Source organism: Paraburkholderia dinghuensis (genome assembly GCF_003837865.1).
GTDB lineage: Bacteria > Pseudomonadota > Gammaproteobacteria > Burkholderiales > Burkholderiaceae > Paraburkholderia > Paraburkholderia dinghuensis.
The window spans coordinates 57672-113179 of record NZ_RQIS01000014.1 but is presented as its reverse complement, the minus strand read 5'-3'; the positions used below and the strand labels follow the sequence as shown (position 1 = coordinate 113179).

General features: G+C 64.9%; 53 protein-coding genes and 2 pseudogenes (2 of these 55 cut by a window edge). 27 read left to right on the top strand and 28 right to left on the bottom strand.

Annotated features, from left to right (window positions below; translation table 11 throughout):
• The 6 genes from hemH to pabB form a co-directional block, all read left to right on the top strand.
• Window positions 1–731, top strand: partial view of a ferrochelatase gene (gene hemH / locus D1Y85_RS19180; RefSeq protein ID WP_124152657.1) — the 3' portion only. Its footprint begins 337 nt before the window's first position; the window shows 731 of its 1068 coding nt (coding positions 338–1068); its start codon lies off the left edge, out of view; it ends in the stop codon at window positions 729–731.
• A gap of 30 nt (window positions 732–761) precedes the next feature.
• Window positions 762–1169 carry an RNA-binding S4 domain-containing protein gene (locus D1Y85_RS19175; protein WP_124152656.1) on the top strand — a complete coding sequence of 136 codons (408 nt, stop codon included), beginning with the start codon at window positions 762–764 and terminating at the stop codon, window positions 1167–1169.
• 485 nt (window positions 1170–1654) lie between these two features.
• On the top strand, window positions 1655–2239 hold the full coding sequence (gene grpE / locus D1Y85_RS19170; protein ID WP_124152655.1) for a nucleotide exchange factor GrpE: 585 nt from the start codon (window positions 1655–1657) through the stop codon (window positions 2237–2239).
• A 217-nt stretch (window positions 2240–2456) separates the two neighbouring features.
• Window positions 2457–4400, top strand: coding sequence for a molecular chaperone DnaK (dnaK, locus tag D1Y85_RS19165; RefSeq protein ID WP_124152654.1), 1944 nt, complete (start codon window positions 2457–2459; stop codon window positions 4398–4400).
• Between the two features lie 318 nt (window positions 4401–4718).
• On the top strand, window positions 4719–5852 hold the full coding sequence (dnaJ, locus tag D1Y85_RS19160; RefSeq protein ID WP_124152653.1) for a molecular chaperone DnaJ: 1134 nt from the start codon (window positions 4719–4721) through the stop codon (window positions 5850–5852).
• Window positions 5853–5909: 57 nt separating this feature from the next.
• Window positions 5910–7781 (top strand): aminodeoxychorismate synthase component I, encoded by a 1872-nt coding sequence (gene pabB / locus D1Y85_RS19155; RefSeq protein ID WP_124152652.1) that lies wholly within the window; start codon window positions 5910–5912, stop codon window positions 7779–7781.
• 50 nt (window positions 7782–7831) lie between these two features.
• On the opposite strand, the gene D1Y85_RS19150 is transcribed toward pabB, so the two are convergent.
• The 8 genes and pseudogenes from D1Y85_RS19150 to D1Y85_RS19115 form a co-directional block, all read right to left on the bottom strand.
• A complete protein-coding gene (locus D1Y85_RS19150) occupies window positions 7832–8062 on the bottom strand; it encodes a hypothetical protein (protein ID WP_124152651.1) in 231 nt (76 codons plus the stop codon).
• Between the two features lie 79 nt (window positions 8063–8141).
• Window positions 8142–8960 carry a 3-methyl-2-oxobutanoate hydroxymethyltransferase gene (panB, locus tag D1Y85_RS19145; RefSeq protein WP_124152650.1) on the bottom strand — a complete coding sequence of 273 codons (819 nt, stop codon included), beginning with the start codon at window positions 8958–8960 and terminating at the stop codon, window positions 8142–8144.
• Between the two features lie 48 nt (window positions 8961–9008).
• Window positions 9009–9698, bottom strand: a complete 690-nt coding sequence (locus D1Y85_RS19140) for a deoxynucleoside kinase (RefSeq protein WP_124152649.1) — start codon at window positions 9696–9698, stop codon at window positions 9009–9011.
• Complete coding sequence (gene folK / locus D1Y85_RS19135; protein WP_124152648.1) at window positions 9695–10249, bottom strand: 2-amino-4-hydroxy-6-hydroxymethyldihydropteridine diphosphokinase; 555 nt, start codon at window positions 10247–10249, stop codon at window positions 9695–9697. Before folK ends, D1Y85_RS19140 begins: the two co-directional genes overlap by 4 nt.
• 75 nt (window positions 10250–10324) lie before the next feature.
• On the bottom strand, window positions 10325–11980 hold the full coding sequence (pcnB, locus tag D1Y85_RS19130) for a polynucleotide adenylyltransferase PcnB (protein ID WP_124152647.1): 1656 nt from the start codon (window positions 11978–11980) through the stop codon (window positions 10325–10327).
• Window positions 11977–12663 (bottom strand): histidinol-phosphatase, encoded by a 687-nt coding sequence (locus D1Y85_RS19125; RefSeq protein WP_124152646.1) that lies wholly within the window; start codon window positions 12661–12663, stop codon window positions 11977–11979. Before D1Y85_RS19125 ends, pcnB begins: the two co-directional genes overlap by 4 nt.
• A 593-nt stretch (window positions 12664–13256) precedes the next feature.
• Window positions 13257–13937, bottom strand: a pseudogene (hda, locus tag D1Y85_RS19120) (DnaA regulatory inactivator Hda); the annotation flags it as partial.
• A gap of 17 nt (window positions 13938–13954) precedes the next feature.
• The gene (locus D1Y85_RS19115; RefSeq protein ID WP_124152645.1) at window positions 13955–15031 is read right to left on the bottom strand and encodes an AI-2E family transporter; all 1077 of its coding nucleotides are present in this window, start codon (window positions 15029–15031) and stop codon (window positions 13955–13957) included.
• A gap of 181 nt (window positions 15032–15212) precedes the next feature.
• Here D1Y85_RS19115 and purM point away from each other — a divergent pair, with 181 nt between their 5' ends.
• A complete protein-coding gene (gene purM / locus D1Y85_RS19110; RefSeq protein WP_124152644.1) occupies window positions 15213–16274 on the top strand; it encodes a phosphoribosylformylglycinamidine cyclo-ligase in 1062 nt (353 codons plus the stop codon).
• 105 nt (window positions 16275–16379) lie between these two features.
• Here purM and kynA read toward each other — a convergent pair whose 3' ends face one another.
• From kynA to kynB, 3 genes are read right to left on the bottom strand one after another with little or no spacing between them, the layout of a single operon-like run.
• Window positions 16380–17321 carry a tryptophan 2,3-dioxygenase gene (gene kynA, locus D1Y85_RS19105; protein WP_124152643.1) on the bottom strand — a complete coding sequence of 314 codons (942 nt, stop codon included), beginning with the start codon at window positions 17319–17321 and terminating at the stop codon, window positions 16380–16382.
• A 24-nt stretch (window positions 17322–17345) separates the two neighbouring features.
• Window positions 17346–18596 (bottom strand): kynureninase, encoded by a 1251-nt coding sequence (kynU, locus tag D1Y85_RS19100; protein ID WP_124152642.1) that lies wholly within the window; start codon window positions 18594–18596, stop codon window positions 17346–17348.
• A 58-nt stretch (window positions 18597–18654) separates the two neighbouring features.
• The gene (gene kynB, locus D1Y85_RS19095; RefSeq protein ID WP_124152704.1) at window positions 18655–19293 is read right to left on the bottom strand and encodes an arylformamidase; all 639 of its coding nucleotides are present in this window, start codon (window positions 19291–19293) and stop codon (window positions 18655–18657) included.
• Between the two features lie 132 nt (window positions 19294–19425).
• Between kynB and D1Y85_RS19090 the strand changes: the two genes are divergently transcribed.
• Entirely contained in the window at window positions 19426–19932 is a 507-nt protein-coding gene (locus D1Y85_RS19090) for an Lrp/AsnC family transcriptional regulator (protein ID WP_124152641.1), read from the top strand.
• Window positions 19933–19945: 13 nt separating this feature from the next.
• On the opposite strand, the gene D1Y85_RS19085 is transcribed toward D1Y85_RS19090, so the two are convergent.
• A complete protein-coding gene (locus D1Y85_RS19085; protein WP_124152640.1) occupies window positions 19946–20458 on the bottom strand; it encodes a flavin reductase family protein in 513 nt (170 codons plus the stop codon).
• Window positions 20459–20640: 182 nt separating this feature from the next.
• Between D1Y85_RS19085 and msrA the strand changes: the two genes are divergently transcribed.
• Window positions 20641–21189 (top strand): peptide-methionine (S)-S-oxide reductase MsrA, encoded by a 549-nt coding sequence (msrA, locus tag D1Y85_RS19080; RefSeq protein ID WP_124152639.1) that lies wholly within the window; start codon window positions 20641–20643, stop codon window positions 21187–21189.
• A 90-nt stretch (window positions 21190–21279) separates the two neighbouring features.
• Here the strand turns inward: msrA and D1Y85_RS19075 are convergent, their stop codons facing one another.
• From D1Y85_RS19075 to pdxH, 3 genes are all read right to left on the bottom strand, one after another.
• A complete protein-coding gene (locus D1Y85_RS19075) occupies window positions 21280–22668 on the bottom strand; it encodes a DUF72 domain-containing protein (RefSeq protein WP_425466951.1) in 1389 nt (462 codons plus the stop codon).
• Between the two features lie 8 nt (window positions 22669–22676).
• Window positions 22677–23891, bottom strand: a complete 1215-nt coding sequence (locus tag D1Y85_RS19070) for an SAM-dependent methyltransferase (protein WP_124152638.1) — start codon at window positions 23889–23891, stop codon at window positions 22677–22679.
• A 304-nt stretch (window positions 23892–24195) separates the two neighbouring features.
• Window positions 24196–24831, bottom strand: a complete 636-nt coding sequence (gene pdxH / locus D1Y85_RS19065; protein WP_124152637.1) for a pyridoxamine 5'-phosphate oxidase — start codon at window positions 24829–24831, stop codon at window positions 24196–24198.
• A 217-nt stretch (window positions 24832–25048) separates the two neighbouring features.
• Between pdxH and tcdA the strand changes: the two genes are divergently transcribed.
• Window positions 25049–25924: a tRNA cyclic N6-threonylcarbamoyladenosine(37) synthase TcdA gene (gene tcdA, locus D1Y85_RS19060; RefSeq protein ID WP_124152636.1), complete on the top strand. Its 876-nt coding sequence runs from the start codon at window positions 25049–25051 to the stop codon at window positions 25922–25924.
• A gap of 94 nt (window positions 25925–26018) precedes the next feature.
• Here tcdA and trxA read toward each other — a convergent pair whose 3' ends face one another.
• Both trxA and D1Y85_RS19050 read right to left on the bottom strand, forming a co-directional pair.
• Window positions 26019–26867: a thioredoxin gene (gene trxA / locus D1Y85_RS19055; protein ID WP_124152635.1), complete on the bottom strand. Its 849-nt coding sequence runs from the start codon at window positions 26865–26867 to the stop codon at window positions 26019–26021.
• Window positions 26868–26953: 86 nt separating this feature from the next.
• Entirely contained in the window at window positions 26954–27835 is an 882-nt protein-coding gene (locus tag D1Y85_RS19050; RefSeq protein WP_124152634.1) for a pirin family protein, read from the bottom strand.
• 235 nt (window positions 27836–28070) lie between these two features.
• Here D1Y85_RS19050 and D1Y85_RS19045 point away from each other — a divergent pair, with 235 nt between their 5' ends.
• Window positions 28071–28967 carry an EamA family transporter gene (locus tag D1Y85_RS19045; RefSeq protein ID WP_124152633.1) on the top strand — a complete coding sequence of 299 codons (897 nt, stop codon included), beginning with the start codon at window positions 28071–28073 and terminating at the stop codon, window positions 28965–28967.
• Window positions 28968–29098: 131 nt separating this feature from the next.
• Here D1Y85_RS19045 and D1Y85_RS19040 read toward each other — a convergent pair whose 3' ends face one another.
• Window positions 29099–30667, bottom strand: coding sequence for an N-acetylmuramoyl-L-alanine amidase (locus D1Y85_RS19040; protein WP_124152632.1), 1569 nt, complete (start codon window positions 30665–30667; stop codon window positions 29099–29101).
• Complete coding sequence (gene tsaE, locus D1Y85_RS19035; protein ID WP_425466950.1) at window positions 30649–31236, bottom strand: tRNA (adenosine(37)-N6)-threonylcarbamoyltransferase complex ATPase subunit type 1 TsaE; 588 nt, start codon at window positions 31234–31236, stop codon at window positions 30649–30651. The genes D1Y85_RS19040 and tsaE overlap by 19 nt, the downstream gene beginning before the upstream one ends.
• 17 nt (window positions 31237–31253) lie before the next feature.
• Here tsaE and queG point away from each other — a divergent pair, with 17 nt between their 5' ends.
• The 7 genes and pseudogenes from queG to D1Y85_RS19000 all read left to right on the top strand — a co-directional run bounded on the left by queG (window position 31254) and on the right by D1Y85_RS19000 (window position 36767).
• Window positions 31254–32720, top strand: a complete 1467-nt coding sequence (gene queG / locus D1Y85_RS19030; RefSeq protein ID WP_124152631.1) for a tRNA epoxyqueuosine(34) reductase QueG — start codon at window positions 31254–31256, stop codon at window positions 32718–32720.
• Window positions 32721–32883: 163 nt separating this feature from the next.
• Window positions 32884–33357, top strand: coding sequence for a methylated-DNA--[protein]-cysteine S-methyltransferase (locus D1Y85_RS19025; RefSeq protein WP_124152630.1), 474 nt, complete (start codon window positions 32884–32886; stop codon window positions 33355–33357).
• 137 nt (window positions 33358–33494) lie between these two features.
• Window positions 33495–34376 (top strand): annotated as a pseudogene (xerD, locus tag D1Y85_RS19020) (site-specific tyrosine recombinase XerD); the annotation flags it as partial.
• Window positions 34377–34447: 71 nt separating this feature from the next.
• Window positions 34448–34939: a Cys-tRNA(Pro) deacylase gene (ybaK, locus tag D1Y85_RS19015; protein WP_124152628.1), complete on the top strand. Its 492-nt coding sequence runs from the start codon at window positions 34448–34450 to the stop codon at window positions 34937–34939.
• Between the two features lie 157 nt (window positions 34940–35096).
• Entirely contained in the window at window positions 35097–35720 is a 624-nt protein-coding gene (gene plsY, locus D1Y85_RS19010) for a glycerol-3-phosphate 1-O-acyltransferase PlsY (protein WP_124152627.1), read from the top strand.
• A gap of 368 nt (window positions 35721–36088) precedes the next feature.
• Window positions 36089–36337: a DUF4160 domain-containing protein gene (locus D1Y85_RS19005; protein ID WP_124152626.1), complete on the top strand. Its 249-nt coding sequence runs from the start codon at window positions 36089–36091 to the stop codon at window positions 36335–36337.
• Window positions 36324–36767 carry a DUF2442 domain-containing protein gene (locus tag D1Y85_RS19000; RefSeq protein WP_124152625.1) on the top strand — a complete coding sequence of 148 codons (444 nt, stop codon included), beginning with the start codon at window positions 36324–36326 and terminating at the stop codon, window positions 36765–36767. The genes D1Y85_RS19005 and D1Y85_RS19000 overlap by 14 nt, the downstream gene beginning before the upstream one ends.
• A gap of 60 nt (window positions 36768–36827) precedes the next feature.
• Here D1Y85_RS19000 and D1Y85_RS18995 read toward each other — a convergent pair whose 3' ends face one another.
• Window positions 36828–37313: a YajQ family cyclic di-GMP-binding protein gene (locus D1Y85_RS18995; protein WP_124152624.1), complete on the bottom strand. Its 486-nt coding sequence runs from the start codon at window positions 37311–37313 to the stop codon at window positions 36828–36830.
• A 346-nt stretch (window positions 37314–37659) separates the two neighbouring features.
• On the opposite strand from D1Y85_RS18995, the gene murB reads away from it, so the two are divergent.
• Window positions 37660–38697 carry a UDP-N-acetylmuramate dehydrogenase gene (murB, locus tag D1Y85_RS18990; protein ID WP_425466954.1) on the top strand — a complete coding sequence of 346 codons (1038 nt, stop codon included), beginning with the start codon at window positions 37660–37662 and terminating at the stop codon, window positions 38695–38697.
• A 61-nt stretch (window positions 38698–38758) separates the two neighbouring features.
• Here murB and D1Y85_RS18985 read toward each other — a convergent pair whose 3' ends face one another.
• A complete protein-coding gene (locus D1Y85_RS18985) occupies window positions 38759–39601 on the bottom strand; it encodes an EAL domain-containing protein (RefSeq protein WP_124152622.1) in 843 nt (280 codons plus the stop codon).
• Between the two features lie 273 nt (window positions 39602–39874).
• Here D1Y85_RS18985 and hmgA point away from each other — a divergent pair, with 273 nt between their 5' ends.
• Window positions 39875–41245: a homogentisate 1,2-dioxygenase gene (hmgA, locus tag D1Y85_RS18980; RefSeq protein ID WP_124152621.1), complete on the top strand. Its 1371-nt coding sequence runs from the start codon at window positions 39875–39877 to the stop codon at window positions 41243–41245.
• Window positions 41245–42546 (top strand): fumarylacetoacetase, encoded by a 1302-nt coding sequence (gene fahA / locus D1Y85_RS18975; protein WP_185219044.1) that lies wholly within the window; start codon window positions 41245–41247, stop codon window positions 42544–42546. Before hmgA ends, fahA begins: the two co-directional genes overlap by 1 nt.
• Before the next feature lie 94 nt (window positions 42547–42640).
• On the opposite strand, the gene D1Y85_RS27130 is transcribed toward fahA, so the two are convergent.
• Both D1Y85_RS27130 and D1Y85_RS18970 read right to left on the bottom strand, forming a co-directional pair.
• Window positions 42641–42781 (bottom strand): hypothetical protein, encoded by a 141-nt coding sequence (locus tag D1Y85_RS27130; protein WP_185219047.1) that lies wholly within the window; start codon window positions 42779–42781, stop codon window positions 42641–42643.
• Window positions 42782–42851: 70 nt separating this feature from the next.
• Entirely contained in the window at window positions 42852–44036 is a 1185-nt protein-coding gene (locus D1Y85_RS18970; RefSeq protein WP_124152619.1) for an MFS transporter, read from the bottom strand.
• Between the two features lie 316 nt (window positions 44037–44352).
• Between D1Y85_RS18970 and D1Y85_RS18965 the strand changes: the two genes are divergently transcribed.
• On the top strand, window positions 44353–44613 hold the full coding sequence (locus D1Y85_RS18965; protein WP_124152618.1) for a hypothetical protein: 261 nt from the start codon (window positions 44353–44355) through the stop codon (window positions 44611–44613).
• A gap of 60 nt (window positions 44614–44673) precedes the next feature.
• Here D1Y85_RS18965 and D1Y85_RS18960 read toward each other — a convergent pair whose 3' ends face one another.
• Window positions 44674–44868: a hypothetical protein gene (locus tag D1Y85_RS18960; protein WP_124152617.1), complete on the bottom strand. Its 195-nt coding sequence runs from the start codon at window positions 44866–44868 to the stop codon at window positions 44674–44676.
• A gap of 336 nt (window positions 44869–45204) precedes the next feature.
• Here D1Y85_RS18960 and D1Y85_RS18955 point away from each other — a divergent pair, with 336 nt between their 5' ends.
• Entirely contained in the window at window positions 45205–45468 is a 264-nt protein-coding gene (locus tag D1Y85_RS18955; protein ID WP_124152616.1) for a hypothetical protein, read from the top strand.
• 59 nt (window positions 45469–45527) lie between these two features.
• Here D1Y85_RS18955 and D1Y85_RS18950 read toward each other — a convergent pair whose 3' ends face one another.
• The gene (locus D1Y85_RS18950; RefSeq protein WP_124152615.1) at window positions 45528–47312 is read right to left on the bottom strand and encodes a winged helix-turn-helix domain-containing protein; all 1785 of its coding nucleotides are present in this window, start codon (window positions 47310–47312) and stop codon (window positions 45528–45530) included.
• Window positions 47313–47469: 157 nt separating this feature from the next.
• Window positions 47470–48288, bottom strand: coding sequence for a crotonase/enoyl-CoA hydratase family protein (locus D1Y85_RS18945; RefSeq protein ID WP_124152614.1), 819 nt, complete (start codon window positions 48286–48288; stop codon window positions 47470–47472).
• Window positions 48289–48390: 102 nt separating this feature from the next.
• Here D1Y85_RS18945 and D1Y85_RS18940 point away from each other — a divergent pair, with 102 nt between their 5' ends.
• Window positions 48391–48927, top strand: coding sequence for a plasmid fertility inhibition factor family protein (locus tag D1Y85_RS18940; protein ID WP_124152613.1), 537 nt, complete (start codon window positions 48391–48393; stop codon window positions 48925–48927).
• A gap of 67 nt (window positions 48928–48994) precedes the next feature.
• Here D1Y85_RS18940 and D1Y85_RS18935 read toward each other — a convergent pair whose 3' ends face one another.
• On the bottom strand, window positions 48995–49951 hold the full coding sequence (locus D1Y85_RS18935; RefSeq protein WP_124152612.1) for a LysR family transcriptional regulator: 957 nt from the start codon (window positions 49949–49951) through the stop codon (window positions 48995–48997).
• 628 nt (window positions 49952–50579) lie between these two features.
• Between D1Y85_RS18935 and D1Y85_RS18930 the strand changes: the two genes are divergently transcribed.
• The 3 genes from D1Y85_RS18930 to D1Y85_RS18920 all read left to right on the top strand — a co-directional run bounded on the left by D1Y85_RS18930 (window position 50580) and on the right by D1Y85_RS18920 (window position 54380).
• Window positions 50580–50843, top strand: a complete 264-nt coding sequence (locus D1Y85_RS18930; protein ID WP_246024977.1) for an aspartate-alanine antiporter-like transporter — start codon at window positions 50580–50582, stop codon at window positions 50841–50843.
• Window positions 50844–50933: 90 nt separating this feature from the next.
• On the top strand, window positions 50934–52622 hold the full coding sequence (gene aspT / locus D1Y85_RS18925) for an aspartate-alanine antiporter (protein WP_124152611.1): 1689 nt from the start codon (window positions 50934–50936) through the stop codon (window positions 52620–52622).
• 105 nt (window positions 52623–52727) lie between these two features.
• A complete protein-coding gene (locus tag D1Y85_RS18920) occupies window positions 52728–54380 on the top strand; it encodes a bifunctional aspartate transaminase/aspartate 4-decarboxylase (protein WP_124152610.1) in 1653 nt (550 codons plus the stop codon).
• A 73-nt stretch (window positions 54381–54453) separates the two neighbouring features.
• Here D1Y85_RS18920 and D1Y85_RS18915 read toward each other — a convergent pair whose 3' ends face one another.
• Window positions 54454–55508: the 3' portion of an MFS transporter gene (locus tag D1Y85_RS18915; protein ID WP_124152609.1), read on the bottom strand. The gene runs 181 nt beyond the window's last position; the window shows 1055 of its 1236 coding nt (coding positions 182–1236); its start codon lies off the right edge, out of view; its stop codon occupies window positions 54454–54456.

The window sequence follows — 55508 nt, the reverse complement described above, 5'->3', positions numbered from 1 at the left end:
ACGCGATGCGCTATGGCACGCCCGACATCCCTGCGATGCTCAACCAGCTCAAGCTCGCAGGCGCGGAGCGCATCCTGCTCGTGCCGATGTATCCGCAGTACTCGGCCTCGACGACGGCCACCGCGTTCGACGCCGCGTTTGCCGCGCTGCGGCGCATGCGCAACCAGCCGGAAATCCGCACCGTGCGCGCGTATCACGACCACCCGGCCTATATCGCCGCGCTCGCCGCGCAGGTCCACCACTACTGGCACGCACATGGTCGGCCCGATTTCGCGGCGGGCGAGCGCCTCGTGCTGAGTTTCCACGGTGTGCCGAGCCGCACGCTCGATCTCGGCGATCCGTATCACGACCAGTGCCAGCAAACCGCGTCGCTGCTCATGCAGGCGCTCGGACTCACGCCCATCGAGTGCCGCGTCACGTTCCAGTCCCGTTTTGGCCGCGCGCAGTGGCTTCAGCCGTACACAGCGCCTACGTTGCGCGAGCTCGGCCAGGGCGGCGTGCGTCGTGCGGACGTCTTCTGCCCCGGGTTCATCGCCGACTGCCTCGAAACCATCGAGGAAATCGGCATGGAGGTGCGCGACGAATTCCTCAAGGCCGGCGGCAAGGAGTTCCACCGTATTCCGTGCCTGAACGCATCGACGGCGTGGATCGCCGCGCTCGGCGAAATCGTCGCGCAACATCTGCAGGGGTGGCCGGTGCAGGCCGCGTCGCCTGCAGGCGACGTTGCCTGAGCGGGCGCGTTCTTACCGCGAATTCATCGTATGAATTACAAGATCTCGACTGAACCGTCCGCTCGTCTGCGCATCGACAAGTGGCTGTGGGCGGCCCGTTTCTTCAAGACGCGCTCGCTCGCCTCGGATGCGATCGGCAAGGGGCGCGTGCGGATCGGCGGCGATCCGGTGAAGGCGTCGAGGGACGTGCGCGTGGGCGACCTCGTTGAAATCGAGATCGATCACGTGGTCTGGGAGGTCGAGGTGCTGGGCCTGTGCGACGTGCGCGGACCGGCCAGCGTCGCGCAGACGCTCTATGCCGAGACGGAGACTGGGCGCACGCGGCGCGCGGCGGAGCAGGAGCGGCGACGGCTGTTTCGCGAACCCGCGTCGGCGCTGCAGGGCAGGCCGACCAAGCGCGACCGCCGTACTATCGACAAACTTGGGCGTGAGGGCTGAATAACGCTTCCATCGTGGCGTGAACGCCACCATATTCCGTCGTGTTCTCGTTGACGGCACCCGACATGCAGATTGTGGTGGTTCCGGCGATGAGTACCAACGCGACCACCGCTGTTGCAAAGGTCAGTTTCACGGTACTCCCCCGGGAGATTGCCCTGCGAAACGGCCAGCTTGCGGCCAATTCGGTTTGATGTCTGTCTCAGGGTATACGCGCTCTGAGCAGCATCTATTCCTGAGTTTAGGTCAGCGGCGCGGCGCACTCAATTTCATTCATGCGGCGCTGCGGTAATGGTTGTAACGGGCGGTTTCCTCCGTCTGTCAACGCTGGAAAAAACGCGCGGAAAGCCCTTGAAATCGGCGATCTGACACCCATCTGAAGCGTCGATGCGCAAAGCGGGTGTCGCGCCTGGACAACACAGCGCGAACCGCCGGGCAGGTTTCCCGGCGCTTTGCTCCTTTTTTTCTATCCAACCACGTTTAGCGACATGGAAAACACGCAAGAGAACCCGACGAGCCAGAACCCCCAGCCCGCGGACGATCCGTCGCAAGCCGGCGCAAGCGCACAGCCTGCAACGGCAGGCGAGGCGGCTGAAGCCGCTGAAGCAGCGGCGCTGGGCGGCGTGGAGGCCGCGCTCGCAGAAGCCCAGGCGAAGATCGCCGAACTGCATGACGCGTTCGTCCGTGCGAAGGCGGAAACCGAAAACGTGCGCCGCCGTGCGCAGGAAGACGTCCAGAAGGCCCACAAGTTCGCCATTGAGAACTTCGCTGAGCATCTGCTGCCGGTCATGGACAGCCTCGAAGCCGCCATCGCCCATGAGTCGGACGATCTGGCGAAGGTGCGCGAGGGCGTCGAACTGACGTTCAAGCAACTCACCGGCGCGCTGGAGAAGGGGCGCGTCGTCGCCATCAACCCGGTCGGCGAGAAGTTCGATCCGCATCGCCATCAGGCCATTTCGATGGTGCCGTCCGAGCAGGAAGCGAACACCGTCGTCAACGTGCTGCAGAAGGGTTACGTGATCGCCGACCGCGTGCTGCGCCCTGCGCTCGTCACCGTTTCCCAGCCGAAGTAAGCGCGCTGAAAGCGCCCGCCGCGGGTGGATGCGATGTCCGCGCAGCGGGCGATTGAAAAAAATTAATGACCGGATAGTGTCCAGGGTCTTGAAAACGCCGCAGTGGCACTTATTTGGGCAGCAGTTCCGGATTGAAGCGGATGCCAGCGCGACAAGGCGTTAGCCAGAGCGCGAGCGGTGGTCCGCACAGCGACCAAACATTGGAGATTTGATAAACATGGGCAAAATCATCGGTATCGACCTCGGCACGACCAACTCGTGCGTGGCGATCATGGAAGGCAATCAGGTCAAGGTGATCGAGAACCAGGAAGGCGCTCGCACGACGCCGTCCATCATCGCCTACATGGACGACAACGAAGTGCTGGTCGGTGCGCCGGCCAAGCGCCAGTCGGTCACGAACCCGAAGAACACGCTTTACGCAGTCAAGCGCCTGATCGGCCGCCGCTTCGACGAGAAGGAAGTGCAGAAGGACATCGGCCTGATGCCCTACAAGATCGTCAAGCACGATAACGGCGACGCGTGGGTTGAAGCGCACGGCTCGAAGCTGGCGCCGTCGCAGGTTTCGGCTGAAGTCCTGCGCAAGATGAAGAAGACCGCTGAAGACTACCTCGGCGAGCCGGTCACCGAAGCTGTGATTACGGTTCCCGCGTACTTCAACGACAGCCAGCGTCAGGCGACGAAGGACGCAGGCCGCATCGCCGGTCTGGAAGTCAAGCGCATCATCAACGAGCCGACGGCAGCCGCGCTCGCGTTCGGTCTCGACAAGGCAGAAAAGGGCGACCGCAAGATCGCCGTGTTCGACCTCGGCGGCGGCACGTTCGACATCTCGATCATCGAAATCGCGGACGTCGACGGCGAAATGCAGTTCGAAGTGCTCTCGACGAACGGCGACACGTTCCTCGGCGGTGAAGACTTCGACCAGCGCATCATCGATTACATCATCGGCGAGTTCAAGAAGGAGCAGGGCGTCGATCTGTCGAAGGACGTGCTCGCGCTGCAACGCCTGAAGGAAGCCGCTGAAAAGGCCAAGATCGAACTGTCGGCGGGCCAGCAGACCGAAATCAACCTGCCGTACATCACGGCCGATGCGTCGGGTCCGAAGCACTTGAACCTGAAGATCACGCGCGCCAAGCTCGAAGCACTGGTCGAAGACCTGATCGAGCGCACGATGGAGCCGTGCCGCGTCGCGATCAAGGACGCGGGCGTGAAGGTCGGCGACATCAACGACGTGATTCTCGTCGGCGGCCAGACGCGTATGCCGAAGGTCCTGGAGAAGGTGAAGGAGTTCTTCGGCAAGGACCCGCGCCGTGACGTGAACCCGGACGAAGCCGTTGCAGTCGGCGCCGCGATCCAGGGCCAGGTGCTCTCGGGCGACCGCAAGGACGTGCTGCTGCTCGACGTGACCCCGCTCTCGCTCGGTATCGAGACGCTCGGCGGCGTGATGACGAAGATGATCAACAAGAACACGACGATCCCGACGAAGCACGCGCAGGTCTACTCGACTGCCGACGACAACCAGGGCGCCGTGACGATCAAGGTGTTCCAGGGCGAGCGCGAAATGGCAGCCGGCAACAAGCTGCTCGGCGAGTTCAACCTTGAAGGCATTCCGCCCGCACCGCGTGGCGTGCCGCAGATCGAGGTGAGCTTCGACATCGACGCGAACGGCATCCTGCATGTCGGCGCGAAGGACAAGGCGACCGGCAAGGAAAACCGCATCACGATCAAGGCGAACTCGGGTCTCTCGGACGCCGAGATCGAGAAGATGGTGAAGGACGCCGAAGCGAACGCGGAAGAAGATCACCGTCTGCGTGAACTGGCCGACGCGCGTAACCAGGGCGACGCGCTCGTTCACAGCACGAAGAAGGCTGTTGCCGAGTACGGCGACAAGATCGACGCCAGCGAGAAGGACAAGATCGAAGCCGCGCTGAAGGACCTCGAAGAGGCGCTGAAGAGTTCGTCGGCCGACAAGGCTGAGATCGATGCGAAGGTCGAGGCGCTGTCGACGGCGTCGCAGAAGCTCGGCGAGAAGATGTACGCCGATATGCAGGCCCAGCAAGCAGGCGCTGCCGGTGCCGCGGGTGCCGCAGGCGGTGCGCAGGAAAGCGCGCAGCAGGCCGACGACGTGGTCGACGCCGACTTCAAGGAAGTCAAGAAGGACTAAGGCCTGGTACTCGCCGGAGAGTCCGGCCGCCGCGGCCACGCGAGGCTTCGAAGGAGGCCTCGCCGGCTGCGGTGGCGCGGGACTCGGCGGCGGGAACCGGCCGCATCGGTTACGATGCGTGCAGTTTGCTTAACGCCTGGCGAGCCTTCACGGCTCTCCGGGCACATTTGTTTTTTGGAGCCCGCTCGCGAAAGGGGGGCCGGACGCGCAGCAGCATGGCGCGACGGCGTTCGACGAGGGCGGCATACGGGTCGCGAGATCCAGCATTCATGAGGAGCCGGCACGCGCACGCGCGCGCATGACCGGCGTTGAACCGATATGGCGAAACGGGATTACTACGAGGTTCTGGGCGTCGCGAAGAACGCTGGCGACGACGAGATCAAGAAGGCGTATCGCAAGCTGGCGATGAAGTATCACCCCGACCGCAATCCGGACAACAAGGATGCGGAAGAGCATTTCAAGGAGGTGAAGGAAGCCTATGAAATGCTGTCGGACTCGCAAAAGCGTGCGGCCTACGACCAGTACGGGCACGCGGGTGTCGATCCGAACATGGGCGGCGCCGGTGCACAGGGCTTCGGCGGTTTCGCGGATGCGTTCGGCGACATCTTCGGCGACATCTTTGGTCAGGCCGCCGGCGGCCGCGCCGGTGCACGCGGCGGCCCGCAGGTGTATCGCGGCGCGGACCTGCGCTACAGCATGGAGATCACGCTCGAGCAGGCCGCGCACGGCTACGAGACGCAGATTCGCGTTCCGGGTTGGAGCACGTGTGATATCTGCCACGGCTCGGGTGCGAAGCCCGGCACCAAGCCGGAAAGCTGCCCGACCTGTCACGGCTCGGGTTCGGTGCGCATGTCGCAGGGTTTCTTCAGCATTCAGCAGACTTGCCCGAAGTGTCACGGCACCGGTTCGTATATCCCCGATCCCTGCACGAACTGCCATGGCGCAGGCAAGGTGAAGGAAACGAAGACGCTCGAAGTGAAGATTCCGGCGGGCATCGACGACGGCATGCGCATCCGCTCGGCCGGCAACGGCGAACCGGGCATCAACGGCGGGCCGGCTGGCGACCTTTACGTCGAGATTCACATCAAGTCGCATTCGGTGTTCGAGCGCGACGGCGACGACCTGCATTGCCAGATGCCGATTCCGTTCACGACGGCGGCGCTCGGCGGCGAGATCGAAGTGCCGACGCTCGCGGGCCGCGCGAGCTTCACGGTGCCCGAGGGTACGCAGTCGGGCAAGACGTTCCGTCTGCGCGGCAAGGGCATCAAGGGTCTGCGTTCGAGCATCGCCGGGGATCTGTACGTGCATGTTCAGGTCGAAACGCCGGTCAAGCTCACCGATCAGCAGCGCGAACTGCTCCAGCAGTTCGAGAAGTCGCTCGTGGAAGGCGGCGCGCGCCACAGCCCGCAGAGCAAGAGCTGGTTCGATCGCGTGAAGAGCTTCTTCGACTGAGCGGGTTTTACACCGGCGGCCGTCGTAGTGCCGCCGGACTTGTAGCAGGTAGCGTCTATGGCAGCGAATGACGGCGGCGCAGTGTTCGCGCTGCTCGACGATGGCAATTCGACTGCGGCGCGACGCACGAGTCGCCTCTACACGGGATTCGTGCGCGAGCGTGTCTGCAGCCGGCCGCAGGATCTCGAGGCGGTGTGCCGCGATGTCGATGACGATCTGCGTGCGGGGCTGCATTCGGTCCTGCTCGGCGATTACGCCTTCGGGCGCGATCTGCAGTTCGCGAGACACGATGCCTGGGAGTCCAGTGAAACGCAGTGCGGCGATGCCGGGCTGCGTTTTTTATTGTTCGAACGTTGTGAGCGACTGTCGCGCGAGGAAGCCGATGCCTGGCTCGCCGCGCGCGAAGGCTGTGACGCGCCCGCGCCGGCCGGTATTGCGGGCATCACGCCCGGCGTCGATCGTACGCAGTTCGAAGCGGATATCGAGGCCGTGCATGCGGCGCTGCGTGCGGGCGAGTCGTATCAGATCAATTACACCTATCGGCTGCAATTCGAGTCGTTCGGCGCGCCGCTTGCGCTATATCGGCGTCTGCGTGAGCGCCAGCGCGTGCCATATGGCGCGCTGATCGCGCTGCCGGGCGACCGCTGGGTGCTCTCGTGCTCGCCGGAACTGTTTGTCGAAAAGCATGGCGACACGCTGTGCGCAAAGCCGATGAAAGGCACCGTCGCGCGCGCGGAAGATCCGGAGGCCGATCGCGTTGCTGCACGGTTCCTCGCGAGCGATGCCAAGAACCGCGCCGAAAACGTGATGATCGTCGATCTGCTGCGCAACGACCTGTCGCGTGTGGCGCAGACGGGCTCGGTACACGTCCCCGCGCTCTTCAGCGTGGAAGCGTATGCGTCGGTGTGGCAGATGACATCGACGGTCGAGGCGCGTCTGCGTGCGCGGACGTCGTTCGCCGATGTCATGCGCGCGCTCTTTCCCTGCGGGTCGATTACAGGGGCGCCGAAGCACCGCACGATGGAGTTGATCGACGCGATCGAACATGGTCCGCGCGGTCTGTACACGGGGACGATAGGCTGGCTCGAAGCGCCCACTGGCGACGCATGCGGCGACTTCTGCCTCTCGGTCGTGATCCGAACGCTGACGCTCGATGCCCCCATGGCACCGGGCAGTGTGCGGCGAGGCGAAATGGGCGTGGGCGCGGGCATCGTGCTCGACAGCGTCGCCGCCGACGAATACGAGGAGACCCGTTTGAAAGCACGATTCCTGACCGGGGCCGATCCCGGCATTGAGTTATTCGAAACGATGTACGCGACGCGTGCCGACGGTGTGCGTCACATCGAACGGCATCTCGCGCGGCTCGCGGCGGGCGCCGCGTGGCTCGGCTTCGAATGCGACGTCGATGCACTGCGCAAGCGTCTTGCGACGACCTGCGCCGGGCTGCCCGATGGCGTGCCGCATCGGGTGCGTGTCGCGCTCGGCAAGGACGGTGCGGTGCAACTGAGCTTTGCGGTACTCGCGCCGTTGGCGGGTGAATCGGTCGGCGTGATGCTCGCGTCCGATCACGGTTTTGCACCGGTGGCCTCGGCCGACGCGCTACTGCTGCGCAAGACGACCCGCCGCGCCGATTTCGACCGTGCCTGGCGCGAGGCCGAAGCGCAGGGCGCCTTCGACATGCTGTTCTTCAACGAGCGCGGAGAGTTGACCGAAGGCGGGCGGACGAACGTGTTCGTCAAGCTCGACGGGAAGTGGTGGACGCCGCCGCTGTCGTCGGGCGTGCTGCCGGGTGTGATGCGAGCCGTGCTGCTCGAAGACGTGGCGCTGAATGCGCAAGAACGCGTGCTCACGCGCGAGGATGTGCAGAACGCGCAGGCGCTCATGGTTTCCAACGCGCTGCGTGGGGCGGTGGCTGCGCGGCTGGTTTGATGGTTCGCGGTGCGCACGGCATTCCATTGCGTGACGACTCCTGCCTGCGGTCATTTTCCGGCGTCGATGATCGCGTCAATCAGTTCCGAGCCGCCCTCGACGTCTTCATGTCCGACGAAACGCGATATCTCCATGTGGCCATCGCGAAACACGTCGATTTCGATCCGCTGACCGACGATTGTTACGGATACCAGAACACTTTCAGGCCGGTTGCGCTCAAGGGCGTAGTGGATTTTTGCGGCATCGAGTCTGTCCAGCAAGTCAAACAAGGGGCGGTCCATGTTTTGGCTCATCCATGAAATACATGAACAAAAGCCCAGGTTTGAGGCCTGGGCTTTGTCGGCAGTCCGGGGGGGACGATTACTGAAACGCGTGCTCAGGCCCAGGGAACGAACCATCCTTGACAGCCTTCACATAAGCAGCGACGGCCGACTCGATATTCGGCTGCCCCTGCATGAAATCCTTCACGAAGCGCGGACGCTTGCCGGGAAAAATGCCGAGCATGTCGTGCAGCACGAGCACCTGCCCCGAGCAGTCCACTCCGGCGCCGATCCCGATCGTCGGGACGCGCAGTTGCTTGGTGACCATCGCGCCGAGCGACGACGGCACCGCCTCGATCAACACCATCTGCGCGCCAGCGTCCTGCAGCGACTGCGCGTCGCGCAGCATCTGCGCCGCACCGCTCTCGGTCTTGCCCTGCACCTTGAAGCCGCCGAACGCATGCACCGACTGGGGCGTGAGGCCGATATGCGCGCACACGGGCACCGCGCGCTCGATCAGCATCTTCACCGTGGGCGCGAGCCATTCGCCGCCCTCGATCTTCACCATCTGCGCGCCCGCGCGCATCAGCTTCACCGAACTCGCAAACGCCTCTTCGGGCGTGCCGAACGTGCCGAACGGCAGATCGGCCATGATCAGCGCCGACGGTTGCGCGCGCGCCACGCATGCGGTGTGGTAGGCGACGTCGTCAAGCGAGACGGGCAGCGTCGTCGTGTGGCCCTGGAGCACATTGCCGAGCGAATCGCCGATCAGCAGCACGTCGACGCCCGCGCGGTCACACAGCGACGAGAAGCTCGCGTCGTAACAGGTCAGCATCGCGATCCGTTCGCCGGCGTCGCGCATGGCCTGGAGTTTGGGCACGGTGACGGCGCTGCGGCTCGTTTCCTGCAGGTAAGTCATGGGGGGCAGTCCGTTGTAAAGCAACTAAAAGTGAAAGGGCGCCGCCGCTTACGATGATGCGAGCGACGTGCCCATGACGAAGGACTCCTTGCGGCCGCGCATCGCTCCGATCCGGTCGGCGATTAGCGCAAGGTCCGCGTCGGAGTCGAGCGGGTTCAGGTGTTCGGCGCCGACGGTCAGCACCGGCGCATGGTCGTAATGATAGAAAAATTCGTTATAGCTGTCGCAGAGGGCGCGTAAGAATGCGTCGGTGATCGGCAACTCGGCGGGATTCGCGCGCTTCTGGATGCGTGCGTAGAGCGCCTCGGGGCTCGCCTGCAGGTAGACGACGAGGTCCGGCGCCGGCGCACGCGTGGCGAGCCGCGCGGCGAGCGCCTCGTACAGCGGCAGTTCTTCGTCGGTTAGCGTCAGGCGCGCGAACAGGTCATTGCGCTCGGCGAGGAAGTTCGTCACGAGCGGTGTGCCCGCCGCGCGCAGTGCCGCGACTTCGTGCGACAGGTGCTCGCGCTGGAGTGCGAAATGGAGCTGCGCGGCGAGGCCGTGACGCGACGTGTCGCGGTAGTAGCGTGCGAGAAATGGATTGGACGCGTTCGATTCGAAGAGCGTGCGCATCGCCCAGCGGTCGGCGAGGCGCGTGGCGAGCGTCGTCTTGCCCGCGCCGATCGGCCCTTCGATCGCGATGTGGCGCAACGGCGGACGCGTTATGCGCGTGGCAGTGGCAAGCGGCGGCGCGTTCATGGGCACGGACCGTCCGGCGTCGGGGTGTCCGGCGCACCGTCGATGGCGGGTGCGGCGCCAAAGCATTGGCACGGCGGCTTCACTTTCTCGATGCGCTGGTCCGCGACGGCGGGCAAGAGCGCGTTCGCGGGACCGTAACCGGGAATCACGAGACCGGGCTCGATTTCGACCGCCGGCACGAGCACAAAAGCGCGCATCGTCATGCGTGGATGCGGCACGATCAGGTCGGGCGTGTCGATCATGGCGTCGCCGAACAGCAGGATGTCGATGTCGAGCGTGCGCGGCGCGTTGCGAAAGGGACGCTCCCGGCCGAAGTGATGCTCGACGCGCTGGCAGAGCGCGAGCAGATCCCGCACGTCGAGACGGGTGTCGAGCTTCACGACGCAGTTGAAATAGTCGTCGCCGTCCGCGTCGATGGGCGCGGTGCGGTAGACACTCGACTTGGCGAGCACGGTGAGACTGTGCTGCTGTGCGAGGCACACCACCGCGTCTTTGAGGGTCTGGCGCGCATCCCCCAGATTCGCGCCGATTCCCAGCCAGGCAACTGTCATGGCTTCACTTCCTGCGACTGTCGTTTCCGGTTCGCCGGTTGCCCACGGACTGCTTCGTCCACGGCAACTGACGCGTCAATCCTCGTACGGACCGTCGTGGCTTGCGCGCTCCGATGCGTCCGTGTCCGCACCGGTTGCGCCGCCGTCAGCACCCTCGGCGCCCACGGCACCGTCGGCTGATTTGCGGTTTTTCGCGCCCCCGCGGCGGCGGCGCTTGCGCGCCGGACGTTCCTTGCCGCCCTGGGCGAGAAGCGTTTCACGCGCGGCTATGTCGCCGTCGATGAAGTCTGTCCACCATTCGCCGACCGTTGCATCGAGTTCGCCCGATTCGCAACGCAACAGGAGGAAATCATACGCTGCTCTGAAACGCGGGTGTTCCAGCAGCTTGAGCGCGCTGCGGCCGCGTTTTTCGAGGCGCTGCTGCAGGCTCCAGATCTCGCGCATGTCCGACGAGTAGCGGCGATGGATCGCGAGCTTCTCCGTCTGCGCGTCGAGCACGTCGTCCATCGCGTGATTGAGCGCGGGCACCGGATATTCGCCTGCCGCTGCGAATTGCTGCCAGCGCTGCTGGACGTCGTGCCAGAGCAGCGTCGCGAACAGGAAGCCCGGCGAGACCGGCTTGCCAGCGCGCACGCGCGCGTCGGTGCTCGAGAGCGCGAGCGAGATGAAGCGCTCGCCCTGCGGCTGCTCGAGGATCACGTCGAGCAGCGGCAAGAGGCCGTGATGCAGGCCTTCCTGGCGCAGCCATTTCACGCAGTCGAGCGCGTAGCCCGACAGCAGCAGCTTGAGCATCTCGTCGAAGAGACGCGCGGCCGGGACGTTGTTGATGAGGTCGGCGAGTTCCTTGATCGGCTTGCGCGTGTGGTCCTCGATCTCGAAGCCGAGCTTCGCCGCGAAACGCACCACGCGCATCATGCGCACCGGATCTTCGCGATAGCGCGTCGCCGGGTCGCCGATCATGCGGAGCAGGTGCGCACGCATGTCGGCCATGCCGTTGTGATAGTCGAGCACCGTCTGCGTCGACGGATCGTAGTACATCGCGTTGATCGTAAAGTCGCGGCGCGTGGCGTCTTCGTGCTGCTCGCCCCACACGTTGTCGCGTAGCACGCGGCCGCTCGAGTCCACCGCGTGCGTGCGGCGGTCGAGTTCCTCGCGGCGCAGACGCTTGGCGGGCGCGGCTTCGGCCGACGGTGCAGGCGGATCGACGAGCGCGCGGAACGTCGAAACTTCGATGATTTCCTGCCCGAACTGCACATGCACGATCTGGAAGCGCCGGCCGATGATCCGCGCGCGGCGGAAGAGCTTCTGCACCTGGTCGGGCGTGGCGTCGGTGGCGACGTCGAAGTCCTTGGGCGCCACACCGAGCAGCAGGTCGCGCACCGCGCCGCCCACGATGAACGCCCGGAAGCCCGCTTGCTGGAGGCCATCGGTCACGCGGACTGCGTTCTTCGAGATCAGTGCGGGGTCGATGCCGTGGATGTCGCGCGAAAGGATGACCGGCTCGGCGTTTTTCGCGGAACCGTTTGCAGACCCTTTAGCGGCGGCGCGGGACCTCGGCCCCTTCAGCGTTTTTTCGCCGGACGTGGCGGACGTGGTGGCCGGCTTGCGGCGCGTGCGGTGCGAGGTGTCGTCGTGTGCCGGCGCGGATGACGCATCGGCGGATGCGGCTTCTGCGGCCGCTTCGGGAGTGCTGTCCTGACCGAACAGCTTGCGGATGAGTTTCTTGATCACGATGCCTGGAACAAATCGAGGATGCGCCAGCCCGCCGATTGCGCGTGTGTGCGTAGCGTGGCGTCGGGGTTGGTCGCGATCGGGTCGGTGACCTTTTCCAGCAGCGGGATGTCGTTGTGCGAATCGCTGTAGAAGTAGCTGTGCTCGAAGTCCGACAACTTCTTGCCCAGCGATGCGAGCCATGCTTCGGTGCGCACGATCTTGCCTTCGCGATAGCTTGGCGTGCCGGTCGGGCGGCCGGTATAGGGCGAATCGGGATGGCCGTCCACCGTTTCGGCTTCGCAGGCGATCAGCTTGTCGACGCCGAACACTTCGGCGATCGGGCCCGTGATGAACTCGTTGGTCGCCGTCACCATGCAGCAGAGGTCGCCCGCGTCCTTGTGCCTGCGCACCAGTTCCATGGCGGCCGGCACGATCGCCGGTTTGATGACTTCGTGCATGTACTGGTCATGCCATGCCTTCAGCTGCTCGCGCGAATACTTCGCAAGCGGCGTGAGCATGGAGACGAGATACGCGTGGATGTCCAGCACGCCGGCCTTGTAGTCGGCGTAGAAGCGGTCGTTCTGCTTCGCGAAGCCTTCGGCATCGACGATGCCGAGCTTCACCATGAAACGTCCCCATTCGTGGTCGCTGTCGGTTGGGATCAGCGTGTGATCGAGATCGAAGAGTGCGAGATTAGCCATGGGCGCTCATTCTACTTGAAGCGGGTAAAGCCGTTGCCGGCGTCGGCGTTTGGGGCGCTCGGGGTGGTCTGGCCTTGCGGGCTGCCGGCTGGGGGTTCGCCCGTGGTGCGGTCCGGGGCTGCGGGTGCTTCGGGCGGTGCAAAGGGCCCGGCGGCTGCGTCAGGTGCGGCGGCATCTGCGTTGTCGCCGGCTTCGTCCCCCAGTTCGCCATTCAGTTCGCCGCTCACGTCAGCTTCGACTTCGCCAGTCAGCGCGCCGCCTAGTTCACGGTCTACGACTTCGCTGAAGCGGGCGCCGAGTTCGCCGTCGACGTTGTCGGTGGGTGTCACGAACGGCGCGGGCTGTGCAGCGCGTGCCCGCTCGCCTGGCGCTGCAACGCTCGCCCGGAACCCGGAACCGGCGGGCTGCGCGTGCTGTCTGGTTGCACCGGCGTCTTGCGTCGCGACCGGGCCGTCGCGTCCCGCGGATTCGTCAAATACCGGGTCGACGAGGGGCAGGTCGAGCTCGCCGTCGATGTCGATCGTCGATACCGTATCGCTGGCAACCCCGGCACCCGTTGCCGCCTCGTCCCCGCCAACGTCCGCGGGCAAGCCCGCCGCGAGCATCGTGCGCAACAGCGGCAGCGTTACCGCGCGCTTCTGTTCGAGCGAAAAGCGGTCGAGCGCGTCGAGCAGCGCCATGAGGCTCGGCATGTCGCGCCGGAAGTGCGTGAGCAGATAGGCGGGCACGTCGTCGGCGAGGGCGATGCCGCGCTCGCGCGCCGCCTGTTTGAGCACGGCGGCCTTGCCATCGTCGGCGAGCGGCGCGAGATGGAACACGAGCCCCCAGCCGAGCCGCGTGCGCAGGTCCTCGCGCACCGCGAGGCCCATCGGGGCGGTATCGCCGGTCGCGACGAGCGCGCAGGTCGGATGCGCCCGTACCTCGTTGAACAGGTTGAAGAGCGCAATCTGCTGCGCGCCCGAGAGCGCGTCGCAGTCGTCCACGGCGTAGATCGCCACGCGCGGATCGAAGCCGAACGCGGCGAGCGCGCTCTGCGGCCCGAGGTAGCGCGCGTGGCCCGGCGCCGCCGCGTGGACGAGCGCGTGCAGCAGATGGCTGCGCCCGTTACCGGGCTCGCCCCAGATGTAGAACGTGCGGTCGGCGACGGGGCCGGCCGCGAGCGCGGCGTCGAGCCCCGAGAGGCGCGCGACCAGCTCGGCGTTGGCGCCGGTGTGGAAGTTGTCGAAGGTCGATGGCGGCGGGGTGCCGAGATCGAGCGTTAGCTGTCGCTGCACGTTGGTTCAGCCGGAAATCAGTTCTTGTAGAGCGCGCTGTCGAGGTAACTGCGCCGCAGTTCGCGCAGTGCGATCGCGAGGATCGCGCTGGCGGGCAGCGCGAGCAGCACGCCGAAGAACCCGAACAGTTGCCCGAACGCGAGCAACGCGAAGATCACCGCGAGTGGGTGCAGCCCGATGCGCTCGCCGACGAGGCGCGGCGTCAGGAAGAACCCTTCGAGGACCTGGCCGATGCCATACACCACCGCGACCGCGCCGAAGCCATACCAGCTACCGAACTGCAGGAGCGCGGCGATGAGCGCCAGCACGAGGCCCGTCGCGAAGCCGAGATAGGGTATCAGCACCGCGAGGCCCGTAAAGACGCCGACCGGCACCGCGACCTCGAAGCCCGCGATCGAAAGCGTGATCGCGTACCAGGTGGCGAGGATCGCCATCACGAGCAACTGGCCGCGCAGGTATTGCGCGAGCATGCGGTCCATCTCGCCCGCGAGTTCCGTCGTGCGCGCGAGCCAGCGGCGCGGGATGATGTTCTGCAGGCGCGCGACCATCGCGTTCCAGTCGTAGAGCAGATAGAACAGCACGAGCGGCACCAGCACGACGTTGCTGACGACCGAAATCATCACGTTGCTGCTCGTGCGTACCGACGCCCACGCGTAGAGTGCAATCGACTGTGCGCTGCCTTCGAGCTTGCTTGTCGCCATGTCGCGCAGGCTCTGGAAGTCGAGCATGTTCTCCATGCCGAGGAGGGCGAGTTTGGGTGTCAGCCAGTCGTGCAGATGGGTGAGCATCACGGGCACCTGCTGCTTGAGTTGCGGCCCTTCTTTCTGGATCACGGCGAGCAGCAGCACGACCAGCATCGTCACGACGAGGGCGAACAGCACGATCATGACGAGCGCGGCGAGGCCGCGCGGCACGCGGCGCCGCACGAGCCACGCGACGCCCGGCTGCAGGATATAGGCGAGGATCGCGCCGAGCAGAAAGGGCGTGAGGATCGGACCCAGCAGCCACAGCACGATGCCGAAGGCGAGCGCGAGCGCTGCCCAGACGGCGGCCTGGCGCTGGTACTGCGTAAAAAACGGTGTATTCGGCGACAAAACTTGGTTTTCCGCGTGGTTTTCCGGTCGTTGGGCGGGCCGATAAGGCCGGTTTTGGGCAACTCGGGCCGCTTAAGGCCGCGCGGGACGCCGCAGTGGGAGCATTTTGCAGCCCGGCAGCGGCGGCGGGGTGCCGTCAATCGGTTAAAATCGCATTTTACCGACCTTCTGGCACTTCCCCATGAATCAACCGAAATCCGACCAGGCCGCCGGCGCCCAGGGCCTCTCGTACCGCGACGCCGGTGTGGACATCGACGCGGGCGACGCGCTCGTCGAGCGCATCAAGCCCTTCGCGAAGAAGACGATGCGCGAAGGCGTGATGGGCGGCATCGGCGGATTCGGCGCGCTCTTCGAGGTGTCGAAGAAGTACAAGGAGCCCGTGCTCGTGTCGGGCACCGACGGGGTCGGCACGAAGCTGCGCCTCGCCTTTGATCTGAACAAACACGACACGGTCGGCCAGGATCTCGTCGCGATGAGCGTGAACGACATCCTCGTGCAGGGCGCCGAGCCGCTCTTCTTCCTCGACTACTTCGCGTGCGGCAAGCTCGACGTCGACACGGCCGCGACGGTCGTGAAGGGCATCGCGCAAGGTTGCGAACTGGCGGGCTGCGCGCTGATCGGCGGCGAAACGGCCGAAATGCCGGGCATGTACCCCGATGGCGAATACGACCTCGCGGGCTTCGCGGTCGGCGCGGTTGAAAAGAGCAAGATCATCGACGGCAGCACGATCGCCGCGGGCGACGTCGTGCTCGGCCTCGCTTCCAGCGGCATCCACTCGAACGGTTTCTCGCTCGTGCGCAAGATCATCGAGCGCACTCAACCGGATCTGAACGCCGATTTCCACGGCCGCTCGCTCGCCGACGCGCTGATGGCGCCCACGCGCATCTACGTGAAGCCGCTGCTCGCGCTGATGGAAAAGATGGCCGTGAAGGGCATGGCGCACATCACGGGCGGCGGGCTGGTCGAGAATATTCCGCGCGTGCTGCGTGAAGGCCTTACCGCCGAACTCGATCACAACACCTGGGGGCTGCCGCCGCTCTTTTCGTGGCTTCAGCAGCACGGCGGCGTCGCGGATGCGGAGATGCATCGCGTGTTCAACTGCGGCATCGGCATGGCCGTGATCGTGTCGGCTGATCAGGCGGATGAGGCCGTTCGACTGCTCGCCGCCGCGGGCGAGCAAGTGTGGAAGATCGGCGTCGTGCGCGCAAGCAAGGAAGGTGAAGCGCAGACCGTGGTGATCTAAGTCCCCAGCCCTCGGGCGCACCCGATTAATTCGCGCCGGTCAGGCAAGCCCTTCAGGGGCTGTCTGCCGGCGCGAAGTCGTTTGTGGACCTGCCCGACACGTGCGTTACAGCACCGTGCGCACGTGCCAAAGCTCCGGGAACAGCACGACGTCGAGCATCTTGCGCAGATAAGGTGCCCCGGCGGTGCCGCCGGTCCCCTGCTTGAAGCCGATGATCCGCTCGACGGTGGTGACGTGGCGGAAGCGCCACTGCCGGAAGGCGTCTTCGAGATCGACGAGTTCTTCGGCCATTTCGTATAAATCCCAGTACTGCGAAGGATTCCGATAAACCTCGAGCCATGCGGCTTCGACGGTTTGATCGTGTTCCGTGGGCAGCGTCCAGTCACGCGCAAGCCGCTCTGGCGCAATCGCGAAGCCGCGCCGCGCGAGCAGGCGGATCACTTCGTCGTAGAACGACGGCGCTTCCAGTGACGCCTTCACCTGCGCAAGAATCTCGGCGCGGTGTTCGTGCGGCTTGAGCATCTGCACGTTCTTGTTGCCGAGCACGAATTCGATCTGCCGGTACTGGTACGACTGAAATCCCGACGAACTGCCGAGGTAGGGGCGCATTGCCGTGTACTCGGATGGCGTGAGCGTCGACAACACATTCCACGCCTGCACGAGTTGCTCCATGATGCGCGAGACGCGCGCGAGCTGCTTGAACGCCGGTTGCAGTTCGTCGCGATGCACATTTGCGAGCGCCGCGCGCAGCTCGTACAGCGCGAGCTTCATCCACAACTCGCTCGTCTGATGCTGGACGATGAACAGCATCTCGTTGTGATCGGGCGAGAGCGGGTGCTGCGCATTGAGCACCGTGTCGAGCCCGAGATAGTCGCCGTAGCTCATCGACTTCGAGAAGTCGAGCTGCGCGTCGTGCCATCCATCGTCGCGTGTTGCGTCCGGTGCTGCGGGTGCGCTCGAAAAGGGGCATCCACCTGATGGTGCGGTCGGTGCGTTCGCGGTTTCTCCCGCGTTTGGCATGCCGGGAATCTGCATGTGATCGGTCATTTCTGGGTCTCCCATCCCGTGCAATCAGGTCACCGCGCCACGCGCGGCGAATTCCGGCTTGCGCCAGCTTTCGGTTACGAGTATGTCGCGCAGCGTTTCCACGGTGTCCCACACGTCCACGAAGCGCACGTAAAGCGGCGTGAAGCCGAAGCGCAACACGTGCGGCTCGCGATAGTCGCCGATCACGCCACGCGCAATCAGCGCCTGCATCACCTCGTAGCCATGCGGGTGCTCGAAGCTCACATGCGAGCCGCGCCGCGCGTGCTCGCGCGGCGTGACGAGCGTGAGGTTCAGACCGGCGCAGCGCGTCTGTACGAGTTCGATGAAGAGATCGGTGAGCGCGAGCGATTTGCGGCGCACGGCCTGCATGTCGGTTTTCAGGAATACGTCGAGTCCGCATTCGACGAGCGCCATCGAAACGATCGGCTGCGTGCCGCAAAGGAAACGCCCGATGCCGTCGTCGGGGCGGTAGTCGGGGCTCATTTCGAACGGTTTTTTGTGACCCCACCAGCCGGAGAGCGGCTGCGAGAACGCGTTCTGATGGCGCTTCGGCACCCAGATGAATGCGGGCGAGCCGGGGCCGCCGTTGAGGTACTTGTACGTACAGCCGACGGCGTAGTCGGCGTTGGCGTCGTTCAGGCCGACGCCAACCGCACCCGCCGAATGCGCGAGGTCCCACAGCGCCAGCGCACCGCGTGCGTGCGCGAGTTCGGTGAGCGCGCGCATGTCGTGCATGTAGCCCGTACGGTAGTTCACGTGCGTGATCATCGTGACGGCGACATCGTCGGTGATCGCCGCGGGCAGTTCGGCGGGGTCGTCCACGAGGCGCAATTCGTAGCCGCGGTCGAGCTGTTCGATGAGGCCCTGCGCGATGTAGAGATCGGTCGGGAAATTGGAGCGTTCCGAGACGATCACGCGGCGCTTCGGGTCGCGTGCGTTCTGCACGCGCAGCGCCGCCGAGAGCGCCTTGAAGAGATTCACCGAAATCGTGTCGGTGACGACGACTTCGTCTTCGGCCGCGCCGATCAGGGCGCCGAGCTTGTTGCCGAGCCGGCGCGGCAATGCGAACCAGCCGGCGGTGTTCCAGCTGCGGATCAAGCCGTCGCCCCATTCGGCGCCGATCACGGTCTGCGCGCGCGCGGCGGCGGCTTTCGGCGGCACGCCGAGCGAGTTGCCGTCGAGGTAGATCGTGGCAGGCGCGAGCGCGAATTCGTCGCGCAACGCGGCAAGCGGGTCTGCGCGGTCTAGCGCCTCAGCTTCTTTGCGGTCGTTCATGGGTATCTGCGGTTGGGCGGGTCTTGATCGGTTCGAAAAATCATTTTCAGTTCGTGCTTCACGCCTTGCGCGGCAGCGCGCGCAGCACGGCGCGCACTGGGCTTGCATCAAGTGTGGCGAACTTGAGCGGGAGCGCAATCAGTTCGTAGTCGCCGGGCGCGATGGCGTCGAGCACGATGCCTTCGAGAATCGCCATGCGATGCGCGCGGATGCGGTGGTGCGCGTCCATCGTCTTCGATTCCTGCGGATCGAGCGACGGTGTGTCGATACCGATAAGGCGCACGCCGCGCGCGGCAAAGAGGTCGATCGTCTCTGGCGCGACCGCGCAGAACGCGCTGTCCCAGCGGTCGATCGGCGCTTGAGCATAGGTGCGCAGCAGCACGCGTGGCGGCAGATCGTCGAGCGCGTGTTCGACGTCCTCAGGCCGCACGAGCGGCGCAGCACCGATGCAATGGATCACGCGGCACGCGCCGAGGTAGGCGTCGAGCGGCACCGCGCCGATCGGCGCACCGCGCTCGTCGTAGTGCAGCGGGGCGTCGGTGTGCGCGCCCGTGTGCGGCGAGAGCGTCACGCGCGCGACGTTCACGGGCGAGCCGGCTTCCATCCGCCAGACACGCTCCACGCCGACCAGCGTGTCGCCGGGCCAGACGGGCGTGTCAGGGTGGATAGGCGGGGAAATGTCCCAGATGTCGTTCATCACATTGATCTGCATTCTCTCCTTGTGCTTCGAATGATAGACAAGCTAGAGTGAAATGTGATTGCGAAAAAATCGCCGCTAACTACAACTGTTGGCACATAATTCAAGCCAAGCCGGGAATGGGGACCAAATATGAATGCAATCTCGCTCGACGCCACTGATTGCCGTATTCTCGCCGTGCTGCAGAACGAGGGGAGGATCAGTAACCTCGATCTTGCCGAACGTATTTCGTTGTCGCCATCGGCGTGTTTGCGGCGTCTGCGGCTACTGGAAGAGCAGGGTGTGGTGGAGCGCTATCGCGCGTGCCTGAACCGGGAGGTTCTCGGTTTCGAGATGGAGGCGTTCGTTCAGGTGTCGATGCGCAACGACCAGGAAAGCTGGCACGAGCGCTTCGTGAGCGCGCTGCGCGACTGGCCGGAGGTGGTGGGCGCGTACGTTGTGACGGGCGAGACGCACTATCTGCTGCGCGTGCTCGCACACAACCTCAAGCACTATTCGGATTTCGTGCTCAACAAGCTGTATAAGGCGCCGGGCGTGATGGACATACGTTCGAACATCGTCCTCACGACGCTCAAGGTCGAGGCGGGTGTGCCCGTCGACCTGATCCAGCAGAAGGAGCCGAAGAGCGTCGTCGTGTGAAGCCGGCGCGGCCTCAGAGCGGCTGGATCTGATGGAAGTCGCCGCCGTGGAAGACGAGCGGCGACGCCTTTGCGATGTCCTCGCGTATGCCGCAGCGCTCGACCTCGCCGACGAAGATCACGTGATCACCTTCGTCGTAGCGACTGCGGTTGTGGCACTCGAACCAGGCGAGCGCGCCGTCGAGCACGGGCATGCCGCTGTCGCCGGCCGCGTGCGAGACGCCTTCGAAGCGGTCGCCCTTCACGGTCGCGAAACGCTTGCAGAGGTCGAGCTGCGACGCGGCGAGCACATTCACCACATAATGGCTGTTCGAGCGGAACACCGGCATCGACGCCGACCGCGTGGCGAGGCTCCACAGCACGAGCGGCGGACTCAGCGATACCGAATTGAACGAGCTGGCGGTGATGCCGATCAGCGAGCCGTCGGGCGCTTTCGTCGTGATGACCGTGACACCGGTCGCGAACTGGCCGAGAGCGCGGCGGAAGGCGGCGTCGTCGAAATTGGGCGGGTTGGCGCGGCGGGTCATCGGAGTGCGGGTCCGTTTGCGGGGCGCACACCGTGTGCGAAAAAAGAGAGAGTCGGGATCAACGTCATCTGGAAAAGCGGCAAAGTGTCGCAATTTTAACGGAAGCGGCGGATAACCGCCTTCCGGTCCGGTGCGCACGGCTGATCGCGGACGTCGGGTCACATTCTCAAGGAGTCGGCAGCATGAGTCAGACAATCGAAGTCGCCACGCTGGGCGGCGGGTGCTTCTGGTGCCTCGAAGCCGTGTATTTGCGCGTCGATGGCGTGCTTTCGGTCGAATCGGGCTACGCTGGCGGCCAGGTCGCCAACCCGAGCTATGAGCAGGTTTGTGACGGCGATACGGGACACGCGGAGGTCGTCAAAGTGGCTTTCGATCCGGCGAAGATCAGCTATCGCGAGATCCTCGACATCTTCTTCGCGATCCACGATCCGACCCAGCTCAACCGGCAGGGCAACGACGTCGGCACGCAGTACCGATCGGTGATCTTCACGCACTCCGAGGCACAGCGCGAGACGGCTCTGCAGGCGATCCGCGAACTGGCTGCTGAAGGCGTCTACAGCGGGCAGATCGTTACGCAGGTGGTGCCGCTCGACGGCAACTATTTCCCCGCAGAGGCGTATCACCAGAACTACTTCGCGCAGCATCCGGAACAGGGGTATTGCGCGTTCGTCGTCGCGCCGAAGGTCGCGAAGTTTCGCCAGAAGTTCGCGCACCGGCTCAAGGCTGAGTGAGCGGGCGGCGCCCGCAGGCTTTCACGGGGGCAGGGTGGCGCACGACCAAGGTTTTTATCGCGCGCACGCCGTACCGCGCAGGTACGGAACTCAACCGGCCACGGCGCCCGAGGAATCATCGCTCGCGGGGGCCGCTTCCGAACGCAGCCGCACAAACTCATCCGCGATCGCGCGTGCCAGCTTTGCGCACGACAACGGTGCCGAGCCTTCCGCCTTGTTGTTCGTCGTGATGAGCACGCTCTGGCCCGCGAGCGCGTAGCGCGCGGCCAGTTCCGCGAGCGCGTCGCGGGTGTGGGGGTCTTCGTCGATGAGCTTGTCGAATGGTTCGTAACGCGCCTTCGCCTGCTCGTAGCGATAACCGCTGTGCAGGCTCCAGCGCACGATCAGTGGACCGGCGGGTGTCTCGCCGTCCATCAGCGCGAGCGCCGTGGCCTGGCGCAGCGGGTCCGGCATGCGCGCATGCAACCCCACGCAATAACGCACGCCAGCCGTACGCAGTGTTCGGACGAAGCGCGGCGTGAGCAGGCTCGCATCGCGGATCTCGACCGCGTAGCAGGGGCCGTCGGGCGTCGGCGGCAGCGCAGGCAGGGCCGTGAGGAACGCGTGCAGGCGCTCGATGAGAGCGGCCGGGTCGGCGAGCAGTTGATCCGGCAGCGGCGGAAACTGGAACACGAGCGCACCGGCTTTCAGGCCGAGCCCCGCAAGACACGGCTCGACGAATTCGCTCGCCGCCAGTTGCGCGTTCAGGAAACACGGATTCGCGGCGACCGGTTCGCCGCGCTCGCCGCGCACGCTGGCGTCGGTAATTGACGCGGGCGCCTTCACGATGAACCGGAAGTGGTCGGGCACCTGCTGCGCGTAGCGCAAGTAATCGGCGACGGAGAGCGGCGCGTAGAACGAGCGGTCGATACTCACGGAGCGCAGCAACGGATGCGCACCGTATGCGGCAAGACCGTCCCGCGAAAGTTTGCCGTTGCTGTAGTCGTCGCCGTAGACGATGCCGCGCCAGCCCGGAAACGACCACGACGACGTGCCGAGGCGCACTTGCGGCGGCAGCTCGGTGGCGAGGTCCAGCGTCGCCTGATCCGCTACCGTGGGGAGCACGCCGCGGGCGCGGCGCTTCGGGGCGGGCGGGGCAGATGCGGCGGGGCGCACGGGCGCTTGCGCTTCGGGAAAGCCTGCGAATTCCGCGTTCGCGGGGACGGCATCGGCCCGGACCAGCGCGGGATTTGGGCGCGGCGGCCGCGGCGCGATGGCCTTGGGCGCCGGTTCAGGTGCGACGAAGCCGAACAGGTCGGTTTGCGCGTTATCGACGCCAACCCCGACTCCGGCCGCGGCGTGAGTCTCGTCCGTCGCGTCGATGGCGACTCCTGGCTCCAGGGTGTTTCGGTCATTCATACGTATGCGGTCGTGCTGTTCCGGCCGGCTGCGTCGCAAGCCCCTGCGGTAGCGCAGGTCGATAACCCTGCGCCGCACCATGGATCACGTCACAGCGTCCGTTCGTACATGTACCGGCGCGACCATGGCAGCGTCGCTGCGCTGCGGCCGGCCTTGCGGCAGACGATCTGGTAGATCGACACGTCGTCGTGCTCGAACGCGTAGGCGCAACCCGCCAGATACACGCGCCAGATGCGGAACTTCTCATCCTCGACGAGCTTTTTCGCCTCGTGTGCGCGCGCTTCGAAGTTCTCTGCCCACAGATCGAGCGTGTGCGCATAGTGACGGCGCAGGCTCTCGACGTCAACCGCTTCCAGCCCGCCGCGCTGCGCGGCTTCGAGCGCGAGGCTGATGTGCGGGAGCTCGCCGTCCGGGAACACGTAGCGGTCGATGAATTCGCCACCACCGAGCGCGGTTTCGCCACTGTCCGCGTCCGACGACGTGATGCCGTGATTCATCGCGACGCCATCGTCGACGAGCAGGTCGTGCACCTTCTGGAAGTACTCGGGCAGCTTCTTGCGCCCGACGTGCTCGAACATGCCGACGCTCGTGATGCGATCGAACTGGCCTGCGATGTCGCGATAGTCCTGCAGACGGATCTCGATGCGATCTTCGAGGCCGGCTGCCTTCACGCGTGCGGTCGCGAGGTCGAACTGGTTCTGCGAGAGCGTGACGCCGACGCATCGCGCGCCGAACTTCTGTGCCGCGCGCAGCACGAGCGCGCCCCAGCCGCAGCCGATGTCGAGCAGACGCTGGCCCGGCTGCAGTCCGATCTTGGTGAGAATGTGGTCGATCTTCTTCAACTGCGCGGTGGCGAGGTCTTCGTCACCATGCTCGAAGTACGCGCACGAATAGACCATGTTCTCGTCGAGCCACAGCTTGTAGAACTCGTTCGAGACGTCGTAGTGATACTGGATCGCCTTTTTGTCGGTGCTCTTCGAGTGCGTGAAATAGCGACGCGCGCGTGTGAGCTTGCCCGCTTTCGTGACCGTGCTGCGCGCGAGCGAAAAGCTGATGTCGATGATATCGGCGAGCCTGCCTTCGATGTCGATCTTGCCTTTGATGTACGCCTCGCCAAGATTGTCGAGGCTCGGATCGAGCAAGAGCGGCAGCGCGGACGCGCTGTTGACCTTGAGCGTGACGTGAGGCGCAGCGAAATGGCCGAAATCGTACTGCTGGCCGCTCCACAGTACGAGACGGGCGGGCAGATTGGCCTTGTTGCGTACTTCATCGACCCACCGTGCGATCTTCTTCTCCCAGAACATGCGTTTCCCTCCGTGTCGATACAGAGTTAGCGCTTAGGCACTTACTCCGGTCCCATGCGAGATGGGGGTGGTTCAATCAACGACTGAAGCCCAAAGACAAAAACGGATTGCAGGGTGAACTACGCGGTAAAGCGGATGGACTGCTGTTGGTGCGCGGCGACTCGCGACTTGAGGCGCCGCGACGATGCGACGGTACATCAGATCACGGCAACGGCGGGTGAAGCGTGACGCGGTGAAACGGTGAATGCAGCGGTGAAGCGCGGGCGGCCGCGCTCCGGCGCCGCCGCCCGCTGGTGCTGGTGCCTTACGGCGCGAGTCGCTCGATGCGCCATCCGGCGCCCTCGCGTGCATAACGGATGCGGTCGTGCAGCCGCGACGGGCGGCCTTGCCAGAACTCGACGGCATCCGGCACGAGCCGGTAGCCGCCCCAGTGCGGCGGCCGCGGCGGGTTCTCGCCGAACTTCCCAATGATTTCACGCTCGCGCACTTCTAGTTCCGTGCGGCTGCCGATCACGGCGCTCTGCGCGGACACCCACGCACCGATGCGCGAGCCGAGCGGGCGCGAGTGGAAATACGCGTCGCTTTCCTCGTCGCTGGTTTTCTCGACCCTGCCTTCGATGCGCACCTGACGCTCGAGTTCGATCCAGTAAAAGAGCAGGCTTGCGTGCGGATTGGCCGTGAGCTCGTGGCCCTTGCGGCTCTCGTAGTTCGTGTAGAAGACGAAACCGTGCTCGTCGACGCCCTTGATGAGCAGGATGCGTGCGGCTGGCCGCCCGTCGGCGTCGACGGTGGCGACCGTCATGGCGTTGGGCTCGGGCAGCTTCGCGTCGATCGCCTGGTTGAACCAGGTCTGGAACTGGCGGATGGGATCCGCGTCGACGTCGGCGGCGTCGAGCGAGCCAAGTGAGTAGTTCTTGCGGAGGTCGGCGATGGTTGTCATGTTTTATGCAGGCACTTCAGTGCAAACAAGTATAGGGCGAAGAACAAGAAACGCTATGCGCGCGATCCCGAGGTGACGAGCGGGGCTGCGGGCGCGGAACGATTGTGTCCGATCAGGCAAAATACGGGTCACGCCTTTTTTCGCGGACACATGCGCTTGATGCGCGCTTGATGCATATTTCGGTCCGCGGTGAGGCTCGTTTTGGAACTCCATCGACATGTCCAGTACCCCGATTTCGCCGCAGACCGATATTACCGCGCTCCTCGCAGCCGATGAAGCCGATAGAGCCCGCCGGTTCGGCGGCGTGGCGCGACTTTACGGCGCGCCCGCGCTCGCCGCTTTCGAGCGCGCGCACGTCGCGGTGATCGGCATCGGCGGGGTCGGATCGTGGGTGGCCGAGGCGCTCGCGCGCAGTGCGATCGGCACGCTCACGCTGATCGACCTCGACAACGTCGCCGAAAGCAATACCAACCGCCAGATCCATGCGCTCGACGGCAACTACGGCAAGCCGAAGGTCGAAGCCATGGCCGAGCGCATCAGGTTGATCGACCCGGCGTGCGATGTGCGGCTCGTCGAGGATTTCGTCGAACCGTCGAACTTCGATGCGCTACTCGGCGGCGGGTTCGACTACGTGATCGACGCCATCGACAGCGTGCGCACAAAAACGGCGCTGATCGCATGGTGCGTGGAGCACCGGCAGCCGCTCATCACCGTGGGTGGCGCGGGCGGACAGCTCGACCCGACGCGTATCCGTATCGACGATCTCGCGTTCACGATCCAGGACCCGCTGCTCTCGAAGGTGCGCGGCCAGTTGCGCAAGCACCACGGCTTTCCGCGCGGGCCGAAGGCGAAGTTCAAGGTGAGCGCCGTGTATTCCGACGAGCCGCTCATCTATCCCGAAGCCGCGGTGTGCGACGTCGATCCCGAGGCCGAGCATGTCACCACGTCGCCGGGGCATCATGCGCCCGTTGGCCTGAATTGCGCGGGCTTCGGGTCGAGCGTGTGCGTGACGGCGAGTTTCGGTTTTGCGGCGGCGGCGCATGTGTTGCGGGCGATCGCGGTTGGAGCCACTGCGGGAACCACGACGCGTTGAACTTCGGCGCGGTGCGCTTTCGTGCATAAAAAAACGCACGGTCCATGAGGACCGTGCGTTTTTCGTTTCGGCTGGCGCGTCGTGCGGCGTCGTATCAGTTCAGCGTCATGCTCAGCTTGCGTCGCCACTCGCTCACGAGCTGCGGTTGATGCGCGGCGAGATCGAACACCGAAAGCATCGTCTTGCGGCCGATATCGTCGCGGAACGTGCGGTCGTGCTTCACGATTTCCAATAGATGCTCGAGCGCCTCTGCATACTTGCGACGCGCGATCAGGGCGTTCGCCAGGTCGAAGCGCGCTTCCAGATCCTCGGGATGTGCGGCCACCTGCGCTTCGAGCGCGTCGGTGGGCGGCAGGTCCGCGGCGGCGTCGAGCGCCTCGAGGCGTGTCTTGATCGCGTTGAAGCGCGGATCGACGCCCTGCGTGGTCTTCGGCGAGAGCAGGTCGACTTCGTTGCGCGCTTCGTCGGTGCGGTTGTCGGCGAGCAGCATCTCGATCAGGTCCATGCGCGCGTCGTCGAATCCCGGATCGTAGGCGAGCGCGGCCTGCAGCGCCTCATAAGCCTCTTCGCGACGGCCCTCGGCGAGCGCTTCCTGGGCCGCGTTGCGCTCGGTTTGGGCGACGTCGGGAATCAGGCCGTCGATGAACTGGCGCAACTGGCCTTCGGGCAGCACCCCGATGAACTGGTCGACGGGCTGTCCATCGACGAACGCGACGACGTGCGGAATGCTGCGCACCTGGAAGTGTGCGGCGAGCTCCTGGTTTTCGTCGACGTTCACCTTCGCGAGCTTCCACTTGCCCGCGTATTCGGCTTCGAGCTTTTCGAGCATCGGCCCGAGCGTCTTGCACGGGCCGCACCACGGCGCCCAGAAGTCGATCAGCACGGGCGCGAGCGTCGACGCTTCGATCACGTCCTTTTCAAAAGTGGCCAGTGTGGTGTCCATTGCGTCCTCGTAGGGTTTGGTCTGTCGCGGCATGATTTGGGGACGAAACTCACGAGTTCAATCCGGCGGCCGGGGTGTCCAGTCCTCTATTGCGGTTTTTTCTCCGGCAGCGGAATCCATTCGGTTTCGCCGGGGACTTGTCCCATTTCCTGGCGCATCCACGCGGCCTTCGCGGCTTCGATCTTCTCGCGCGAACTCGACACGAAGTTCCACTCGATAAAGCGCTCGCCCGCCAGTTTCTCGCCGCCGAGCAGCATCACGCGTGCCCCCTTGTCGCTCGCGAGCGTGACGGTTTCGCCGGGCACGAGGACGGCCATCGTCGCGGTATCGAGCGGTGTGCCGTCGATCGACAGATCGCCGTCCACGAGATACACGCCGCGTTCCTCGTGCTCCGCGTCGAGCGCGATGGCGCCGCCCGGCGCGAACGCGGCTGCGACGTAGAGCGTGCCCGAAAAGGTCTCGACGGGTGAAGTCTTGCCGAACGCGGTACCTGCGATGACACGCATCGTCACGCCATTGCGTTCGATTTGCGGGAGCGTTTCGGCTGCGTGATGGAAGAACGACGGGTCCGTATCCTCATGATCGAGCGGAAGCGCCACCCAGGTCTGGATGCCGTGCATGGTCAAGCTTTTCGGAAGATCTTCCTCGGGCGTGCGCTCGGAGTGGACGATGCCGCGACCCGCGGTCATCCAGTTCACGTCGCCGGGGACGATCTTCTGCTTCGAGCCGAGGCTGTCGCGGTGCATGAGCGAGCCGTCGAAGAGATACGTGACGGTGGCGAGGCCGATGTGCGGATGCGGACGCACGTTGACGCCCGAGCCCGGTTCGAGCGTGGCGGGGCCCATGTGATCGAAGAAGATAAACGGGCCGACAAGGCGCGCGGCGAGCGCAGGCAGCACACGCCGCACGAGCAGGTTGCCGATGTCGCGCGTATGGGGCTTGAGGACCGCTTTGATCGCTGAGGACATGAATGCTCTCTTGAGGGTCGGACGGCACGGAAACGGGCCAAACGCGCGACTCCATGTGCGGCTGTATGCGCGGCCGGCGCGGGCGAGTACGGCTTGCCGGGTGAGGCCGCGCAACCCGTTGCGGCGGCCTCGCAGGCGAGCCCTCATTCTAGCGCCCGTCCGGGTGAGGCGCTGCACGAGCGCGCGGCTGCCGGTACACTCGTAGGCTCAAAAAAAAATCGACGTGGAGTGGACGATGTCGCCAAAGGATCTGTTGCTGGCGCTGGTAGTCGTGCTGGCGTGGGGCGTGAATTTCGTGGTGATCAAGGTGGGTCTGCACGGCGTGCCGCCGATGCTGCTCGGTGCGCTGCGCTTTATGCTGGCGGCCTTTCCGGCCGTGCTGTTCGTCAAGCGCCCGAAAATCCCGCTGAAATGGTTGCTCGCCTACGGAGTGACGATCTCATTCGGCCAATTCGTCTTTCTCTTTTACGCGATGTCCGTGGGCATGCCGGCCGGGCTCGCCTCGGTCGTGCTCCAGGCGCAGGCGTTCTTCACGCTCGGCTTCGCGGCGCTCTTTCTGCACGAGCGCTTTCATGCGCCGAACGTGATCGGCCTCCTGATCGCGGCACTCGGCCTCGCGCTGATCGGCATGCAGTCGACCGCGGGCGGCGGCGCGCAGGCCATGACACTCATGGGTTTCGCGCTCACGCTTTGCGCCTCCGCCATGTGGGCGCTCGGCAACATTGCCATGAAGAAAGTGGGGCGGGTCGATCTGGTGGGGCTCGTCGTGTGGGCGAGTCTGATTCCGCCGATACCGTTTCTCGTCCTGTCGTATTTCGTCGAGGGGCCGCAGCGCATTGCGGGCGCGCTGGAGGGGATCGGGATGCAGTCGGTGCTCGCGATCGTTTATCTCGCGTTCGTTGCGACGCTGCTCGGCTACAGCCTCTGGGGACGCCTGCTCTCCAGATATCCCGCGAGCCAGGTCGCGCCGTTCTCGCTGCTCGTGCCGATCATCGGGCTCGCTACGGCCTCACTCACGCTCGGCGAGCGTCTCACTGTGGCCGAGATCGGCGGCGCCGCATTGGTGATGGGCGGACTCTTCGTGAATGTGTTCGGCGGCTGGGTTCGGCAGCGCTTCGCGGCCGCGCGATGAGCGTGTTCGTGCACGCGCGGTGAGGTGAGCGCGGCGGTATCACACCAGGAAAAACGCCGCGCGCCATCAAGGCCGCGCGGCGGGCAGGGTGCATGACGTGGCAGGGCGCACGCTGAAACGCGCCTCGCCCCTCACGTCATGCGATTCTTCGCAAGCGGCGGATTCGCCGCGAAATAGCGCCTGATGCCCTTGAGTATCGCGTTCGCCATCTTGTCGCGATATGCGTCGTCGTTGAGCTTCTGCTCTTCTTCCGGGTTGCTGATGAATGCGGTCTCGACAAGGATCGACGGAATATCGGGCGCTTTGAGCACCGCAAATCCCGCCTGCTCGACCGAGCCCTTGTGCAGCTTGTTGATCTCACTGACTTCGTTGAGCACGAAGTTTCCATAGCGCAGCGAATCGCGGATCTGCGCCGTCGTCGACATGTCGAAGAGCGCGCGGTTCACGGCGGCATCGGCGGTCTTGATGTTGATGCCGCCGATCAGGTCCGACGAGTTTTCCTTGTTCGCCATCCAGCGCGCCGCGGCGCTCGACGCGCCGTGGTCGGACAGCGCGAACACCGACGAGCCGCGTGCCTCCGGCGTCGTGAACGCATCGGCGTGGATCGACACGAAGAGGTCCGCGCCGACGCGCCGCGCCTTCTGCACGCGTACGTTGAGCGGGACGAAGAAATCGGCGTCGCGCGTCATCATCGCGCGCATGTTGGGTTGCGCGTCGATCTTCGCGCGCAGCTTCTTCGCGATGTCGAGCGCGACGTGTTTTTCATACGTACCCGCGCTACCGATCGCGCCTGGATCTTCGCCGCCGTGGCCGGGGTCGATCGCGACCGTCAACAGACGTAGCGTGCCGCCCTTATCCGGCTTCGGCGCGACGAAGCCGTAACTGTCGTCGCTGCTGCCGCTGTCGTTCTGCGCAAGCGCAGGCGCTTTCGGTGCGGACTTCGGCGCGCGTTGTGCGATGACCGGGGGCGCAGCCGGCGCGGGACGCGGCGCGGCCGGATTCGCGGGCGCGCCGGACGTGGCGGGCGTGTTCTGATCGTCGCTCTGCGCGTAGCGCTGGAAGAATGCGTCGCTGTTGTCGGCGCCCGGCGCGTTCGGCGCTGCCGAGGGGCCCGCGAGCGTCGACGGCGGCACGTCGTGGCGTAGCGCCTCGTTCGCTTCGAGTTGCTGCTGCTTCTTCTCGGTCTGCGCGATCAGGTCCATCAGCGGATCGGGCGCAACGGCAGGGTACAGGTCGAACACGAGCCGGTACCGGTACGAGCCCACCGGCTGCAGCGCGAACACCTGCGGTTTCACCGAGCCCTTGAGGTCGAACACCATGCGCACGACGTGCGGCTGATTCTGGCCGACGCGCACGGCCTGGATCTGCGGATCGTTCGGCGTGATCTTCGAGACGAGGTTTTTGAGGGCGTCGTCGAGGTCGAGACCGTTGAGATCCACGACGAGACGATCCGGGGCCTTGAGCATCTGCTGCGTGGTCGCAAGCGGCTGGTCCGATTCGATCGTGACGCGCGTGTAATCGCGCGCGGGCCACACGCGCACACCGATCACCGACGCCGCCAATGCGAGGCGCGGCGCCGCGAGGCCGAGCACCAGCGTGGACGCGCCCGCCTTCAGGATCTGCCGGCGCCGCCAGTTGTGCGTGGCTGAGGCGGCCGATTCGATCGAGCGGAACGGTTTGATTAACATCTTTCTAGACATGCCTTTCCTGATGCGCTGTATGCGTAGGCGGTGAGCACGCGGCCCTCGCCTTGTTCCCCAGGTTCGAGCGAAAACACGAGGTCCGGCACGCCGAGCAGGCCGCCCGCGCGTTGCGGCCATTCGACGAGACACACCGCGCCGCCCGCGAAGTATTCGCGAAAGCCGGCGTCGGCCCATTCAGCCGGATCGCTGAACCGGTACAGATCGAAGTGATAGAGCTGGAGCGCCCCGTTCGCCGTCTCGACCGTGTACGGCTCGACGAGCGTATAGGTGGGGCTGCGCACGCGTCCCGCGTGGCCGAGTGCGCGCAGCGTTGCGCGCACGAGTGAGGTCTTGCCCGCGCCGAGGTCGCCCAGCAACTGGACGTGCAGGCCGTGAAAGGGCGTTGTCTGTGGCGTTTGCGCGGCTTGCATGCATTGCGCGCGACAGGCTTCGAGCGCGCGGGCAAAGCGCGCGCCGAACGCGTCCGTGGCCGCCTCGTCCGGCAGTTCGAAGCTGCGTTCGAGCAGGATCGCGGCAAGCGGATGCGACTCTTGTTCTTGACCGGGCATGACGGACGTAAGGGACATTCTCGTAAAATGACGTAATGAACCGCAGTCCCTCGCCTTCCTCCTCAAGCCCTGCGCACGCCCTGGCGGACGCCGCAGGCCCTGCATCCGATGCGGCACAGGCCGCAACGTCGCCGTGCGAGCCGCGCGCGAGCGATCCGTCGCATTCGTCGTCTTCGGTACCGCTCGATGCGGCTGCGCTCGCCGCGCTTGCGACGCGCATCCGGACATGGGGGCGCGAACTGGGGTTCGGTGCAATCGGCATCAGTGACACCGACCTGTCGCATGCCGAAGCGGGCCTCGCCGCGTGGCTCGAAGCGGGCTGCCACGGCGAGATGGATTATATGGCCAAACATGGGATGAAACGCGCGCGGCCCCCCGAGCTTGTGGCCGGTACGCGACGCGTCATCACCGTGCGCATGGCCTATTTGCCGGCTGCGGTGCTTTCGCCTGATGCGGCTACGGTGCAGGGTTTGCCGCCCGAAAACGAGCCGCAGGACGCCGTCGATGCGGCCTCGCGCAACGCCGGCACGCCGCGCGAAAGCACCCATGGCGACTGGCGCGCTCGCGAGCGCGCGCGTCTCGCGGACCCGCAGGCGGCCATCGTCTCGATCTACGCACGCGGGCGCGACTATCACAAGGTGCTGCGTGCCCGTTTGCAGCAGCTCGCGGAGCGCATCGAGGGTGAGATCGGCGCTTACGGACATCGCGTGTTCACCGATTCGGCACCGGTGCTCGAAGTGGAGCTGGCGCAGAAGGCGGGCGTCGGCTGGCGCGGCAAGCACACGTTGCTTTTGCAGCGCGACGCGGGCTCGCTCTTCTTCCTCGGCGAGATCTACGTCGATCTGCCCCTTCCCACCGACGCTGACGATCCGGCCGAGTCGGCCGCGAACGTTCCCGAAACGGCTGGGGCGCATTGCGGCAGCTGCACACGTTGCATCGCTGCGTGCCCGACCGGCGCGATTACTGCGCCGTATCGCGTGGACGCGCGCCGCTGCATTTCGTATCTGACGATCGAATTGAAGGGCAGCATTCCCCTCGAATTGCGCGAGCTGATCGGCAATCGCGTGTATGGCTGCGACGACTGCCAGCTCGTGTGCCCGTGGAACAAGTTTGCGCAGGCGGCGCCGGTCGCCGACTTCGATGCGCGTCACGGGCTCGATCGCGCGACGCTCGTCGAGCTGTTCGGCTGGAGCGCAAAGGAGTTCGACGAGCGTATGCAGGGCAGCGCGATCCGGCGCATCGGCTATGAGTGCTGGTCGCGCAACATCGCGGTCGCGATGGGCAATGCATTGCGCGCACCGCGTTCCGACGCGGCCATGCGGGGACGCGAAATTCACGAAAGCGCTGCGCAGGGTAGCGCATTGCACAATCGTGCTTTGCGCGCGGACCGCGCGCTCGACGACACCGCCCGCGCCGCCATCGTCGCGGCGCTGCGTTCGCGCGAGCACGACGAATCGGTGCTCGTCCGTGAGCATGTGCGATGGGCGCTCGAGGCAGCGTAAAGTAGCGAACGCGAGAGCCGCGCGCGAGGCGCGCCGCGGCGCAGACAGCTTTGCACGGGATCAGAATAAGTGCTCTGCATGGGGCCTGAGTAAGCGCTATTTCTGATCGACAGCTTTGCATGGGATCAGAGTAAGCGCTAACTCTGATCGACAGGAGGCAACCATGTTCAACGCAGTAATCGACGCGCCGTTCGGCAAGGTCGGCATCCGCACCGGTGGCGAGGCCGTGCGCGAGATCGTCTATCTGCCCGAATCGACTGCGAGCCTGCAGCCCGATTGCGCACTCGCGGCGCGCGCGGCACAGCAGATCGAGCGATATTTCGAGAGCGCGTCCGCGGGCTTCGACCTCCCGCTCGCCGCGCTCGGCACGCCGTTCCAGCGGCGCGTGTGGCAAGGCATCTGCGACATCGAAACGGGCGACGTGCTCACCTATGGCGAACTGGCGAGGCGCATCGGCAGCGAGTCGGCACGCGCGGTCGGCCAGGCGTGCGGTTCGAACCGCTTTCCGATCGTGATTCCGTGTCACCGCGTGGTGTCCGCGAGTGGCATCGGCGGCTTCGCGCATCATGGCGGCGACGGCTTCTTTCGCGACGTGAAGCGCTGGCTGCTCGCGCACGAAGGCGTGCCCATCCGATGACGACGCTCGCGACCCCGCAGGCCGGGCCGGCCGGCGATGACGGCGCGCTTGCCGGGCGCGAGTCCGATGCACCGGCGCTCCCGGCCGGCGATGAACCCGAGCCCTTAACCCCCGAAGCCTCCGGCGCGCTTTCCGCGAGCCTGCTGTCGATCGACACATTCTGCGACGCGATGTGGCTCGAACATGGCCTCTCGCGCAACACACTCGACGCTTACCGGCGCGATCTTCGTCTCTTCGCGGCCTGGCTCGCGCGCGAGCGCGCGCTCGCACTCGACGCCACGCGCGAAGACGATTTCCATGCCTACAGCGCGTGCCGCAAGCAAGACAAGTCGACCTCGGCGAACCGGCGGCTTTCGGTGTTTCGCCGCTATTACGGCTGGGCGCTGCGCGAACAGCGCGTGCATGCCGATCCGACCGTACGCATCCGCTCCGCGAAACAGGCGCCGCGTTTCCCGTCGACGCTGAGCGAAGCGCAGGTCGAGGCGCTGCTCGGCGCGCCCGATGTCGCTACGCCGCTCGGCCTGCGCGACCGCACGATGCTCGAACTGATGTACGCGAGCGGGCTGCGCGTCACCGAGCTCGTGACGCTCAAGACCGTCGAGGTCGGCCTCAACGAAGGCGTCGTGCGCGTGCTCGGCAAGGGCGCGAAGGAGCGCCTGATTCCGTTCGGCGAGGAGGCGCACGCGTGGATCGAACGCTATCTGCGCGCGTCGCGGCCTGCGCTGCTCGGCGCGCGCACCACCGATGCGCTGTTCGTGACCGCGCGTGCCGAAGGCATGACGCGCCAGCAGTTCTGGCACATCATCAAGCGCCACGCGGCGGCGGCGGGCGTGCATGCGCCGCTCTCGCCGCACACGCTGCGCCATGCGTTCGCGACGCACCTGCTCAATCACGGCGCGGACCTGCGCGTGGTGCAACTGCTGCTCGGCCACAGCGATATATCGACGACGCAGATCTACACGCACGTCGCGCGCGAACGCCTGAAGTCGCTGCACGCGCGGCATCATCCGCGCGGATAGGGAACACGCGGGCGTCGCAGGTACTTCATGATGACGCTGCGCCGCGCGGCTGCCCCCATTACAATTCGCCGATGAGCAAATCGAAACACGTCTCCGAAACACCCGCCACGCAGATGCTGCGCCGTGCGGGCGTCGACTTCGGCGAGCATCCCTATGAGTACGTCGAGCACGGCGGCACGTCCGAATCGGCGCGCCAGCTTGGTGTGGATGAGCATTGCGTCGTCAAGACGCTCGTGATGGAGGACGAGCACGCGAAGCCGCTGATCGTGCTGATGCACGGCGATCGCAAGGTGTCGACGAAGAACCTCGCGCGCCAGATCGGCGCAAAGCGCGTCGAGCCGTGCAAGCCCGAAGTTGCTAACCGGCATTCGGGGTATCTCGTGGGCGGCACGTCGCCGTTCGGCACGAAGAAAACGATGCGGGTCTACGTCGAATCGACGATCCTCGAACTCGACGAAATCTGGCTCAACGGCGGACGTCGCGGCTATCTGGTCAGCCTCGCGCCCGCGACGCTGGTTTCGTTGCTGGGGGCGACGCCGGTGCAGTGCGCGAGCGTCGAGTGACGGCTGCGGTGAGCGCGAGTGCCTCCGCGAGCGCCTCAGTAGGTTCCCTGATTCTTCCCTGGTTCGCGCGCACCCCGCTTGCGCGCTTCGGTAGAATGGGCGCGCCTCGCCTGGCCATGACGGCCACGTCCTGTTTAACCTCAACCGGGTTTCCTGCATGTATAACCTGTACGTCGCCGTTCTTGCCTATCTGATCGGTTCGGTTTCGTTTGCCGTGGTCGTGAGCGCCTTGATGGGCCTCGACGACCCGCGCTCCTACGGCTCCGGCAATCCCGGTGCGACCAACGTCCTGCGCAGCGGCAACAAGAAGGCCGCCATACTCACGCTGCTCGGGGACGCCTTCAAGGGCTGGCTGGCCGTGTGGCTCGTCGCGCACTTTGGTCCGGGCTTCGGTGTCGGCGACGATGCGATCGCGCTCGCCGCCATCGCCGTGTTTCTTGGCCACCTCTATCCGGTGTTTTTCCGCTTCAAGGGCGGCAAGGGCGTCGCGACCGCCGCGGGCGTGCTGCTCGCCATCCATCCGGTGCTCGGCGCAGCGACGCTGCTCACCTGGCTCATCATCGCGTTCTTCTTTCGCTATTCGTCGCTTGCGGCGCTTGCCGCCGCCGTATTCGCTCCGCTTTTCGACGTCTTTCTGTTCGGTCCGAACGTCATCGCGCTAGCGATTCTCGCGATGAGCGCGCTGCTGTTCTGGCGTCACCGCGCGAATATTTCCAAGCTGATCGCGGGCACTGAAAGCCGTATCGGCGACAAGAAGAAGGCTGCGGGAGCTGGCGAGTAACGCACATCTGCGGCGAACGCTGGGTCGATCCGTCATTCGCGACGGCGCACCCGGCGGCAAGTCTTGCCAACGCGGTCGATCTGTTCGGGTTCGACTGGGGGGACGGCAGGGACGGGATGTTTCGTGAAAGGGCGGCGCTGCGGCGCCGCTTTTTTTTTTGCCCGCGCAAATTCGACATGCCGATGGCACCGTGCGAGGCGTGAGATTCGACGTAGCCGTTTTGGACGACCTTACAGCCAGATGTGGTGTCGTTATGCTGTTTTTCGCGCGAATTCTGAAGCTTGTCCTGAAGCAAAAGCGACGGACCTTCGGGCGACAGGCACGCGCACGACCACCCAGAAACCCAACGATAGGTTATTATCCCATTCATGCCCACTGTTCTTCGCGTGCCCGGATATCGCGTGGTGATCTATCCGAACGACCATCGCCCCGCACATATCCATGTCGAAAGCCCGCAAGGCTCGTGTGTGTTCAACCTGAATTGCCCGGACGGTCCGTTCGAATTGCGCGAGTTGTACGCGCTCGCGGCGCAGCACGTCGCGCATCTCGCACGTGTGCTCGAGCCGGAAATTTTCCTGCTATGCAGGGCTTGGTGGAGGATCCATGGTCAGCATTAGTCACGAGCAGATTACCCGCGCGCGCGCGGCCGGCGCGCTAAGCCCGGTCGTCGTGTCCGCCCGCTACAGCCGCGCGCACGCGCGGCTGGAAATCGAGTTCGCCAACGGTGTGTGCCTGGCCGTTCCCGTCACACTCATTCAGGACCTGCAGATGCTCGAGCCGCGGCCGACCCCTTCGCAACTCGCTGAGGTCGAGGTCTGGGGGGGTGGTCAGTCGGTGTATTTTCCGCGGCTCGATCTTTCGCTGTGGGCGCCGGGTTTGCTGCAAGGCGTTTTCGGCACGCGCGGATGGATGCGCGAACTGGCGCGCGGAATGGGGTCGGCCACTTCGCCCGCGAAAGCGGCCGCCGCGCGCGCCAACGGGCGCAAGGGCGGCCGCCCGCGCAAAGAGCCACTGGCGATAGTTCAGGAAGCCGGGAAGACAGCGTGATCCGTCAATGCGCGCGAGGCGTCTGGAAGCGCGCGACCGCATGGGCCGCGCGTGGCAGGATCAGTCGCGGAAGTTGTTGAAGTCGAGCGGGGTATCGGTGACGTCCTTGCGCAGCATGGCGATCACACTCTGCAGGTCGTCGCGTTTCGTGCCGGTCACGCGCACGGCGTCGCCCTGGATGCTCGCCTGGACCTTGATCTTGCTGTCCTTGACGAGCTTGACGATCTTCTTTGCGAGATCGCCCGAGACACCTTTCTTCACGGTGATGACCTGCTTCACCTTGTCGCCGCCGATCTTCTCGATCTTGCCGTAGTCGAGGAATCGCACGTCGACATTGCGCTTGGCCATCTTGGAGATCAGCACGTCCTTGACCTGGCCGAGCTTGAAGTCGTCGTCGGCGAACGCGGTCAGTTCGCGTTCTTTCTGCTCGACGCGCGCATCCGAGCCCTTGAAGTCGAAACGCGTCGAGATCTCCTTGTTGGATTGCTCGATGGCATTCTTCACTTCGATCATGTTGGCTTCGCAGACGACGTCAAACGATGGCATTGCTTTCTCCCAATAGTGCGGGTGGTATGGACACCCGACGCAGCCCCGCAGAACGGTACTGCGCCGCGCAGTCGCTATAATCACAGACCGACGCCATTCTACCGGCGCCGTTGCGTTTGCCCAAGGCCGTGCGTCCGCGCGTCGTAGGGCACCGGTGAGCCGCCTCGCACAAAATCTGACTGACCCTGCCGGCGGCGGCCGGCAGTGCAGTGTATGGGGCGTATCAGGGACGGGTCGCCGGGTGTTTGCCAGATCCGTCCTGTTGGTCCAGTTCGCGTTTTGTCCGCTTTTCCGTTTGGTTCGCTTTGCCTTTTAGTTGGCTCTGATGCCCGCTCTTGACCCGATCATTGTTGATCCGTCCCCCGTCTGGTTTGCCGACGGCTATGCGCTGCGCGCGCACAACACGTTCGGTTTCGACGTGCGCGCGCGCTATGCCTGCCGGATCGACAGCGAATCCGCCCTGACCGACGCCGTGCGCGATCCGCGCGCGTTGGGTCTCCCGATGCTCGTGCTGGGCGGCGGCAGCAACGTGGTGCTCACGCGCGACTACGACGGCCTCGTGCTGCTCGTGGCGCTGCGCGGCCGCCGCAAGGTGCGCGAGGACGCCGACGCCTGGTATGTCGAGGCCGCCGCCGGCGAGAACTGGCATGAATTTGTGGCGTGGACGCTCGACGCGGGCATGCCGGGCCTTGAAAACCTCGCGCTCATCCCCGGCACGGTGGGCGCGGCGCCGATCCAGAACATCGGCGCCTATGGGCTGGAGATGGCCGAGCGCTGCGCGTCGGTGCGGGCGGTCGAGATGGCGACGGGCGCGGTGACCGAGTTCGACGCCGCCGAATGCGCTTTCGGCTACCGCGACAGCTTCTTCAAGCGCGAAGGGCGTGACCGCTACCTGATTACGTCGGTGACCTTCCGGCTGCCGAAGATGTGGCAGCCGAATGCCGGTTACTCGGATCTTTCGCGCGCGCTGAGTGAAGGCGGCCTGACCGGTGCACCCGATGCGCGCGCCATCTTCGATGCAGTGGTGGCCGTGCGGCGCGCGAAGCTTCCCGACCCGTTGCTCATTGGCAACGCGGGGAGTTTCTTCAAGAATCCGGTGATCGAGGCACCGCAGTTCGATGCGCTGCTCGCACGCGAGCCGCAGATCGTCTCGTACCGTCAAGGCGACGGGCGCGTGAAGCTCGCGGCGGGCTGGCTCATCGACCAGTGCGGCTGGAAGGGCCGCGCGCTGCGCGCGGCGGCTGTGCACGATCGCCAGGCGCTGGTGCTCGTGAACCGCGGCGGCGCGACGGGTGCCGACATCCTCGAACTTGCGCAGGCGATCCGGCGCGATGTCGAGGCGCGCTTTGGCGTGGCGCTCGAGCAAGAGCCGGTTTGCCTCTGAGCGCGGCCGACTCCAGACGCTGACGCGGCAGCGACACGCAAGGCCCGCCTCACGTCACCCTTCACTCCACCTTGTCGTGGGCCGCGAACAACGGCCCTTGCACGAACCGCACATCATATTGCTGCAGCTGCTCGAACTGGGCGGCATCGACGACGCGGTTGAAAATAAGCGGAATCCTGAGCCGCGCCGCATAGGTCACGAGCGGCTTGACCATTGAATCGCGCAGCGCCGAGCTCGCGTTCATCTTCACGAAATCTAGCCGCGCCGAGTCGGATACCGCCATATCGGACACCGAAATGATCTGGCCGGCGTTCGGCAGATTGCCCGCCACTTTGAACCCATGCCGCTGATAGCTCTTCGTCAGATAGCTGACGAAGGTCCGGTGTGCGACTGCCGCCGAGGGCAGCTCGATCACGATGCGTCCGGGATTGAGGCCGAACGACACCAGGATGTTCGAGAAATGGCGTCCGTGGTCGTATTTCACACTCTTCAGCAACCGTTCGTGGACGCGCAGGAACAGTAGCCCATGCTGCTGTGAACCCAGGAAATTGATCGCGTGCATCGCGCGCACCATGCGGTCGAGCGCGACCAGTTCGGGGTCGTCGAGCGAGTCCTGAAACGGGTCGCACGGCACCGTGCGTCCGTCCTGCGCACGCAGCGTCTCGGCCTGGAACCCCAGTTCGTCGCCGAAGCGCGCGGCGCTCGCGAGGTCGGCCGTGAGCGACTGCACGCCGCTGTGCACGGTGATGTCGTAGATTGGCTCGTAGGCCGAGAGCAACTCCACGTCGCGGCGTCTTGCGACGGCCTGGCCCTCGAACGGGCCTGTTCCCATCGCGAGATGTTCGCCTAGAAACGGGTGAAGCGCTGCGCGAGCAACAAGCTCGGGAATGGTCGGAGCAATCATGGTGGTGTGAATGGCGGCGCTGGCACGATGTGCAAGCCCTGGACCGCATGATGCGATGGTAGCAGCGTGCACGCCTGGCGATTCGACTTCTTGGTCATAACCTTAGTGCTTCGCGGGCCAGATCGGCCAGGGTTTACACCATATTTCACTAATCATAATCCGTTTTACTATTCGTAAAACCGCGCGACGCTTTGTCGCCGTGTGCCGTCGAATTCAAACCAGATCACCCTCCACCGGCGTGCGAGCCGGCATGGAGCAAGTGGAGACACAGCAATGAACGCACCCTCGCGAGACTCTGCCAAGACCGCCGACGATAAGCGCGGCTACATGAGCGGCTTTGCCAACGAATTCGCAACCGAGGCGCTGCCGGGCGCGCTGCCCGAGGGCCGGAATTCGCCCCAGCGCGTAGCCTACGGCCTCTACGCCGAGCAGCTCTCGGGCACCGCGTTCACCGCGCCGCGTTCGCACAACCGCCGCTCGTGGCTCTATCGCATCCGTCCGGGCGCCGTGCATCAGCCGTTCACGCCAGTTGGCTCGCATGCGTCGTTCATTGGCGCGCCGCGCCTCGTCGCCGACTTCGGCGCCGTGCCGCCCACGCCGCCCAACCAGTTGCGCTGGGACCCGCTGCCGATACCGGACGAGCCCACCGATTTCATCGACGGCTGGGTGACGATGGCGGGCAACGGCTCGGCGGCGTCGATGAGCGGCTGCGCGATTCACCTTTACACCGCGAACCGTTCGATGGTTGACCGCTTCTTCTACAACTCGGACGGCGAACTGCTGATCGTCCCGCAGCAAGGCCGCCTCGCGATCGCCACCGAGATGGGCAAGCTCGACGTCGAGCCGTTCGAGATCGTCGTGATTCCGCGCGGTGTGCGCTTCACGGTCGATCTGCCCGACGGCGAAGCGCGCGGCTATATCTGCGAGAACTTCGGCGCGCTGCTGCGTTTGCCGGATCTGGGCGTGATCGGCTCGAACGGTCTCGCGAATCCGCGCGACTTCCTCACGCCGCATGCCGCCTATGAGGACCGCGAAGGCCAGTTCGAACTCGTCACGAAGCTGAACGGCGAACTCTGGCGCGCGGACATCGGCCATTCGCCGCTCGACGTCGTCGCGTGGCATGGGAACTACGCGCCGTACAAGTACGATCTGCGCCGCTACAACACGATCGGTTCGATCAGTTATGACCACCCGGACCCGTCGATCTTCCTCGTGCTGCAATCGCCGACCGACACGCCGGGCGTCGATTCGATCGACTTCGTGATTTTCCCGCCGCGCTGGCTCGCAGCCGAGAACACCTTCCGCCCGCCCTGGTACCACCGCAACGTCGCGAGCGAATTCATGGGCCTTGTGCACGGCGTCTACGATGCGAAGGCCGAAGGCTTCGTGCCGGGTGGCGCGAGCCTGCACAACTGCATGACCGGTCACGGCCCCGACGAGCAGACGTTCGAAAAGGCATCGAGCGTGGATACCACGAAGCCGCACAAGGTCGACGACACGATGGCCTTCATGTTCGAAACGCGCACGCTGATCCGTCCGACGCGTTACGCGCTCGAATCGCAGCAACTGCAGGCCAACTACTACCAGTGCTGGCAGGGGCTCGCAAAGCATTTCAATCCGGAGCAGCAAGGAGCAGTCAAGTGATGGGCGAACTTCAGGCGACGCGCGACCCCGCGCGCAAGAGCTGGATCGACAGTGCCAACGATCCGCACTGCGATTTTCCGATTCAGAACCTGCCGTTCGGTGTGTTCAGCAACGCAGCGAACCAGGCGCCGCGCGTGGGCGTGGCGATCGGCGATCTCGTCGCCGACCTTTCCGTGCTCCACACGGCGGGTTTGCTCCGTCTTCCCGCGAATGCGCCGCAGGATGTGTTTGCCCGCGGCGCACTGAACGGCTTTATCGCGCTCGGCCGCGAGACGTGGCGCAGCGTGCGCGTTCAGCTTTCGTCGTTGCTCGCGCGTGAGACCGCAACGCTGCGCGACGACGCTGCATTGCGTGCGCGCGCGTTCGTGCGCCAAGCCGATGCGACGCTGCACCTGCCGGTGGAGATCCCGGGCTATACCGACTTTTATTCGTCGAAAGAACATGCAACAAATGTCGGTTCAATGTTTCGGGATCCGAAGAATGCGCTGCTGCCGAACTGGTCCGAGATGCCGATCGGTTACAACGGCCGCGCATCGTCGGTGGTGGTGAGCGGCACGTCCGTGCGCCGCCCGAGTGGCCAGTTGAAGCTGCCGGATCAGGAGCGGCCGGTGCTCGGCGCGTGCCGCAAGCTCGACATCGAACTGGAGACGGGTTTCATCATCGGACGCGGCAACGCGCTCGGCGAGCCGATTGCGTGCGAGGCCGCGGAGGATCACATCTTCGGGATGGTGCTGCTCAACGACTGGAGCGCGCGAGACATCCAGCAGTGGGAGTACGTGCCGCTCGGGCCGTTCAACGCTAAGACATTCGCGACTTCGATTTCGCCCTGGGTCGTGACGCTCGACGCACTCGAGCCGTTCCGCGTCGCGCAGCCGCAGCAGGAGCCGCAGCCGCTCGAATACCTGCGCCACGAGGGAAATCACGCGTTCGATATCGCACTCGAAGTGCTGCTGCGCCCCGAAGGTGCCGCTCAGGCCTCGACCATCGCGCGTACCAATTTCCGCCATATGTACTGGTCGATGGCGCAGCAGCTTGCGCATCACACGGTGGCGGGCTGCAACACGCGTGTCGGCGATCTGATGGGTTCGGGCACGATCTCCGGTCCGACTCCGGACTCGTTCGGCAGCCTGCTCGAACTCACCTGGAACGCGAAGAACCCGCTCGCGCTGAACGGCGGCGAAACGCGCGTCTTCATCGAAGACGGCGACGAACTCACGCTCGCGGGCTGGTGCCAGGGCGATGGTTATCGCGTCGGGTTCGGAACCTGTGTCGGCAAGATTCTGCCGGCACACAAGGCGTAAAAGCGCAAAGCGCGTCTTTATTCGACGCATGCAAAAACGGCCGGCACGCGATGAAGCGTGCCGGCCGTTTTCGTCTGCAATCCGGAATATCGACTTAGATCTGCACGCGCGTCCGCGCCGCGCCGCGTATGCGCTCCCAACGCAGCGTGAGTGGAAGCTTCGCGCCGGAACCGAGACCGACCACGGCGACGCTCAGGATAAGCGCAAGGAAATCGCGCGAGAGGACGGCTTTCATCGGGCGCGAAGCTACAACGAGCCGCTGCTTACGCCGTAGCGCACGCCGCGCACGATGTCCAGCATGCGATTCAGGCGCAAGAAATCGGTTCCGTCACACTTACGCGGCGACGCGCACGGCGGTCGATCTGCGCGGAGACGAGCGTGAGCACGAGCGCCGCGATGGCCATTGCCACACCGAGCCACGGCAGCCCGGTGAGCGGCGCGCCCGCGCTGATCGCGACGCCGCCGAGCCACGCGCCCCCCGCATTGCCGAGGTTGAACGCGCCCTGGTTGAGCGTCGAGGCGAGGTTCGGCGCGTGGCTCGCACGATCGACGATGAGCATCTGCAGCGGCGGCACAATGGCGAACGCCAGGACGCCCCATACGAAGATGGTCGCCATCGCGGCGATAGGGTCGTGCATGGTGGCCGCGAACACAGCGAGCACGAGCCCGATCGAGGCGAGGAAGCCGAGCAGTGAACGCATCAGCTTCCAGTCGGCGAGCTTGCCGCCGAGTGTGCTGCCGACGGTCAGGCCGAGGCCGAACAGCAGCAGCACGAAGGTCACTTCGTGCGGGGTGAATCCAGTCACGTCTTCGAGGATCGGCGTGATGTAGGTGAACACGGAGAAGAGGCTCGCCGATGCCAGCACGCTCATGCCGAGGACCATCAGCACCTGCGGATCCTTCAAGACGCTGAATTCGTGAACGAGACTTGTGCGCTGCATCTCGATCTTCGCGGGCAGGCACACCCGCAGCGCGAGCGCCGCGAGCACGCCGATGCCGGTCACGGCCCAGAACGTCGCGCGCCACCCGGCGATCTGTCCGAGCGCGGTGCCGAGCGGCACGCCGAGCACGTTTGCAAGCGTGAGCCCGGTGAACATGAGCGCGATGGCCTGGGCACGGCGGTTCGGTGCGACGAGGCCGGCCGCGACCACCGAGCCGATGCCGAAGAACGCGCCGTGGCAGAACGCGGTGACGATGCGCGCGGCCATCAGGATTGCGTAGTTCGGCGCGAGCGCGCAGAGCAGGTTGCCGACGATGAAGATGCCGATGAGCCGCATGAGCGCGGCCTTGCGCGGCACGTTGGCGATCGCGATGGCAACGATCGGCGCGCCGATCGTGACACCCAGTGCGTAGGCGGATACCAGCATGCCGGCGGCGGGGATCGAGACGGCGAGGTCACGCGCCACGTCGGGCAGGAGGCCCATGATGACGAATTCCGTGGTGCCGATGCCAAACGCGGCGACGGCAAGGGCAAGGAGGGGCAGCGGCATGAATGATGTGGTCGGAAGGCGCGGCGGGCATGGCGGAGAAGCCGCCGCTATTAAGTCAACGCGGAATTGTACTGAATCCTGACGCATCGCATACGGCCCGCTTTTAAACGTGTTTCTTCACTGACCCTGCTTCGCAAAGAAAGAGGCCGGACGGCCATCCTTGACGATTTCTTCAGGTTGCGTCCATGGTCGGAAGAATCAGCGCGTCGCACGATGCTTATGCGATGGGGTTCGCGCCTGCCGGGCGTGGCGCAGCCCGATCGTCCGCGAGGCGCATGGCGGCAAGGCACATGCGCACCCCTTCCGGAGCGATGAAATGAACATGTTGAGCGCAATGCGTCTGGCGGTGGCCTGCGCGGCCGCCTGTTTCGCGGGATTCGCCTGGGCCGATTCGCAGCCCGATACGTCGCCTGGTAGCCCGCCGGTGTCACAGGATGTGGGCGGCATGCCGTCGTCGACGGGTGCCGCGGGTGCGCCATCGGCAATCACGCACGAGCAGATTTATCAGGACCTCATCCGCTCCGAGCAGAACGGCACGCTCGAAAAACTGCAGAAGACGCTCTATAACGGCGGCTGATTAGTGCCGCGCGGGGAGGCCGCAGCGCCGCTTTAACGGGGAGAGCAGCGCGAACAGACCTTATGTCCGGCCCATGCCGACATGCTTTTCGACCAGGCGCATGCGGCCCGTTAGCCGGCAAGGCTGGAACCACGGATTCGTGCGCAGCTCGCAGATTTGCGAGCTGCGCTCCGCGAGCGCCGCCTCGAACCAGTGAAATATCTCGTCGGCCTGAGCGATGCGCGCGCAGGTCTCGGCGATCGCGAGGGGTGGCATCTAGCGGCCACGCCGCAGCGTGGGCGAGTCGTCCGGATACAAGCACAGCACGGCGCCGTAGCCGCCCCATTTCCACTTCGCACTGCGCACGGACCGCAGCCGCCCGCGCTTGCTGTCCGCAGGATACCAACGCCTCGAGTTTCGCCGACCGAGATCGTCAAAGCGGCCGGGTGACGATCCTTGACGATTTCTTCAGGCTAAATCCATGGCGGGACGAACCGGCCCGTCGCACGATGATTCTGCGATCGGGGCCGCGCCTGCCGGGCGCGGCGCAGTTTGATCGTCCGCGACGCGCATGGCGGCAGTGCGCATGCGCACGCTTTCCGGAGCGATGAAATGGACACGTTGAGCACAATGCGTCTGGCGGTGGCCTGCGCGGCCGCCTGCTTCGTGGGATTCGCCTGGGCTGATTCGCAGCCCGATACGTCGCCAGGTAGCCCGCAGCCGTCACAGGACGTGGGCGGTATGCCGTCGACGATGGGAGCATCCGGCAAGTCAACGGCTATCACACACGAGCAGGTTTATCAGGACCTCATCCATTCCGAGCAGGACGGCGACCTGGAGCGACTGAAAAAGACCGTGTATCGCGGCGAACATTGAGCGCCGCGCCGCCTTGATCCGACGCGGCGCTTTGCGGGGGATTGCAGCGCGAACCGGCGCTATGCGCGGCCTGTGCCAATATGCTTTTCGATCAGGCGCATGCGGCCCGTCAGCCGGTACGGCTGGAACCATGGATTCGTGCGCAGTTCGCACAGTCGCGAACTGCGCTCCGCGAGCGCCGCTTCGAGCCAGTGAAACATTTCGTCGGGTTGAGCGAGGCGTGCGTAGGTCTCGGCGATCACCAGCGGTGACGTATAGCGGCTCTGCCGCCGCGTAAGCAGGTCGTCCAGATACCAGCGCAGCACGGCGTCATAGCCACCCGCTTCCCACTGCGCGCGGATCGCCGCCGCCCGCACCTGCTGTCCACAGGACACCAGTGCCTCGACGGTGGCGTCCACGGCTTGCGCAAAGAGCCTTTTCACTTCGAACGCCGTCGCGAGCAATTGATAGACGAGCGGCGGGTGCTCCACATGCCCCGGCGCCAGATATTCGCTAACGACTTCCGCGTACTTGCCCGATAGCACCATGCCGAATGCGCGCGAGCCCTGAAACGCGAGCGGGTCGACGCGCTCGGCGTGTTCCATTGCGGCCTCGCTCTCCGCACGGCGCCCCGCGGCGGCAAGCAGGCGCGCATAAAGGCGCTGCGCCTCCGGGTAACCCGGATTGCGTTGCAGCGCCGCCTTGAAGCCCGCTTCGGCCTTGCCCCAGTCCCACTCGAAGAAATACTGGACGGCGGCTAGCGCGTGATGTGCCTCGGGCAGGTCGGGGTCCAGTTCCAGCGCATTCTCGGCCAGCTCTCGCGCGAGAGGCCAGCCTTCGATCGGCGGAAAGAAGCCGTGCACAACCGTCGATCCGTAGTAGTTCGAAAGACCTGTGTAACCGAGCGCGTAATCCGGGTCGCGTTCGACGGCCGTTTCGAAGTACGTCCGGCTGCGGAAAAAATCCTCGCCGTCGACGGCGTGATGGGCGCTGAAGCCCGCGTCGAAGTGAACGCGCCGGTACCAGTAGTAGCGCCCGCGCACATACGCATCGTGCGCAGCCGGATCGACCGGCAGGCGGCGCGCCAGCGCAGTGGGGCGCGGTTCGCCGAGCGCCGGCGTTAGGTCCCGCGCGAGCGCCGCGGCCACTTCCTTGAGAACGTCGAGTGCGCCCTGCGCGACGGACTCATGTGCGCAGCTCCAGATCTGTACCTCGTCGGCACAGCGGATCAGGCGCGTGAGGACGCGCAGACGGCTTGCTTCCTGCGTGATCGAGCCTTCGAGCACGTAGTCCACTTTCAATTCGCGCGCGATTTCGCTGATGCGCTTTGGCGTGTCGCGGTAGCGTGTCGCCGTGGTGCGCGCAATCATCAGGAGCCGCTCGGGGTCGAGGGCGCCCAGCGTCGCCGAGATCTCGTCTGCGAGCGCGCTGCACAGGCTCTCATTCGCTGCGTCGCCGGTCAGGTTTGCAAACGGCAGCACCAGCGCGCGCGCTGGTGCCGGCGCGACCGTTGCCGATTCGATGACGGCGGCCTCCCGAGACGCGTTCAACACACCGTCGAGGCGGTAGCCCTTGCCCTTCACGGTGATGAGATGGCACGGCGTCGCGGGATCTTCTTCGAGTGCGATGCGGATCTTCCGGATCGCTGTATTGATGCCGTTTTCGGTGTCGCGAAACGGGCTGCCGCCCCAGATCCGGTCGACGATATCTGCGCGTGCGACGAGTTCGCCGCGACGCGATGCGAGCAGGATCAACAGATCCATCGGCAGCCGCTCGATCCGGATCGTATGACCCGCGCGTCGCAACTGGTAGCGTTCGACATCGAGTTCGAAATCAGCGAACCGGATAAGTCGATCCGTCGACATGGCCTCTCCCGTGATGCGGCATCAGGAGCGTGGGGCGTCGCGGATTACACAAGAGTAAGGCCGCGGGCTGCGTGGGTCACAGAGGAGCAGATCGGCGATGGGGGCGACGCCATTCAGGTTTCAATTTAGTGAATTGCGAGCGCGCCTTCAACCCGAATCAACTGTCCATTGGTGCTCCGTGACGGCCCGCACCCGACGCGAATCGCGCCGCGCCCTCGAATCCCTCATCGAGCATCGCGCGATAGCCTGCCGCGCCTTCGCGGCGCAACGCTTCGGCCAGATCGTCGAGCAGACTGTTGTCGAGTGCCGAGCGGCGATCGGCGAGCATTGCCGCTTGCGGAAACGCCGCTATCTGCGCGGCGAGTTGTTCGGCTTGCACGCGCGCCTCGCCGCGCGCGACGACGCGGTTCGCGAGACCGATCGCGAGCGCCTCGCGCGCATCGACGGGACGGCCCGTGAGTATCAGATCGAGCGCACGGGAAAGCCCGATGAGACGCGGCAGCCGCACCGTGCCGCCGTCGATCAGCGGTACCCCCACGCGCCGGCAGAACACGCCAAGCACGGCGTCTTCCTCCATCACGCGAAGATCGCAAAGCAGCGCCAGTTCCAGCCCTCCGGCAACGGCGTATCCTGTGATAGCGGCAATCACGGGTTTGTTGAGCGCCATGCGTGTCGGGCCGAGCGGACCTGCGCCGCTGCCGTCGGCATGCAGTTCATTGCGTCGGTTGTCGTCATTGAGCGCACTCAGATCCGCCCCTGCGCAGAACGTGCCGCCGGCACCGAACAGCACGCCCGTGCGCCAGTGCGGATTCGTTTCGAAACGAGCGAAGGCGTCCTTTAGCGCGTTTGCCGTTGGCCGGTCGATGGCATTGCGCTTTGGCGGGCGGTCAAGCACGATGGTCGCTACGCGCCCATTCGCTTCGATGCGAACATCGGTGCCGAATGTGTCGGTTTGCGTTTCGGTTTGCAGGGTCATCTGTCATTTCCTTTGAGAACATGCAGCGAGCATTGGACACAGGGAAGTCACGAATCCTCCGTAGCGTATGCCACTTTTGATTCCCGAAAAACGCCTTCTCGCATGCAGCCGCCGTCCATGCTTACCCCTGACTCCAGCCCTTCGTCGCTAATGCCCTGCGGACCGTTCTGGATCGTGCAGTTGCCCGGTCATCGCGCCTATGATCATGTGCGCCTCAAACGCGTCTTCACGACCGACGGCACGCGCCATGAAGTGGTGCTCGTCGATCTCCACAGGCTGCTCGAATGCGCCGACCGCGACGACACCGATTATGTGCTGCGTCCCGTTGGTGACTGGCATGCGGGCAAGGTGCGCGGCATCCGCGAATTTCTCGACCCGGAAAACGAGCGTGTGCCGCAGATGCCGTATGTGACGATCTCGACGCGCCGGGCAGCAAGTATCGCGGGCTGGCTCGGGTTTGCGCATGTGGGCGTCGTGGCGTTTCGCAACGGGCAGCACCGGGCGCGGTATCTGGCGTGGGCGGGGGCTACGGTATTGCCCGTAGAGGTGCACGAGCGTGAAGCGCCACTACTGCGTGAACTGTGTGGTGTGACCGACGTCACCGAAAGCGCTGCCGTGCCGATTGCACACGGCGTGTGAGTGCTGGGGGGCGCGCCATGCTGCGTATCGCTCAGTCGCTCGCGCAGCGCCGATTGAAACGTCCGTCTCAAACGTCCGTCACTGCCTGCAGCGACGTGCCGCCCGATGCGCTCGCGAGCGCGCGATGCGCGTGTTCGAAGTGCTCGACGGTGTAGTCGATGAAGCGGCGCGTTTTGGCTGGCAGGTATTGCCGGTCCGGATAGACGATTGACACGCGTGCGTCGGGATCGTCGATTTCGTAGTCGGGCAGGAGACGGAGCAGCGTGCCGGCTGCGAGATCGTCTGCGACGAGCGGCGCCGGCACGATCGCAATCCCCATCCCCGCGAGCACCGCAAGACGCACCATGAGCATATTGTTGACTTCATAGGCGCTCTGCAGTGTCACCTGCTGCGCGCGCTCGCCCGCGCGCACGAATTGCCACGTCGCGCTGCGTTCCTCCGGCGGCAAAGTCACCGCCGCGTGGCGCGCGAGCTGGTCGGGCCTGAGCGGCTCGCCGTGTTCCGCGATCCATGCAGGCGCCGCGCACGGCACGAACGTCGTGGTGCCGAGCAAACGCTCGACGAGATCTCTGTCGCGCGCGGGCGTCGCCGCAACGATGCCGCAATCGAAGCCATCCTCGATCAGATCGATCGGGTGTTCGGCCAGCGTCAGGCGCACGTTCACGCGCGGATATCGCCGCCGGTATCCGTCGATGAGCGGCGTGAGCGGGGCAAGCGAGAGCGCGCCCGCGGCGACCACGCGCAGCGTGCCACTCGGTTCGTGTTCGGTGTGGGTGACGGTCTGTTCGAGATGATCGAGTTCTTCGAGCACGCTGCGGCAGCCTTCCAGATAACGCAGCCCGGCATCGGTGAGCGAGAGATTGCGCGTGGTGCGGTTGATGAGGCGCGTGTGCAGATGCGCTTCGAGCATCGCGATTGATCGGGTGACGAGTGCATTCGATACGTCGAGTTGTTCTGCGGCGCGCCGGAAACTCTGCGTTTGTGCAACTCTGACGAAGACGCGCATCGCATGTATCTGGTTCATGGAGTTTCGCCTCGTATGCTGATTGCATGGACCGGGTGAGGGGACGTTGCAACGACGTGGCTGACGCAGCAGCGTCTCTATCGATTGGGATTGCGGCGGCCTCGCGAGGACTGAACGGGCACGAAAATCATATTGACAGTTCGTGAGGATTGCAATCTTAATCTTGAAGCGCGCCTGTGGTTTATGGCGTTAAAGGGTTCAATGCTGTTCAAGCATGAGAATTGAATGAAGAATCGGTTCCGTGTGCAGCGTAATTGAATTGCGCGGGTGTTACGTGCAGCACGTATGGCGGTTCATGATTGCCTGCAATCCTGCGAGAAACCAATGTTTTTCATGTCTTATAGGCCATGACAACGAAATCGATTTTTCTTCGGAATACAGCGTTCATTTACGCCGCGTCGATTGATGGCCGTTACATAAACTGCCGGTAAGAGAAAGAGAAGACGACCGCATTATTGCGGATCGCTGTCTGGATTGGATGTGATGTGAGTAGCAACGTGCGCGGCACGTAACAACCGCAGAAACCCGATTTTGTCTACCTTGCACCTGGAGTGATCGTCGGTATGGCGACTGGCCGTGTCAGCGTCGGCATCGGTGGCGTGTCGTTCGAACCCGGCACCTGCGGTGGATGCCCGCAGCGGGCATACTCGTGGTAGCGGTTCCGGGCCTCTCGTCGCTCTGGATCGGACACACGTTTCTCAAGTTCGAAGCGCCGGTGCTGCCCGGCGCGATTGCAGGTCAGTTGTGCAACACGCCAGACATCAACGCGCTTGTCGGTGTTGCCGGGAATTCGACGTCGGTGTTCGGCGACACCATCACGTATGCGTTACCGAACATCCTGTTGCCACTGAGCGGACCAGTCGTGGCAGGGCTGGCAGCGAAGATCGGTTGAGGAGCGGTGCGTCGGGGCTCGCGTGCGAGACGAGCTTTCGGGACCTGCGCACTGGAACAGCGGAGTTGTTGCTTCCAGAGCGAGGTCACGATGGAATGGCTACATCGCATCTTTCAAAGGTCCCCGGAAATAGCGCTGTTTCTGTCGCTGGCCATCGGTTACTGGGTCGGGCAGATCAGATTCGGGAAGTTCCAGTTCGGTGGCGTGGGCGGCACGCTGCTCGCGGCAATCGTCATCAGCCAGGTCGGCGTGACGGTGGACAACGGCGTCAAGTCGGTCATGTTCGCCGTGTTCATCTATGCGGTCGGCTATCAGTCGGGTCCGGGCTTCGTCAGCTCGCTCAATCGCAAGTCGCTGCGCGAGATCGCCATGTCCGCGTTCATGGCCTTCGCGGGCCTCATCACCGTGCTCGTCTGCGCGAAGCTTTTCCATCTCAACAAAGGGCTTGCCGCGGGTCTCGCTGCGGGTGGCATGACGCAATCGGCGATCATAGGCACGGCCGGCGACGCCATCGCGCATCTCGGCTTGTCGGCCGATCAGGTGAAGAGCATGCAGGCCGATGTCGCGGTCGGTTACGCGGTGACGTACGTGTTCGGCACGCTGGGCGCGATCATCGTCTGCGTGAACATCCTGCCGAGGATACTGGGGCAGGGGCTCAAGGAGGCGTCGATCGAGGCCGAACAGGCAATGTCCGGCAGTGCGGAGCCCGCGATGGGGCCCGGCATGGTCTCCGCGCTGCCCGAGTTGTTCGGCCGCGTGTTTCGCGTCGATTCCGGCGCCGGGAAGACGATCAAGCAGATCGAACTTGCCGAGCACGACATGGTGGTAATCGAGAAGGTCAGCCGTGCGGGCGAGCCGGTCGAACCCGCGCCCGAATTTGTGCTGAGCCGAGACGATATCGTCCTCGTGGTCGGCCACCGCAAGCAGATGGTCGAAGTGGGTGCGCGGCTTGGGCCTGAGGTGCCGGACTCGGGTGGCCTGAGCCTCGTGATGCGCACACGCCGGGCCGTGTTCACGGCCGAGGGCATGAACCACACGACGATCGCGGAACTGCGCAAGAGCGTCGAGCGTCAGTTGCGCCACGGCGTGTATATCGAGAGCATCACGCGCGCCGGGCAGTCGGTGCCGGTTCTGCCCGAGACGCGTGTCGAGCACGGCGACGTGATGACGTTTTACGGCACCGCCGCCGACACGAAGCGCGCGGCACTCGCCGCGGGCTACGAGATGGAGTACACGTACAAGACCGACCTCATCTACATGGGCGTCGGACTCGCGCTCGGCCTCCTGATCGGCCTCATCGTCATTCACATCTCAGGCATTCCGCTCACGCTCGGCTCGGGCGGCGGCTGCCTGGTCTCGGGGCTGCTGTTCGGCTGGATGCGGGGCAAGTATCCGATGTACGGCGTGATGCCGGCAGCCGCTTCGCAGTTGCTCCGGGACTTCGGCCTTACGGCGTTCGTCGCGGTGGTGGGCCTGAACGCAGGGTTGCAGGCGGAGGTGACCATCCGGCAGAGCGGCGTAACGCTCTTCCTGCTTGGTGTCGTCGTCACGATCGTGCCGCTCCTCCTCACGTTGTTATTCGGTCGTTACGTGTTGAGGTACGACAACGCGGCGATGCTCGCAGGTGCGCTAGCAGGTTCGCGCAGTTCGAACCCGGCGTTTGGCGGCGTGCTCGACAAGGCGGAAAGCTCGGTCCCGACCGTGCCGTTCGCCATCACCTATACGATCGCCAACGTGCTGCTCACGTTGCTCGGGCCGCTCGTCGTCGGCCTCGCATGACACGACGGGAAGGCGGGCACCGCGTGTGTGGCCGCCCGCCGGTTCAACCTGTGAACACTTTCGTGCCGGACGCGGGCCGCGCTGTCTTCAACCGGAGAGAGGACCATGGCGAAAGGTGAAGGATCGATTGAAAAGTCCGGTCTCGAGGCACTGAGCCCCTTCGAACTGAAGGACGAACTGATCAAGGCAGCGGGCGGCGGTGTGACCGGGCGCCCGGCGAACCTCTCGATGCTGAACGCCGGCCGCGGCAACCCGAACTTTCTCGCCACGATTCCGCGCCACGGCTTCTGGCAACTCGGGCTCTTCGCGATGCGCGAATCGGAGCGCTCGTTCACCTATATGCCCGAGGGCGTGGGCGGCTTTCCGCAGCGTACCGGCATTGTCGAACGCTTCGACCTGTTCGTGCGCGAGAACAAAGGTCAGTCCGGTATCGAATTTCTCGCGGGCGCCGTCTCGTATGTGCGTGACCAGCTCGGCCTTTCGGCGGGCGACTTTCTCTACGAAATGACCGAAGGCATCCTGGCCTGTAACTACCCGGTGCCGGACCGCATTCTCAGGATTTCGGAACTCATCATCGGCCAGTACCTGCGCCGCGAGATGATCGGCAAGCATCCGTTTGTCGGTGAGTTCGATATTTTCGCGGTGGAAGGCGGCACTGCCGCGATGACGTACATCTTCAACACGATGCGCGAGAATTTCCTCATCAAGGCGGGCGATACCATCGCACTTGGCATGCCGATCTTCACGCCGTATATCGAGATTCCAGAACTCAACGATTATGATCTCAACGTCGTGAACGTCGACGCCACGGTGGAAAATGTCTGGCAGTACTCGAAGCATGATCTCGACAAACTGCGCGACCCCAGAGTCAAGGCGTTTTTCCTCGTAAATCCGAGCAATCCGCCTTCGGTGAAGATCGACGAGGCGAGCCTCGATTACATGGCCGAGATCGTCAAGGAGCGCCCGGACCTTATCATCCTGACCGATGATGTGTACGGCACGTTTGCCGACAACTTCGTGTCGCTCTTCGCGCTTGCGCCGAAAAACACGATTCTCGTGTACTCCTACTCAAAGTACTTCGGTGCGACGGGTTGGCGTCTCGGCACGATCGCGACGCACCGCGACAACGTGCTCGACCGCGCGCTCGCACAGCTGACGAAGGAGCAGAAAAAGATACTGCGCAAGCGCTACAAGTCGATCACAACCGACCCGGACCGCCTCAAGTTCATTGACCGTCTCGTCGCCGACAGCCGAACGGTGGCGCTGAACCACACGGCAGGTCTGTCGACGCCGCAGCAGGTGCAGATGGTGTTGTTCTCGCTGTTCTCGCTGATGGATACACCCGATGCCTACAAGAATGCACTGAAGCGCCTGATCCGCAGCCGCAAGCGTGCGCTCTTCGAGGAGATGGGCATCGCCTGCGCTGAGGGCGATCCCAACCAGGTCGATTACTACACGATCCTTGACATGGAGTACCTGGGCGAGAAGCTGTATGGCCGTGATTTCGTCGACTGGCTGCTCAAGCAGGTCAAGCCCAACGAACTGCTGTTCCGGCTCGCGAGCGAGGCGCGTGTCGTGCTGCTGCCAGGCAGGGGCTTTGGCACACGGCATCCGTCGGGCCGTGTATCACTTGCGAATCTCAACGAGTCGGACTATCGCAAGATTGGCCGCGCGGTTCGCAAGCTCGTGGAAGAGTGGGTAGAGCGGTACAACGACGCGACCGGCAACAAGCTCGATCCAGGCATGGTGAAAAAGTAGGCAAGCCGGGTTGAGGCGCGATGAGTGCCTTCACTGCACGAAATCGCGTGTGCGTTTTCGTGCGGCGTCGTACTTATCCAGCCGTTGACGAGCCGGAGCCTTTCGCTGCAGCAGGCGCCGCCGCCCGCATGCTGCGCCGGTGCAGCGACACCGAAAGGACAGCAGCGGCTGCGGCAGCAATAGCCGCGAAAAGGAACACCGAACCGAAGCCGAAGAGATGGGCGACATAGCCCGCGAGCGGGCCGGTGATGCCGAGCGAGAGATCGAGGAACACCGAATACGCCGAGAGCGCGGCGCCGCGGCTCGCGGCGGGGACGAGCCCCACGGCTTCGACGCCGAGCGCCGGGAACACGAGCGCGAAGCCGAAGCCCGTGAGCGCCGCGCCCGCGAGCGCGATCTGCGGCGCGGTTGCGAGCCACAACAGCAGCAGTCCGGCGCACTCGAAAGAAAACGAAACGATCGCGACGCGAAAACCGCCGAAGCGTTTGATCGCGTTGGAGAACACGAAGCGCGTGCCGATGAACACGGCACCGAATACGGTTAGCGTGAACGCCGCGTTGGACCACTGGTGCGCGGCGTAGAAGAGCGTGATGAACGTGGCGATCGAGCCGAAGCCCGCCGAACCGAGCGCGAGGCCGAGGCCGTACGGCAGCACGCGTGTGAACACGCTGCGGTACGACATGCGCTCGCCATGGACGACGGGGACGGCCGCAATGGGCCGGGCGAGCCAGTATCCGAGCGCGGCGAGTGCGATGACGGCGACGCCGAGCGTCCAGAAGCCAATGTAATGCGCGAACTCCACGCCGAGCGGCGCGCCGATGGCGAGCCCGCCATAGCTGGCCACGCCGTTCCATGAAATCACGCGCGCGTTGTTCGCCGCGCCGACGCGTCCGATCCCCCACAGGATCGCACCCGTGCCGCAGAGGCTCTCACCACAACCGAGCACAAGGCGGCTCGTGATGAGCAGTGTGAGCGACAGCGCAGGCCAGTGGCCGACGAGCGTCGCGAGCGCGAGCAGCACGCCGCTCGCGCCGCAGCCAATCAGTCCGAGGCTAACGGTGCGCTTGGGGCCGAGCGTATCGGCACAGCGGCCCGCGAGCGCGCGAGTGGCGAGCGTGGCGAGGTACT

Bases quoted from the DNA above. Each gene is read 5' to 3' on its own strand.
- D1Y85_RS19175 (WP_124152656.1), top strand. From the start codon at position 762: ATGAATTACAAGATCTCGACTGAACCGTCCGCTCGTCTGCGCATCGAC.
- grpE (WP_124152655.1), top strand. From the start codon at position 1,655: ATGGAAAACACGCAAGAGAACCCGACGAGCCAGAACCCCCAGCCCGCG.
- dnaK (WP_124152654.1), top strand. From the start codon at position 2,457: ATGGGCAAAATCATCGGTATCGACCTCGGCACGACCAACTCGTGCGTG.
- dnaJ (WP_124152653.1), top strand. From the start codon at position 4,719: ATGGCGAAACGGGATTACTACGAGGTTCTGGGCGTCGCGAAGAACGCT.
- pabB (WP_124152652.1), top strand. From the start codon at position 5,910: ATGGCAGCGAATGACGGCGGCGCAGTGTTCGCGCTGCTCGACGATGGC.
- D1Y85_RS19150 (WP_124152651.1), bottom strand. From the start codon at position 8,062: ATGGACCGCCCCTTGTTTGACTTGCTGGACAGACTCGATGCCGCAAAA.
- panB (WP_124152650.1), bottom strand. From the start codon at position 8,960: ATGACTTACCTGCAGGAAACGAGCCGCAGCGCCGTCACCGTGCCCAAA.
- D1Y85_RS19140 (WP_124152649.1), bottom strand. From the start codon at position 9,698: ATGAACGCGCCGCCGCTTGCCACTGCCACGCGCATAACGCGTCCGCCG.
- folK (WP_124152648.1), bottom strand. From the start codon at position 10,249: ATGACAGTTGCCTGGCTGGGAATCGGCGCGAATCTGGGGGATGCGCGC.
- D1Y85_RS19125 (WP_124152646.1), bottom strand. From the start codon at position 12,663: ATGGCTAATCTCGCACTCTTCGATCTCGATCACACGCTGATCCCAACC.
- purM (WP_124152644.1), top strand. From the start codon at position 15,213: ATGAATCAACCGAAATCCGACCAGGCCGCCGGCGCCCAGGGCCTCTCG.
- kynA (WP_124152643.1), bottom strand. From the start codon at position 17,321: ATGACCGATCACATGCAGATTCCCGGCATGCCAAACGCGGGAGAAACC.
- kynU (WP_124152642.1), bottom strand. From the start codon at position 18,596: ATGAACGACCGCAAAGAAGCTGAGGCGCTAGACCGCGCAGACCCGCTT.
- kynB (WP_124152704.1), bottom strand. From the start codon at position 19,293: ATGAACGACATCTGGGACATTTCCCCGCCTATCCACCCTGACACGCCC.
- D1Y85_RS19090 (WP_124152641.1), top strand. From the start codon at position 19,426: ATGAATGCAATCTCGCTCGACGCCACTGATTGCCGTATTCTCGCCGTG.
- D1Y85_RS19085 (WP_124152640.1), bottom strand. From the start codon at position 20,458: ATGACCCGCCGCGCCAACCCGCCCAATTTCGACGACGCCGCCTTCCGC.
- msrA (WP_124152639.1), top strand. From the start codon at position 20,641: ATGAGTCAGACAATCGAAGTCGCCACGCTGGGCGGCGGGTGCTTCTGG.
- D1Y85_RS19075 (WP_425466951.1), bottom strand. From the start codon at position 22,668: ATGGTGCGGCGCAGGGTTATCGACCTGCGCTACCGCAGGGGCTTGCGA.
- D1Y85_RS19070 (WP_124152638.1), bottom strand. From the start codon at position 23,891: ATGTTCTGGGAGAAGAAGATCGCACGGTGGGTCGATGAAGTACGCAAC.
- pdxH (WP_124152637.1), bottom strand. From the start codon at position 24,831: ATGACAACCATCGCCGACCTCCGCAAGAACTACTCACTTGGCTCGCTC.
- tcdA (WP_124152636.1), top strand. From the start codon at position 25,049: ATGTCCAGTACCCCGATTTCGCCGCAGACCGATATTACCGCGCTCCTC.
- trxA (WP_124152635.1), bottom strand. From the start codon at position 26,867: ATGGACACCACACTGGCCACTTTTGAAAAGGACGTGATCGAAGCGTCG.
- D1Y85_RS19050 (WP_124152634.1), bottom strand. From the start codon at position 27,835: ATGTCCTCAGCGATCAAAGCGGTCCTCAAGCCCCATACGCGCGACATC.
- D1Y85_RS19045 (WP_124152633.1), top strand. From the start codon at position 28,071: ATGTCGCCAAAGGATCTGTTGCTGGCGCTGGTAGTCGTGCTGGCGTGG.
- D1Y85_RS19040 (WP_124152632.1), bottom strand. From the start codon at position 30,667: ATGTCTAGAAAGATGTTAATCAAACCGTTCCGCTCGATCGAATCGGCC.
- tsaE (WP_425466950.1), bottom strand. From the start codon at position 31,236: ATGTCCCTTACGTCCGTCATGCCCGGTCAAGAACAAGAGTCGCATCCG.
- queG (WP_124152631.1), top strand. From the start codon at position 31,254: ATGAACCGCAGTCCCTCGCCTTCCTCCTCAAGCCCTGCGCACGCCCTG.
- D1Y85_RS19025 (WP_124152630.1), top strand. From the start codon at position 32,884: ATGTTCAACGCAGTAATCGACGCGCCGTTCGGCAAGGTCGGCATCCGC.
- ybaK (WP_124152628.1), top strand. From the start codon at position 34,448: ATGAGCAAATCGAAACACGTCTCCGAAACACCCGCCACGCAGATGCTG.
- plsY (WP_124152627.1), top strand. From the start codon at position 35,097: ATGTATAACCTGTACGTCGCCGTTCTTGCCTATCTGATCGGTTCGGTT.
- D1Y85_RS19005 (WP_124152626.1), top strand. From the start codon at position 36,089: ATGCCCACTGTTCTTCGCGTGCCCGGATATCGCGTGGTGATCTATCCG.
- D1Y85_RS19000 (WP_124152625.1), top strand. From the start codon at position 36,324: ATGGTCAGCATTAGTCACGAGCAGATTACCCGCGCGCGCGCGGCCGGC.
- D1Y85_RS18995 (WP_124152624.1), bottom strand. From the start codon at position 37,313: ATGCCATCGTTTGACGTCGTCTGCGAAGCCAACATGATCGAAGTGAAG.
- D1Y85_RS18985 (WP_124152622.1), bottom strand. From the start codon at position 39,601: ATGATTGCTCCGACCATTCCCGAGCTTGTTGCTCGCGCAGCGCTTCAC.
- hmgA (WP_124152621.1), top strand. From the start codon at position 39,875: ATGAACGCACCCTCGCGAGACTCTGCCAAGACCGCCGACGATAAGCGC.
- fahA (WP_185219044.1), top strand. From the start codon at position 41,245: ATGGGCGAACTTCAGGCGACGCGCGACCCCGCGCGCAAGAGCTGGATC.
- D1Y85_RS27130 (WP_185219047.1), bottom strand. From the start codon at position 42,781: ATGAAAGCCGTCCTCTCGCGCGATTTCCTTGCGCTTATCCTGAGCGTC.
- D1Y85_RS18970 (WP_124152619.1), bottom strand. From the start codon at position 44,036: ATGCCGCTGCCCCTCCTTGCCCTTGCCGTCGCCGCGTTTGGCATCGGC.
- D1Y85_RS18965 (WP_124152618.1), top strand. From the start codon at position 44,353: ATGAACATGTTGAGCGCAATGCGTCTGGCGGTGGCCTGCGCGGCCGCC.
- D1Y85_RS18960 (WP_124152617.1), bottom strand. From the start codon at position 44,868: ATGCCACCCCTCGCGATCGCCGAGACCTGCGCGCGCATCGCTCAGGCC.
- D1Y85_RS18955 (WP_124152616.1), top strand. From the start codon at position 45,205: ATGGACACGTTGAGCACAATGCGTCTGGCGGTGGCCTGCGCGGCCGCC.
- D1Y85_RS18950 (WP_124152615.1), bottom strand. From the start codon at position 47,312: ATGTCGACGGATCGACTTATCCGGTTCGCTGATTTCGAACTCGATGTC.
- D1Y85_RS18945 (WP_124152614.1), bottom strand. From the start codon at position 48,288: ATGACCCTGCAAACCGAAACGCAAACCGACACATTCGGCACCGATGTT.
- D1Y85_RS18940 (WP_124152613.1), top strand. From the start codon at position 48,391: ATGCAGCCGCCGTCCATGCTTACCCCTGACTCCAGCCCTTCGTCGCTA.
- D1Y85_RS18935 (WP_124152612.1), bottom strand. From the start codon at position 49,951: ATGAACCAGATACATGCGATGCGCGTCTTCGTCAGAGTTGCACAAACG.
- D1Y85_RS18930 (WP_246024977.1), top strand. From the start codon at position 50,580: ATGCCCGCAGCGGGCATACTCGTGGTAGCGGTTCCGGGCCTCTCGTCG.
- aspT (WP_124152611.1), top strand. From the start codon at position 50,934: ATGGAATGGCTACATCGCATCTTTCAAAGGTCCCCGGAAATAGCGCTG.
- D1Y85_RS18920 (WP_124152610.1), top strand. From the start codon at position 52,728: ATGGCGAAAGGTGAAGGATCGATTGAAAAGTCCGGTCTCGAGGCACTG.